Annotated in this window: 50 protein-coding genes and 1 tRNA gene (2 of these 51 cut by a window edge); 11 read left to right on the top strand and 40 right to left on the bottom strand. The window is 65.9% G+C overall.

The annotated features are described in order from the left end of the window. The 11 genes from HNO88_RS09230 to HNO88_RS09180 all read right to left on the bottom strand — a co-directional run. Positions 1-597 carry the 5' portion of a TIGR03557 family F420-dependent LLM class oxidoreductase gene (locus HNO88_RS09230; RefSeq protein ID WP_184244331.1) on the bottom strand. Its footprint begins 360 nt before the window's first position, so the window shows 597 of its 957 coding nt (coding positions 1-597); its start codon is at positions 595-597; its stop codon lies beyond the left edge, outside the window. 216 nt (positions 598-813) lie between these two features. Then, entirely contained in the window at positions 814-2,808 is a 1,995-nt protein-coding gene (locus HNO88_RS09225; RefSeq protein WP_184244329.1) for a potassium transporter Kup, read from the bottom strand. A gap of 89 nt (positions 2,809-2,897) precedes the next feature. Further along, a complete protein-coding gene (locus tag HNO88_RS09220) occupies positions 2,898-3,542 on the bottom strand; it encodes a tetratricopeptide repeat protein (protein WP_184244327.1) in 645 nt (214 codons plus the stop codon). After that, complete coding sequence (locus HNO88_RS09215; RefSeq protein ID WP_184244420.1) at positions 3,539-3,889, bottom strand: cytochrome c-type biogenesis protein; 351 nt, start codon at positions 3,887-3,889, stop codon at positions 3,539-3,541. Before HNO88_RS09215 ends, HNO88_RS09220 begins: the two co-directional genes overlap by 4 nt. A gap of 158 nt (positions 3,890-4,047) precedes the next feature. Further along, a complete protein-coding gene (locus HNO88_RS09210) occupies positions 4,048-4,593 on the bottom strand; it encodes a DsbE family thiol:disulfide interchange protein (protein WP_184244325.1) in 546 nt (181 codons plus the stop codon). Next, a complete protein-coding gene (locus tag HNO88_RS09205; RefSeq protein WP_184244323.1) occupies positions 4,590-6,536 on the bottom strand; it encodes a heme lyase CcmF/NrfE family subunit in 1,947 nt (648 codons plus the stop codon). The genes HNO88_RS09210 and HNO88_RS09205 overlap by 4 nt, the downstream gene beginning before the upstream one ends. Further along, the gene (gene ccmE / locus HNO88_RS09200; protein WP_184244321.1) at positions 6,533-6,988 is read right to left on the bottom strand and encodes a cytochrome c maturation protein CcmE; all 456 of its coding nucleotides are present in this window, start codon (positions 6,986-6,988) and stop codon (positions 6,533-6,535) included. The genes HNO88_RS09205 and ccmE overlap by 4 nt, the downstream gene beginning before the upstream one ends. Further along, on the bottom strand, positions 6,988-7,128 hold the full coding sequence (locus tag HNO88_RS09195) for a hypothetical protein (RefSeq protein ID WP_184244319.1): 141 nt from the start codon (positions 7,126-7,128) through the stop codon (positions 6,988-6,990). Before HNO88_RS09195 ends, ccmE begins: the two co-directional genes overlap by 1 nt. A gap of 1 nt (position 7,129) precedes the next feature. After that, entirely contained in the window at positions 7,130-7,870 is a 741-nt protein-coding gene (gene ccmC / locus HNO88_RS09190; RefSeq protein WP_184244316.1) for a heme ABC transporter permease CcmC, read from the bottom strand. Positions 7,871-7,970: 100 nt separating this feature from the next. Continuing rightward, entirely contained in the window at positions 7,971-9,035 is a 1,065-nt protein-coding gene (locus tag HNO88_RS09185) for a Glu/Leu/Phe/Val family dehydrogenase (RefSeq protein ID WP_184244314.1), read from the bottom strand. Between the two features lie 45 nt (positions 9,036-9,080). After that, positions 9,081-9,157, bottom strand: a tRNA-His gene (locus HNO88_RS09180). Positions 9,158-9,412: 255 nt separating this feature from the next. On the opposite strand from HNO88_RS09180, the gene HNO88_RS09175 reads away from it, so the two are divergent. Beyond that, complete coding sequence (locus HNO88_RS09175; RefSeq protein WP_184244312.1) at positions 9,413-10,042, top strand: prolyl hydroxylase family protein; 630 nt, start codon at positions 9,413-9,415, stop codon at positions 10,040-10,042. A 35-nt stretch (positions 10,043-10,077) separates the two neighbouring features. Here the strand turns inward: HNO88_RS09175 and HNO88_RS09170 are convergent, their stop codons facing one another. Further along, positions 10,078-10,662 (bottom strand): superoxide dismutase family protein, encoded by a 585-nt coding sequence (locus tag HNO88_RS09170; protein WP_184244310.1) that lies wholly within the window; start codon positions 10,660-10,662, stop codon positions 10,078-10,080. 246 nt (positions 10,663-10,908) lie between these two features. On the opposite strand from HNO88_RS09170, the gene HNO88_RS09165 reads away from it, so the two are divergent. After that, the gene (locus HNO88_RS09165; protein WP_184244308.1) at positions 10,909-11,235 is read left to right on the top strand and encodes a PilZ domain-containing protein; all 327 of its coding nucleotides are present in this window, start codon (positions 10,909-10,911) and stop codon (positions 11,233-11,235) included. A 91-nt stretch (positions 11,236-11,326) separates the two neighbouring features. Here HNO88_RS09165 and rpmE read toward each other — a convergent pair whose 3' ends face one another. The 11 genes from rpmE to HNO88_RS09110 all read right to left on the bottom strand — a co-directional run bounded on the left by rpmE (position 11,327) and on the right by HNO88_RS09110 (position 21,565). Continuing rightward, positions 11,327-11,554, bottom strand: coding sequence for a 50S ribosomal protein L31 (gene rpmE, locus HNO88_RS09160; RefSeq protein WP_184244306.1), 228 nt, complete (start codon positions 11,552-11,554; stop codon positions 11,327-11,329). Positions 11,555-11,642: 88 nt separating this feature from the next. Continuing rightward, positions 11,643-12,089, bottom strand: a complete 447-nt coding sequence (gene fabZ, locus HNO88_RS09155) for a 3-hydroxyacyl-ACP dehydratase FabZ (RefSeq protein ID WP_184244304.1) — start codon at positions 12,087-12,089, stop codon at positions 11,643-11,645. 17 nt (positions 12,090-12,106) lie between these two features. Continuing rightward, positions 12,107-12,802 (bottom strand): OmpH family outer membrane protein, encoded by a 696-nt coding sequence (locus HNO88_RS09150; RefSeq protein WP_184244302.1) that lies wholly within the window; start codon positions 12,800-12,802, stop codon positions 12,107-12,109. Next, the gene (bamA, locus tag HNO88_RS09145; protein WP_246381425.1) at positions 12,802-15,630 is read right to left on the bottom strand and encodes an outer membrane protein assembly factor BamA; all 2,829 of its coding nucleotides are present in this window, start codon (positions 15,628-15,630) and stop codon (positions 12,802-12,804) included. Before bamA ends, HNO88_RS09150 begins: the two co-directional genes overlap by 1 nt. A 190-nt stretch (positions 15,631-15,820) precedes the next feature. Then, positions 15,821-16,936, bottom strand: coding sequence for an RIP metalloprotease RseP (gene rseP, locus HNO88_RS09140; protein ID WP_184244300.1), 1,116 nt, complete (start codon positions 16,934-16,936; stop codon positions 15,821-15,823). Then, positions 16,933-18,090: a 1-deoxy-D-xylulose-5-phosphate reductoisomerase gene (locus HNO88_RS09135; protein ID WP_184244298.1), complete on the bottom strand. Its 1,158-nt coding sequence runs from the start codon at positions 18,088-18,090 to the stop codon at positions 16,933-16,935. Before HNO88_RS09135 ends, rseP begins: the two co-directional genes overlap by 4 nt. Then, positions 18,087-18,869, bottom strand: a complete 783-nt coding sequence (locus HNO88_RS09130) for a phosphatidate cytidylyltransferase (protein WP_184244296.1) — start codon at positions 18,867-18,869, stop codon at positions 18,087-18,089. The genes HNO88_RS09135 and HNO88_RS09130 overlap by 4 nt, the downstream gene beginning before the upstream one ends. Beyond that, positions 18,856-19,545 carry a polyprenyl diphosphate synthase gene (uppS, locus tag HNO88_RS09125; RefSeq protein WP_184244294.1) on the bottom strand — a complete coding sequence of 230 codons (690 nt, stop codon included), beginning with the start codon at positions 19,543-19,545 and terminating at the stop codon, positions 18,856-18,858. The genes HNO88_RS09130 and uppS overlap by 14 nt, the downstream gene beginning before the upstream one ends. 160 nt (positions 19,546-19,705) lie before the next feature. Continuing rightward, a complete protein-coding gene (gene frr, locus HNO88_RS09120) occupies positions 19,706-20,263 on the bottom strand; it encodes a ribosome recycling factor (protein WP_184244292.1) in 558 nt (185 codons plus the stop codon). 3 nt (positions 20,264-20,266) lie between these two features. Further along, positions 20,267-20,986, bottom strand: coding sequence for a UMP kinase (gene pyrH, locus HNO88_RS09115; RefSeq protein ID WP_184244290.1), 720 nt, complete (start codon positions 20,984-20,986; stop codon positions 20,267-20,269). A gap of 138 nt (positions 20,987-21,124) precedes the next feature. Further along, the gene (locus tag HNO88_RS09110) at positions 21,125-21,565 is read right to left on the bottom strand and encodes a DUF2721 domain-containing protein (RefSeq protein ID WP_184244288.1); all 441 of its coding nucleotides are present in this window, start codon (positions 21,563-21,565) and stop codon (positions 21,125-21,127) included. A 157-nt stretch (positions 21,566-21,722) separates the two neighbouring features. Between HNO88_RS09110 and rplO the strand changes: the two genes are divergently transcribed. The 4 genes from rplO to HNO88_RS09090 all read left to right on the top strand — a co-directional run bounded on the left by rplO (position 21,723) and on the right by HNO88_RS09090 (position 25,596). After that, entirely contained in the window at positions 21,723-22,253 is a 531-nt protein-coding gene (gene rplO / locus HNO88_RS09105; RefSeq protein WP_184244286.1) for a 50S ribosomal protein L15, read from the top strand. Positions 22,254-22,461: 208 nt separating this feature from the next. After that, entirely contained in the window at positions 22,462-23,829 is a 1,368-nt protein-coding gene (gene secY, locus HNO88_RS09100; RefSeq protein ID WP_184244284.1) for a preprotein translocase subunit SecY, read from the top strand. 90 nt (positions 23,830-23,919) lie between these two features. Beyond that, complete coding sequence (locus HNO88_RS09095; RefSeq protein ID WP_184244282.1) at positions 23,920-24,567, top strand: adenylate kinase; 648 nt, start codon at positions 23,920-23,922, stop codon at positions 24,565-24,567. A gap of 315 nt (positions 24,568-24,882) precedes the next feature. Continuing rightward, on the top strand, positions 24,883-25,596 hold the full coding sequence (locus HNO88_RS09090; RefSeq protein WP_184244280.1) for an EthD domain-containing protein: 714 nt from the start codon (positions 24,883-24,885) through the stop codon (positions 25,594-25,596). Positions 25,597-25,648: 52 nt separating this feature from the next. Here HNO88_RS09090 and HNO88_RS09085 read toward each other — a convergent pair whose 3' ends face one another. Both HNO88_RS09085 and HNO88_RS09080 read right to left on the bottom strand, forming a co-directional pair. After that, a complete protein-coding gene (locus tag HNO88_RS09085; protein ID WP_184244278.1) occupies positions 25,649-28,180 on the bottom strand; it encodes a penicillin-binding protein 1A in 2,532 nt (843 codons plus the stop codon). Between the two features lie 50 nt (positions 28,181-28,230). Further along, positions 28,231-29,097, bottom strand: coding sequence for an N-acetylmuramoyl-L-alanine amidase family protein (locus tag HNO88_RS09080; RefSeq protein WP_184244276.1), 867 nt, complete (start codon positions 29,095-29,097; stop codon positions 28,231-28,233). Between the two features lie 554 nt (positions 29,098-29,651). Between HNO88_RS09080 and HNO88_RS09075 the strand changes: the two genes are divergently transcribed. After that, the gene (locus HNO88_RS09075; protein ID WP_184244274.1) at positions 29,652-32,465 is read left to right on the top strand and encodes a ribonuclease E/G; all 2,814 of its coding nucleotides are present in this window, start codon (positions 29,652-29,654) and stop codon (positions 32,463-32,465) included. Positions 32,466-32,685: 220 nt separating this feature from the next. Here HNO88_RS09075 and HNO88_RS09070 read toward each other — a convergent pair whose 3' ends face one another. Next, positions 32,686-33,828: an acyltransferase family protein gene (locus HNO88_RS09070; RefSeq protein WP_184244272.1), complete on the bottom strand. Its 1,143-nt coding sequence runs from the start codon at positions 33,826-33,828 to the stop codon at positions 32,686-32,688. Positions 33,829-33,911: 83 nt separating this feature from the next. After that, on the bottom strand, positions 33,912-34,631 hold the full coding sequence (locus HNO88_RS09065; protein ID WP_184244270.1) for an SDR family NAD(P)-dependent oxidoreductase: 720 nt from the start codon (positions 34,629-34,631) through the stop codon (positions 33,912-33,914). A 230-nt stretch (positions 34,632-34,861) separates the two neighbouring features. On the opposite strand from HNO88_RS09065, the gene HNO88_RS09060 reads away from it, so the two are divergent. Genes HNO88_RS09060 through zapE form a run of 3 tightly spaced genes read left to right on the top strand, consistent with a single transcriptional unit; the run spans position 34,862 to position 37,243 of the window. After that, positions 34,862-35,644, top strand: coding sequence for a succinate dehydrogenase iron-sulfur subunit (locus HNO88_RS09060; RefSeq protein ID WP_184244269.1), 783 nt, complete (start codon positions 34,862-34,864; stop codon positions 35,642-35,644). 28 nt (positions 35,645-35,672) lie between these two features. Next, positions 35,673-36,131 carry a PaaI family thioesterase gene (locus HNO88_RS09055; protein WP_184244267.1) on the top strand — a complete coding sequence of 153 codons (459 nt, stop codon included), beginning with the start codon at positions 35,673-35,675 and terminating at the stop codon, positions 36,129-36,131. Next, positions 36,128-37,243 (top strand): cell division protein ZapE, encoded by a 1,116-nt coding sequence (zapE, locus tag HNO88_RS09050; protein ID WP_184244265.1) that lies wholly within the window; start codon positions 36,128-36,130, stop codon positions 37,241-37,243. The genes HNO88_RS09055 and zapE overlap by 4 nt, the downstream gene beginning before the upstream one ends. Positions 37,244-37,761: 518 nt before the next feature. Here zapE and HNO88_RS09045 read toward each other — a convergent pair. The 13 genes from HNO88_RS09045 to HNO88_RS08985 form a co-directional block, all read right to left on the bottom strand. Beyond that, positions 37,762-40,056: an EAL domain-containing protein gene (locus HNO88_RS09045; RefSeq protein WP_184244417.1), complete on the bottom strand. Its 2,295-nt coding sequence runs from the start codon at positions 40,054-40,056 to the stop codon at positions 37,762-37,764. Positions 40,057-40,302: 246 nt separating this feature from the next. Beyond that, complete coding sequence (locus tag HNO88_RS09040) at positions 40,303-42,198, bottom strand: XrtA/PEP-CTERM system amidotransferase (RefSeq protein ID WP_184244263.1); 1,896 nt, start codon at positions 42,196-42,198, stop codon at positions 40,303-40,305. A gap of 10 nt (positions 42,199-42,208) precedes the next feature. Further along, entirely contained in the window at positions 42,209-43,741 is a 1,533-nt protein-coding gene (xrtA, locus tag HNO88_RS09035) for an exosortase A (protein ID WP_184244261.1), read from the bottom strand. A gap of 10 nt (positions 43,742-43,751) precedes the next feature. Next, on the bottom strand, positions 43,752-44,972 hold the full coding sequence (locus HNO88_RS09030) for a TIGR03087 family PEP-CTERM/XrtA system glycosyltransferase (RefSeq protein ID WP_184244259.1): 1,221 nt from the start codon (positions 44,970-44,972) through the stop codon (positions 43,752-43,754). Then, the gene (locus HNO88_RS09025) at positions 44,973-46,049 is read right to left on the bottom strand and encodes a FemAB family XrtA/PEP-CTERM system-associated protein (RefSeq protein WP_184244257.1); all 1,077 of its coding nucleotides are present in this window, start codon (positions 46,047-46,049) and stop codon (positions 44,973-44,975) included. Then, the gene (locus HNO88_RS09020; RefSeq protein WP_184244255.1) at positions 46,046-46,918 is read right to left on the bottom strand and encodes an XrtA system polysaccharide deacetylase; all 873 of its coding nucleotides are present in this window, start codon (positions 46,916-46,918) and stop codon (positions 46,046-46,048) included. Before HNO88_RS09020 ends, HNO88_RS09025 begins: the two co-directional genes overlap by 4 nt. A gap of 23 nt (positions 46,919-46,941) precedes the next feature. Beyond that, positions 46,942-48,126, bottom strand: coding sequence for an XrtA/PEP-CTERM system-associated ATPase (locus HNO88_RS09015; protein ID WP_184244253.1), 1,185 nt, complete (start codon positions 48,124-48,126; stop codon positions 46,942-46,944). Between the two features lie 20 nt (positions 48,127-48,146). Continuing rightward, positions 48,147-49,874 (bottom strand): TonB-dependent receptor, encoded by a 1,728-nt coding sequence (locus HNO88_RS09010; protein ID WP_184244251.1) that lies wholly within the window; start codon positions 49,872-49,874, stop codon positions 48,147-48,149. After that, entirely contained in the window at positions 49,871-50,950 is a 1,080-nt protein-coding gene (locus HNO88_RS09005) for a P-loop NTPase family protein (protein WP_184244250.1), read from the bottom strand. Before HNO88_RS09005 ends, HNO88_RS09010 begins: the two co-directional genes overlap by 4 nt. 10 nt (positions 50,951-50,960) lie before the next feature. Beyond that, on the bottom strand, positions 50,961-52,478 hold the full coding sequence (locus tag HNO88_RS09000; protein ID WP_184244248.1) for an XrtA system polysaccharide chain length determinant: 1,518 nt from the start codon (positions 52,476-52,478) through the stop codon (positions 50,961-50,963). Positions 52,479-52,515: 37 nt separating this feature from the next. Then, positions 52,516-53,157 carry an XrtA/PEP-CTERM system exopolysaccharide export protein gene (locus HNO88_RS08995; RefSeq protein WP_184244246.1) on the bottom strand — a complete coding sequence of 214 codons (642 nt, stop codon included), beginning with the start codon at positions 53,155-53,157 and terminating at the stop codon, positions 52,516-52,518. 964 nt (positions 53,158-54,121) lie between these two features. Continuing rightward, on the bottom strand, positions 54,122-55,348 hold the full coding sequence (locus HNO88_RS08990) for a pyridoxal-dependent decarboxylase, exosortase A system-associated (RefSeq protein ID WP_184244244.1): 1,227 nt from the start codon (positions 55,346-55,348) through the stop codon (positions 54,122-54,124). After that, entirely contained in the window at positions 55,345-56,871 is a 1,527-nt protein-coding gene (locus tag HNO88_RS08985) for an acyl-CoA ligase (AMP-forming), exosortase A system-associated (RefSeq protein WP_184244242.1), read from the bottom strand. The genes HNO88_RS08990 and HNO88_RS08985 overlap by 4 nt, the downstream gene beginning before the upstream one ends. Before the next feature lie 32 nt (positions 56,872-56,903). Between HNO88_RS08985 and HNO88_RS08980 the strand changes: the two genes are divergently transcribed. Then, positions 56,904-57,209, top strand: the start of a protein-coding gene (locus HNO88_RS08980) for a GNAT family N-acetyltransferase (RefSeq protein WP_312857032.1). Its footprint extends 705 nt past the window's final position; the window shows 306 of its 1,011 coding nt (coding positions 1-306); the start codon lies at positions 56,904-56,906; its stop codon lies beyond the right edge, outside the window.

Raw genomic sequence — 57,209 nt, 5'->3', positions numbered from 1 at the left:
CTGTACCAGCTCCTTCTCGGGGCTGGTCGCCATGATTCCGTCCGCCTTCTCGGCCGCGAGTTCGATCGACTTGGGTCCGCTCACCCCCAGCGTCACCGTGATCGGCTGCTCGGGCGCATCGTACAGCTGGGCATGGTCCAGATCGAAGAACTGGCCTTCGTAGCTGTGCACTTTGCCGTCCCAGAGCAGGCGGAAGATGTCGATCGCCTCCCCCACCATCTCGTGGCGGATCGGGGTCGAGGGCCAGAGCGCGCCGGTGACGTGCTCGTTCAAGCGCTCGCCCGCACCGATCGCCAGGCTGAAGCGATTGTCGCTCATGATCGCGATCGTCGCCGCGGCCTGCGCGATGATCGCGGGATGGTATCGGATGATCGGGCAGGTCAGCCCCGTGGTGATGCCGATAGTGTCGGTCGCATGGGCGATAGCGCCGAGCACCGACCAGGCGAACGGCGCATGTCCCTGCGCCTCGAGCCAGGGATGGAAGTGGTCGGAAATCGAGACGAAGTCGAACCCGGCTTCTTCGGCCTTGATCGTGTTGGTCACGAGCGCCTTGGGCCCGTGCTCCTCGGTCATCAGCTTGTACCCGAACTTGGTCATCGCGGCGCTCCTCGCAAGATCTTGCTGGAGCAATGCACTGGCGGCCCGATGGTTCTGAGTTGATGCGGCGAGGCGCCCCGTCCGGAAGGGCAGCGTGCGAGCCGAGCCGGAGGGCGCTTCTGGCGCCGCGAACATCGTCACCCTGCGACAAGCTCCGGGTGACGCAGCCGGAGAGCGCATCCTGGCGGCATCCTCACGCGGGATGCCAAGCCAGTCCTAGATTTCCAGCTGGCTGCCCAGCTCGACGACGCGGTTCGTCGGCAAGCGGAAGAACTCCATCGCACTGGCCGCATTGCGCATCATCCAGGCGAACAGCTTCTCGCGCCAGATCGCCATGCCGGGCTTGGCGGAGGGCAGCAGCGTCTGGCGCGAAAGGAAGAAGCTGGTCTTCATCATCTCGAACCGACCGCCGCAGATCTCCGTGTGGGCCAGTGCCGCGGGCACGTCTGTCTCTTCCATGAAGCCATAGCGCAGCGTCAGGCGGTAGAAGCCCTCACCCAGGTTGGTGACCGAGAAGCGCTCGGTCGGCTCCACCCAGGGCACGTCCTGAACTTCGACCGTCAACACGACCACGCGCTCGTGCAGCACCTTGTTGTGCTTGATGTTGTGCAGCAGCGCGGACGGCACGCCGATGTTGGTCGAGGCCATGAAGATCGCCGTCCCCGGCACGCGAGCCGCGCTGCCATGGGCGCTCTTGGCGAAAACGTTCAGCGGCAACGCCGCCTCCGTCATGCGCTGGCGCATCAGCAGGCGGCCCTTGTTCCAGGTCGTCAGCAGCGTGAAGGCGATGAAGCCGATCAGCAGCGGGAACCACCCCCCATCCGCGATCTTGGCGGCGTTGGCGGCGAAGTAGGTGCCATCGACGATGAAGAAGACCAAGGCCACGGGCACCGTCAGCCACAACGGCCAGCGCCACAGGACGACGAACAGCACGGTCATCAGGCATGTGTCGATCAGCATCGCGCCCGTCACCGCGATGCCATAGGCCGAGGCGAGGTTGGACGAGTTCTGGAAGATCAGCACCAGCACGATCACGCCCCACATCAGCGCGTAGTTGACGAAGGGGATGTAGATCTGCCCCACCTCGTGCTCGCTGGTGTGGCGGGTCGACAGGCGTGGGATGAAGCCCAACTGCATCGCCTGGTGCGTGATCGAGAATGCGCCGCTGATCACCGCCTGGCTGGCGATGAAGGTGGCGCAGGTCGCCAGGATCACCAGAGGCAGGCGCAGCGTCTCCGGCGCCAGATTGAAGAACGGGTTGCGCATGGCTTCGGCGGCAGCGGCATCATCCAGGCCCAGGATCATCGCCGCCTGGCCGAAGTAGTTCAGCAGCAGGCAAGGCATGACGAAGCTGAACCAGCTGATCCGCATGGGTCCCCGGCCGAAGTGGCCCATGTCCGAGTAGAGCGCCTCCGAGCCGGTCACGGCCAGCACCACCGATCCGAGCGCCAGGAACGCCAGCAGCTTGTCCGTCAGGAAGAACTGCACCGCGTACCAGGGATTGAGCGCCAGCAGCACATGCGGCAGCTGAACGAGGTGATAGACGCCCAGCACGGCCAGCACGATGAAGTAGACGATCATCACCGGCGCGAACAGCGCGCCGACCTTGGCCGTGCCGCTCTTCTGGATGAGGAATAGCGCGATCAGCAGCACGAGGGCGATCGGCAGGACCAGCGGCGTCAGGCGGGCCTCGACCACAGTCAGGCCCTCGACCGCGGAGAGTACCGAGACCGCCGGGGTGATCATGCTGTCGCCGTAGAACAGTGCCGTCGCGAACACGCCCAGGAGCACCACGAGGCCCGACGCCTGCGTGTTCCTCAGCTTGCCCGAGATCAGCGCGACGAGAGCCAGGCTGCCGCCCTGCCCCTTGTTGTCGGCGCGCATCAGTATGCCGACGTACTGGACCGAAACGACCAGCGTCATCGACCAGAAGATCAGGCTGACGACGCCCAGGATATGCAGCTCGTCGATGGCGAGCGGGTGCGGGCCGACGAAGGTCTCGCGGAAGGCATAGATCGGACTGGTACCGATATCGCCGAAGACGACGCCAATCGCGCCGAGCGCCAGCTTGCCCAGGCCGCCGCCATGGCTGTGAGAACCTTGGGCGAGCGGTTCGCCGAGACCGGGAAGCGGATCTACGATAGCGGTTCCGTCTTGCGTGCCCTCGGGACGCGAGCCGGAGCCGGCGGAACCCCGCGATGCATCATCCATGCGTGCGCCCCGTCATCACGTTCGAGCACCATCTCGCATCTGCGGCATGCGCGGCCGTTAGCAGCATGACTTACGCCTAGCAACGCGTCTCAACGCGGCTCTCCGCCGGTTTGTTGCGCCGACATCAACATGTCCAGGCGGCGCAGCTTGACCTGCAGGTCGTCATGCCATGGCGCATCGGGTGGCGTCTCGTCGAGCAGACGTCGCCACAACTCACGCGCTTCCACGAAGCGTCCGGACTGCGCCAGCGCGAGACCGAGGAAATAGGGCGGTCCGGGATGTTCCGGCTCGGCCTTGGCGGCACGTTGAAACGCCGTCAGCGCTGCCGGGGTAAGCTGACCATCGGCATGGGCGACAAGCGCATTGCCCATCGCCAGCCAGGCCTCGGCGTTCTTGGGGTCCTCGTCCGTCGCGGCGCGCAGCATCTCGGCGGCCGCAGCGAACTGCCCGTTGCGTGCCAGCGCATCGGCAACGACGACCCAGCGGTCCGTCGGCGGGATGCCGCTGTTGGTGACTCGTGCGCGTGCCTTGACCAGAGCCGCCGGATCGCCCGTCACTTGCTCGCGCGCGGCCGTGGGAGCAGCGGGCACGGGCTTCGCCTGAAACGCATATCCGGCAACACCGAGCAGCAGCGCGGCCGCGATCGCCTCCCAGCCCCGCCGCGGGGCGCGCAACACGACGACGGCAAGCAGGAAGGCGGCAAGCGCCAGCACCAGAGCGATGATCCAGGTCACGGCCGCTCGCCCCGGCGGAAGCGATGCCGAAGCAGGAACGCGGCGAGCGCGACCAGGACCAGCGGCAGCGCGAACAGCGGCCAGGTCAGCCCGGTGACCCGCGGCGCGTAGCTGACGTAGTCGCCATAGCGCTCGATCAGCCAGGCGCGGATCGCCTCCGGCTCCTCACCGGCGGCGATGCGTTCGCGCACCAACGAGCGCATCGAGCCCGCAATCGGCGCATCGGAATCGGCGATCGACTGGCCCTGGCATTGCAGGCAGCGCAGCGTCTGCATGAGCGACTGGGCTTTGGCCTCCTTCGCCGCCTCGTCGAGCTGGCGGTACGCGTAAGGCGCGGTGGACTCCATTTCCTGCGCAACGACAGGAAAGGCGAAGAGCGCGAGCACCAGAAAGGCCAGCAGGCACGCCCCCAGCCCCGTTCGTGTCGAGCGCCGTCGAGACACTTGGGCGCGGTGCCAGAGAGTTTCGGCAACGCTCGACGATAAGGGGGTGGAGAGCGACCGATTCACCGTGCAGCCTCCAGCTTGCCGAGCAGCATGGCCACATGCTCGGGCCTGATCTCGCCGATGTGCTGGTAGCGGATGCGGCCCCGGCCATCGATCACGTAAGTCTCGGGCACGCCCGACGAGCCGAGCGCCAGTTGCACGCTGCCGGCATTGTCCGCGCCGATGCGGGTGAACGGATTGCCGTGCTCGGCCAGGAACGCCTGGACCGCCTCGGGCCGATCGCGCACCGAGATGCCTTCGACGATCGCGCCCGAGCGCTTCAGTTCGGCCAGCTGTGGCGCTTCGACCCGGCAGGGAATGCACCAGCTGGCGAAGATGTTGAGGAGCCGCGGCCTGCCGTCCTTGAGCTCGGCGCTGCGCAGGCCCGGCGTGCCGGGGAGCGATCCTGGCAGTACGAACTCGGGCAGAGGGCGCTCGATCAGCGTGCTTGCCACGTTGCGATCGGCCGGCCGGAACAGCCCGATCGCGACCAGCGCGATGAAGGCGAGGAAGAGCGCCAGCGGCAGCCAGATCGTCCAGCTGCGGGATCGCGGTGAGGCGCTCATCGGCCTTGCCTCTCGCGACGGTAGGCGATCTTCCCGCGCGCGACGATGCGGCGCAAGTCGCTGGCGACATGCCCGATCACCGCGAGCACGCCGCCAAGCGCGATCAGGATGCCGCCCAGCCAGATCAGCGTGACGAACGGCTTCCACCAGAGCCGCACTTGCCAGCGATCGCCGGAAGCTTGCTCGCCGAGAACGGCGTAGAGCTGCCCGTTCCAGCGCGTCAGCAGCGCCGATTCGCTGGTCTGCTGCGGCGGCGTCCAGAAGCTGCGCGCCTGTGGCCGGAGCACCTGCTCTGCGCCGCCACCGTAACGCACCTCCAGCTTGCCCTCGAGCGCCGTCCAATTGGGTCCGGCGACCGGTTCGACATCGGCGAGGCGCACGCGCCACGGTCCGACGCTGGTGCTCTCGCCGGCTCGCAGGGCGACCAGCCGCTCGACCGACCAGGCGCTCTCGCTCGCCATCCCGAGCAGCGCGACGGCCACGCCGAAGTGGGCCAGCACCATGCCCCAGATCGGCAGCGGCGTGCGGCGCAAGTTGCGGTCGCGCAGTGGGAGCACGCTTGCCACCGCCAGCCCGAGCCCGAGCACCAGGCCGAGGAACGGCAGCAGTGCGATCCCGCCGACCACCAGCGCGGCCACGGCGGCGAAGCCGGTCACCAGAGCCGGGATCAGCAGCCGCTTGCCGAACCGCTCCACACTATCGCGCCGCCATCGCAGCAGCGGACCGACCGCGAGCACGAGCAGCATGGGCACGAAGAACAGAGCCCCCATAGGGTTGAAGTAAGGAGGGCCGACGGAGACCTTGGCGCCCATCGCCTCCGCCACGAGCGGATAGAGCGTGCCGAACAGCACGATGCCGAGAATGGCGCAGAGCAGCACGTTGTTGATCACCAGCGCGCCTTCGCGGCTGACGACGGCAAAGCGCTCGCCTTCGGTCACGGTGCTCGCGCGCAGTCCGAACAACGTCAATGCGCCGCCGATGTTGATCGCCAGAAGCGCGAGGATGAAGCTGCCCCGCTCCGGGTCGACGGCAAAGGCGTGCACGCTCGTGAGGATGCCCGAGCGGACCAGGAAGGTGCCGACCATCGACATCGAGAACGCGACCACGCCCAGCATCACCGTCCAGGCGCGCAGGGCGTTGCGGGCCGCCAGCACGCCGGCCGAGTGCAGCAAGGCCGTCGCGGCCAACCACGGCATGAGCGAGGCGTTCTCGACCGGATCCCAGAACCACCAGCCACCCCAGCCCAGCTCGTAGTAGGCCCAGTAGGAGCCCGCGGTGATGCCGAGCGTCAGGAATATCCACGCCCCCAGCACCCACGGCCGCATCGCGCGCGCAAAGGCCGGACCGACCTCTCGCGTCACCAAGGCTCCGATCGCGAAGCTGAAGGCGATCGAGAGGCCGACATAGCCAAGGTAGAGCGTCGGCGGATGGAACGCGAGGCCGAGGTCTTGCAGCAGCGGGTTGAGGCCGTTGCCCTCCAGCGGCGCCGGATCGAGCCGCTCGAACGGATTGGAAGCGATCAGCAGGAAGGCGTAGAAGCCCAGGCTGACGAAAGCCTGCCCCGCCAAGGTCGCGAGCATGGTCCGCTCCGGCAGGCGCCGCTCCACCAGCGCGACGATGCCGCCGGCAAGGCCCATCACGGTCACCCACAAGAGCATCGAGCCCTCGTGGTTGCCCCAGGCACCCGCGATCTTGAACACCAGCGGCTTCATCGAATGCGAGTTCAGCGCGACGAGCTTCACCGACAGGTCGGTCACCGCGAAGAGACAGATCAACGCCACGAAGGCGATCAGCGCCAGCAGCCCCTGCACCACTGCGACCGGACGCACGATCCCGCCCAGGGCGCTGCCTCGGGCGGTCAGCGCCAATGCGCCGGCCATCAGTTGCAGCAAGGCCAGCGCAGCCGCCAGCCAGAGCGCAGCAAGGCCCAGTTCGGCGGTCATTGCGTTTCGGCCACGACCTTCTTGGCCTGATCCTTGGTCATCTGCTGCATTTCACGAGGTACGTAGTTCTCGTCATGCTTGGCGAGCAGATTGTCGGCATTGAAGACGCCATCGGGTCGCATCCGACCCTCTGCAACCACGCCCGATCCCTCGACGAACAGCGAGGGCACGATCCCGGCGAACTCGACCGCAACCCGCGCCTTGCCGTCACCCACCACGAAGTGGATCGTCACGCCGTCCGGCGCGGTCTTGAGCGAGCCCTTCTCCACCATGCCGCCCAGACGCACGGTGCGCGTCGCAACGGGCGGCACCGCAACGATGTCGCTTGGAACATAGAAATAGCTCGCCTGGCTCTTGAGCGCCCAGGCCGCCAGGATGCCCGCCGAGAGAACGACGACCAGCGCGACCACAAGCAGCACGAGCCGCTGGTGCTTGGCCTTGATCGCGGCCATCAGCGCTTGCGGCTTTCGTCCCGGCGCTTCTCGGCACGGCGCATGGAGAGCCACGACCAGGCGATCATGCCCAGCGTCCCGAGCACGCCGACGGCATATGCGGCCAGAACGAAGTCCCATTGATCCAGCGCCTCGCGCATGTCACGCCAGTGCCTCGAAAGGGTCGGATACCATGGCCTTGCGCCGCAGCCGCGCCTCGGCCTGCGCATCGGCGAGGATCGCCCGCATGCGCGCGAGGACGACGCCGGCGAAGATCAGCGTGAAGCCGATCGCCGCGGCGAGCAGCGGCCACAGGAACGCGGCATCGATCGCCGACTTGCCCATTGTGATGCTCGGCGGCTGGTGCAGCGAATTCCACCACACCACCGAGCGGTTGATGATCGGCACGTTGATGGCGCCGACGATCCCGAAGATCGCCGCCACGCGCCCATTGCCACCGTCGCGCCGCGCGACGTCGGACAAGGCGATGTAGCCGAAGTAGAGGAACAGCAGCACCAGCATCGACGTCAGACGACCGTCCCACACCCACCAGGTGCCCCAGGTCGGACGTCCCCAGATCGAGCCGGTGACCAGGCAGATCGCAGTGAACACCGCGCCGGGCACGGCCGCCGCGCGCGCGGCGATCGCGGCAAGCGGATGACGCCAGACCAGCTCGGTTACGCTTGCGCCGGCGATGGTCATCCACCCCGCCATGCCCAACCAGGCGGCAGGCACGTGCAGGAATAGAATCCGCACCGTCTCGCCCATCAGGCGATCGGCCGGCGCACCCAGCAGTCCGTAAGCAAGGGCACCCGTCGTCACGGCCAGCCCGAGCCCGAGACAAAGCGGCGTCAGCCAGCGCGCGAATCGCAGAAAACGGGCTGGATTGGCAAGGCCGTGCATGACAGACGCGCTTCTACTCGCACCCGGCGGGGCCGCAAGGATAACTTGCGGATGCCGAGCCGCGGCTTGAGGGCAAGCCATACCAGCCCTGCCAGCGGGATTACCGCCCGATCAACCGCTGCGCCATCGCGTCGGCCACCACGTCAGGCGTCCGCCCGCTGCTGGCCGCCTCGTTCCAGATCGCGTGCAGACGACCCGGGATGGCCTCGACCGCCTCGTGCACCTGGGCGACGTCGCACGCATGCCCATCGCGCCGGGCAAGGTACTCGAGGGTTACCGCGATGATGCCGCCCCCGTTGATCACGTAGTCGGGCGTATAGAGGATGCCGCGCGCCGCCAGCTTGGCGCCGTGCTCCGCCCGCGCAAGCTGGTTGTTGGCTCCGCCCGCCACGATCGGCGCCTGGAGCCGCGCGATGCCGTCGTCATCCAGGATCGCGCCGAGCGCATTGGGGCTGAACACGTCGCAGGCAACATCCATGATCGCGTCCGCGGACACGGTCTCGGCGCCAAGTTCGCCGGCCAGAGCCGCGGCGCGCGTGGCATCGACATCGGCGAGCGTCAGCTTGGCCCCGGCTTGCGCCAGCAGGCGCGCGGCGCCGCCGCCGACACTGCCGGTGCCCTGGACGGCGACATGCACGCCTTCGACCGAATCGCGCCCGAGCTTCTGGAGCACCGCCGCCTTGATGCCGAGGTAGACGCCCTTGGCGGTGAACGGCCCCGGGTCCCCACCCGCCGCAGTGCTGTCGGCGGCCGGCAGACCGGTGACGAACGGCGTCCGACGTGAGATCGCCACCATGTCGGGCTCACCCATGCCGACGTCCTCGGCGGTGATGTAGCGTCCGCCGAGCGACTGGATCGCGTCCCCGAAGGCGGAGAGCAGTTCGGGCGACTTGCGCCGGTCGGGTCCTGCCAGGATCACCGCCTTGCCGCCACCCATCGGCAAGCCGGCCATGGCGTTCTTGTAACTCATGCCGCGCGAGAGGCGCAGCGCATCGCGAAGCGCCTCTTCCGGCTGCGCGTAGTGCCAGAAGCGCGTCCCGCCGGCGCCAGGCCCCAGATGCGTGGAATGCAGCGCGATGATCGCCATCAGGCCGCTGGCGCGATCGTGGAAGACGTGCACGCCTTCGTGCGCATCGAAATCGGCTTGCGTCCAAAATGCCGTCACGGCTCATCCCCATCTGCGGACCATGCGCTCAGATCTCGGGGAAAATGGGGCGACCGATGGGGTTCGAACCCACGACCTCCGGTACCACAAACCGGCGCTCTAACCAACTGAGCTACGATCGCCACAACCCCGGCGCGCATGCCGGAGCCGGCGCCTTAGGGTAACGCGAACGACCGCTGCAAGCAGCGATCGATGCGGGAGCGCGCCTTCGCACAAGGCACTCGATCTTGCAAAGCAAAAGTTGAACATGGCTCAGTGCCGCGCAACATTGTTTCGCACCGGCCTGCGGGCCATCCTCGAGCCTCGCGAATCGCCTTCATCATTTCAGGTCCGCGCACGACATTGCACGGCCGGCCCGCTCGCCTATGTCTTATGCCATGTTGGCTCCAGGCGAATCATCTGCCGAACTGCTGCTTCGCCACGGTATGCAGCGCGTCCCCTCGCAGCGCCTGGAGCTGTTCATCAAGCGCGGGTTTCTCTCCACCGAAGAGTGCGCGGTGCTGATCGACCTGATCGAGGCGGAGCGCCGTCCCTCGACGATCGCCAATCACAATGGCGACCACCTGTTCCGCACCAGCGAGACCTGCGACCTGCACCACGATCATCCCGCCGTTGCCGCGCTCGACCGGAAATTCGCCGAGATCTCGGGCATCGACCCGGCGTATGGCGAGCGCCTGCAAGGCCAGCGGTACGAGGAAGGCCAGGAGTTCAAGGCGCACACCGACTACTTCGAGCCGGAGCATGCCGACTATCAGACCTACTGCGCGGTGTCCGGACAGCGGACCTGGACGTTCATGGTGTACCTCAACACCGTCGATGCCGGCGGGGCGACGCGGTTCAAGGTGATCGACAAGATCGTCCAGCCCGAGCGTGGCAAGCTGCTTGCCTGGAACAACCGGCGGCCCGACGGCAGCCTCAACGCGGCGACGCTCCACCACGCCATGAAGGTGCGCAAGGGTCGCAAGTACGTGATCACCCGCTGGTATCGCGAGCGCCCTTGGGGATAACGGCGCGAGCCGGCTCGGCGCCGGCTCGCCATCGCTTAGCGCTTCGGCGCGGCAACCACGGCGCAGGCGATCCGATCGCCCGCATCGCCCGAGGGCTGCGTCTTGTAGTCGTCGGGCTTGGCGTGGATAACCAGGGCCGAGCCATCCGCGTCGGCCAGCGAGGTCGCGCCGCTGGCCAAGGTCACGCCCGTGTTCAGCAGTTCGGTCTTGAGCATGCCATTCGCGCCGACGTGCGCGTTGGGCATGTCGCCGCCGTGGTGGCTGCCGGTGACCAGCAGGCCATGCTGGGGGTTGCCCGCAGTGAAGTGCGCGCCGGCGGTGGTGAACTTCTGCTTGGCATCGCACATCCCTTTCTCGTGGAAGTGGAAGCCGTGCTGGCCAGCGGGCAGGCCCTTTAGGTCCGTCGAAACCAGGACGCCGCCCGGCGTGTCCTGGAGCATGACCATGCCGAGCGTCTTGCCGTCCGCGCCGATCATCGGGACATGGATCATCGGGGCACCGGTCGACGTGGCAACCTTGTGCGCGGCGCCGTGCTGCGCCGCGCCCTGCTCGTCCGCGAAAGCCGGGACGGCACTCATCACGACGAAGGCAGCGCCGAGGGCGAGAGCGGTACGGTTCATCGGAGATCTCCTTGTCACGCGAAACTGCGCGGGTGCGTTCGCGCGTAGAACGAAGGCGGAGTAGGCCAAGTTCCATGGCAAAGCATGATGTGGGCCCGGCGCCCCACCGCGTGCTCTCTTTCATGGCTACTGGCTTCCAAAGCAGCGCGGATGGGTGACCTGCGCGTTTGTACGGGTGCCGCTTGTTAGCGCTCGTTAGCCCTGTGGTGGGACCATCGCATCATGATCACCGCAGGACACCTCGCCATGGCCGCTCCACTCCGCAACCTGCATGTTCCGCCTGCGCCCAAAGAGCGGCGCGGCGACACTCGACAGGCCCTCCGCGGCTTAGCAACGCTTTCGCAGGCCGGTGTCGAACGATGCGAAGCAGCCCTGAGCGACGTCTCGCCCTACGGCTGCTGCGTGGCCATCACGGGCGAGTGGCTGCGGCCCGGCCACTTCGTCACGATCACGCTGCCCGGCATGCGCCCGCTCAGCGCCATCGTGCGCTGGGCGCATTCGGGGGCCGCCGGGCTCGAACTGCTCCAGCGCCTGGCATGCGACGAACCGGAGTGGGTAGCGCTGATCGACTGATCTGCCACCATCTCAGTCCCGAAAACAGGAAAGGGCGGCCCCTTTGCGGAGCCGCCCTTCTTGTTTGCCTTGAAGCCGATCCTGTGAGGGATCAGGACTTCTTGAGCGAGAGCCCGCCGAAGCGCTTGTTGAACTGAGCGACGCGGCCACCATCCTGAAGCTGAGCCTTGCCGCCGGTCCAGGCCGGGTGCGAGGTCGGGTCGATGTCGAGCACCAGCGTGTCACCCTCAGAGCCCCAGGTCGAGCGAGTCTGGAAGGTGGTGCCGTCGGTCATCTGCACCGTGATCGTGTGGTAGTCGGGATGCGTATCGGCCTTCATCGTCGTGAACTCTCTTCGCTGGGCCGGTTCCGACCGGCCTGCCTTCGGAAAGCGGGGCGCTTAGCTGCGATCCGCTGAAAAAGCAAGATCAACCGTCGGCGATCATCGCGGTGAAGTTCACCTCGCAGGTCACCTTGTCCTCGATCGACGCCTTGCCCCAGAACTTGCATACCCGTGAGCGCTTCTGCACGAAGCCCGCGCGCAAGGTCAGCAAGTGCCCGGGCTCCACGGGAGCGCGGAACTTGGCTTCCTCGATGGCCATGAAATAGACCAGCTTGCCAGTGCCGGCGAGACCGAGGTTCTCCACGGCCAGAATGCCCGCAGCCTGCGCCAGCGCCTCGATCTGGAGGACGCCCGGCATGATCGGCCGGCCGGGGAAATGGCCCTGGAAAAACTCCTCGTTGAAGCTCACCGCCTTGACCGCATGGATCTCCTCCTCGCTGACCGACACCACTCGATCGACGAGCAGCATCGGGTAGCGGTGAGGCAGGGCCGCCAGGATCTTGGCGTGGTCGTAGGCGGTGGCTTCGGTCACGGGGCGTCTCTTTTCGATCAGCGGCCGGTCTGCTTGCGACCGGTGGTAGCAGCGGGCGCCGCGGCCGCCGGAGCGGCAGTCGCCGCCTGACCCTGCTGCGCCTGCTGCTGACGCGCCTCACGCGGGAGCCAGCCGGCGGGCGGCACGATCTGCGCCGAGGGCAGCAACGTGTTCAGCTCGTTCAGCACGTCCTGGTTCAGGTTGTAGGCGTTGTTGTTCACCGCCACGATCGCCTGCGGATTGAGCAGCAGCGAAACCTTCTTCTTCGCCATCGCGCTCTTGACGGCTTGGTCCAGCTTGTCCTCGACCTGCTCGGTCACATAGGCGCGCGAGAGGGCAACGGGCTGGAGGATGCGCTGCAGTTCGGCCTGGCCGGACTCCTGCAGCTGCTGGATAGTGGCGGCCTGCTGCTCGAGCGAAGCCTGGTTGGCCTTGCCGCCCTGGCGGTCGGCGTTGAACTTGTCGGCCAGCGGCTTGAGCTGAGCATTCAGCGCGTTGCCGCGCGAGGTCGCCTGGTCGATCTGCGCCTTGTAGGTCGTCTGGCGCTGCGTCTCGGCGGTCTTGAACGCGTTCGAGTTGGCGATCACCGCGTCGAGATTGGCGACGGCGATGCCTTGGACGACGGTGCCGCTATCCTGCGCGAGCGCCGGCTGCGCCACGCCGGCGCCGAACATCAGGCTCGCCGCAGCGGCGGTCTTGAGGATGTGGTTCATCAGAATTGCGTTCCCACGTTGAAGTTGAAGGGTTTTGTGTCGTCGCCGTCCTGTTTGACCAAGACCTTGGAGAAGTTGATGCGGAACGGCCCGAACGGCGAGTTCCAGTTCACGCCGATGCCGACCGAGACGCGCGGCTTCCAGGTATCGCCGACGTAGGATTCCTGGAACGGGAAGATTGTCTGCCCAATCGCATCGGCGCCGATGGTGCAACCCGCTGAGGGAGCGGGAGCAGCCGTCCCATTACCGCTGACGACAGTCTGGGTGGTGCCACAGGTCTGAATGAACTGACGATTTCCGCTGCTGTCCAGTTGCGGGATCGTCTGCGTATCACGGAAGTCGGTTTGCGCCTGATTACGAAGCGGATTGCGCGTACCGAATACCGATCCCGCGTTGACGAAGAGAGAGGGGCGCAGGCCGAGTTCACGTGCGCCGGAACCCAGCGGTATCTCGAGTTCCGCCTTGGCCAGATAATAGTATCTGCCGCCGAGAGCGTCATCGGTCCAGTCGCGCCGCCTGGTCGAGAGCACGTCGGTCCCAGGCTGACCGGTGGCAGGATCGATAGCCGGTGCCACGATCGCGGCACGGGAGAGAACATTGCCGTCCGCATCGACATAAGGCTTGCGCAGTACCCGCGGGCCAACGCCGCGGATGTCGAAGCCGCCGATCTGCGGCTCGCCCAGGTAGAAGCGGTCATTGATGCGGATGTCGTCACCGTTGAGCGACTTGATCGCACCGCCCTCTGCCGAGAGCGAGAAGATGAAGCCTTTGCCCAGGTTGGTGAACTTCGACGCGTTCGCGCGCAGACGCGCATACTTCACGTCGCCACCCAGACCCGCGACATCCCCATTGATCGCGGCGGTGATGCCGCGGGTTGGCCGAACGCGGTTGTCCAGCGTATCGTAAATCAACGACAAGCCAACAATGGAACTCAGCCGCTTGCCGATGGCATCGCAGAGATAGCGGCCAGCCAACAGCGGGTCGCAAGTACGATTGGGCGGATTCAGGCGATCCGAGTAGAACGTGCCCTCGTCCAGCGACACGTCGTCGTAGTTCAGCGTGTAGCTGGCGACAGCCGTCAGGTACTCGGTCAGCGGCACACCGGCGCGGACCTGGAAGCCTGTCGTCGTCTGCTTGTACGTCGTGTCGCGATCGTTGTTGTTGTAGTTAAAGCTGTTCAAGTCGCGGCGATAGACGTTGACGCCCAGCGAGACGTTCTTGTCGAACACGTACGGCTCGGTGAAGCTCGCCTCGACGCTCTTGGAGAAACGCGAGTAGCTGCCGGACAGGCCGACCGTCTGCCCACGCCCACGGAAGTTGCGCTGGCGGATCGAGGCCTGGAAGATGAAGCTTTCGAGTGACGAGAAACCGGCGGAAAGCTGGAGTTCACCCGTCGGCTTTTCCTCGACGTTGGCTTCCAGGATGATCCGGTCTTCCGAAGCGCCGGGCTTCTGCTCGACCTCGAACTTCTCCTGGAAGTAGCCGAGCGACTTGATGCGGTTGGTCGAGCGCTTGACCTGCAGCGAGTTGAACGCGTCGCCCTCGGCCAGCCGGAACTCGCGGCGGACGACCTTGTCCTGCGTCAGCGTGTTGCCGTTGACGTCGATCCGCTCGACATAGACGCGCGGCGCCTCCGCGATGACGAAAGTCAGACCCATGGTGAGGTCTTCCTTGTTGCGATCGTAGTTCGGCCGCACGTCGGCGAAGGCATAGCCGAACGCACCGGCGGTGTCGTTCAGCTGCTCGATCGTGTCCTCGACCAGCTTGGCGTTGTACCAGTCGCCCTGCTTCATCGGCAGGCGGGCGGCGAGCTTCTCGGAGTCGAAGTCACGCAGCTGGCTGTCGACCTTGACCTCGCCGAACTTGTAGCGCTGGCCTTCCTCCACCACGTAAGTGATGATGAAGTCCTTCTTGTCCGGCGTCAGCTCGGCCACGGCGGAGACGACGCGGAAGTCGGCATAGCCCTGCGTCAGGTAGAACTGGCGCAGCTTCTGCTGGTCGAACGCCATGCGGTCTGGATCGTAGCTCGTGGTCGAGCTGAAGATCTTGGTGAGGCCGGTGGTCTTGGTGACCATCTCGCCGCGCAGCTCGCCATCGGAGAACTTGTCGTTGCCGATGATGTTGATCTGGCGGACCTTGGACTTGTCGCCCTCGGTGATCTCGAAGACGATGTCGACGCGGTTCTGGTCGAGCATGACCATCTTCGGCTCGACCGTCGCGGCGTAGCGACCCTGGCGCTTGTAGAGCTCGATGATGCGAGCCACGTCGGCGCGGACCTTGGAGCGGGTGAAGATCTGGCGCGCGGCGACCTTGATCTCCGGCAGGATCTTCTCATCCTTGATGCGCTTGTTGCCTTCAAGGATGATGCGGTTGACGACCGGGTTTTCCTTGACCTGGATCGTGACGATGCCGGCATCCTGCGTCACCTGGACGTCCGAGAACAGCTCGGTCTCGTAGAGATCCTTCAGCGCCTGGTCGGCCGCCGCGGACGTGTAGGTCTGGCCGGCGCGCAGCTTGACGTAGGAGAGCACCGTTTGCGGCTCCAGGCGCTCGGCCCCGGTCACGCGGATGGTCTGGATCGTCGGCCCTTGCGCCTCGGGAGCGGGTGCCGCTGCGGCAGCCGGGGTGCGGGCAGCAGGCGTGCGAGCCGGGGTCTTGGCCGGAGCACGCGTCGGAGCGGTCGCCGACGCGCTTGGAGAAGCGGCGGGTGCGGCCTGGGCGAATGCCACTCCGGGCAGTGCCGTCAGTCCCGTGGTCCCCAGGAGCGCCACGGCCACCCGCGAGGCGCGGCGCGCCCTGTTGCGACCGGCGACGCCGCTGCGAACCATTTCCCATCCCATCATCAACGCCAATCCCGTAAGCGCCTGCGCGCAAAGTGGTCGATCTCAACCCCCGGCCGGCTATCGGTCGAGCCGATAGACACGAACCAAACACAATCGCCGCCCTCTGCCCGATGGACGAAATCCGATCAAGCAGCCATTCCGGGCGCGATCGCCCACCTCAGTGATAATGCCGCCGCTATCCCCCGAAAATCGGCAGCGATACAATGTCGTTGATCGTCACGATCAGCATCAGCGTGAGCACGAGCGCGACGCCGGTACGCACCGCCCATTCCTGACTCCGCAAATCGAGAGGCTTCCGGCGTACCGCTTCAGCCGCATAGAAAGCCAGGTGACCGCCATCGAGGCCCGGAATTGGCAGGATGTTGATGAATGCCAAGTTAATCGAGATCAGCGCCGCGAACTGCACGAACTGAAGCCACCCCAGGCTCAACTGCTCGCCCGAATACTTGGCGATCTTGATCGGCCCGCCCAATTCCTTCACCGAACGCTCACCGGTGATGATCTGCACGATGCCGGTCACCATCATGCGCATCACGCCGAAGCTCTGCTCGACACCCAGCGTCACGGCTTCACCGGGCCCGACGGGCACGACCTTGCCCACGCCCCCGGCGATGCCGATCCGCCCGACCCTCGCCTCGTTGCCGAAGCGATCCTTCTCCAAGGCGCTGGCAACCTTGACCGACAGGATCACCGTCTGCTCGCCGCGCTTCACGGCGATCGGTACGGTGCGCCCCGGATAAGGAACGACGTACTGCGGGATTTCGTTGAAGTTCTCGATCCGCTCGCCACTCACTGCGACGATCCGATCACCGACCTGCATGCCCGCGGCCTGGGCCGGAGAGTTCTGCGCGAACGCCTGAACCTCGGGGACCGCGACCAGACGGCCATAGGTGAAGTTGAACGCCGCGAAGATCAGCACGGCGACAATCAGGTTCGTCAACGGCCCCGCCAGCACCACCAATGCGCGTTGCCACAGCGGCTTGGCGTGGAAGGTCTGCGCGCGCTCGGCCGGCGTGAGACCATCCTGGCCCGGCGCCGGAGCGCTGGCCGGGTTCATGTCGCCGGCGAACTGGACATAGCCGCCCAGCGGCAACGCAGAGAGCTTCCAGCGGGTGCCGCGCTTGTCGGTGAAGCCCGCGAGTTCCTTGCCGAACCCGACCGAAAATGCGTCCGCCTTGATGCCGAACAGCCGGCCGACGAGGTAGTGGCCCAATTCGTGGAGCACGACGAGCGGGCCGAGCACGAGCAGGAAGCCAATCGCCATCGTCAGCATCGAAGGGGAACCCATCATGCCAGCGCCTCCGTCAACTCACGCGCACGAATGCGCGCCTCGCGATCGACCGCGAAGACATCGGACAGGCACGCCGGCGCCGGCGCGGCATAGGAGCTGAGAACATTCTCCACCTCTGCCGCGATCCGTGTGAATGCAATCTGACCAGAGAGGAACGCGGCCACCGCTATCTCATTGGCGGCGTTGAGAACTGCAGGCGCAGCCCCGCCCACTTCCGCTGCCTGGCGGGCGAGCCTGGTGGCAGGGAAACGCACCTCGTCAGGCGCGCGGAAGGTCAGCTCGCCGATGGCGGCAAGGTCTAGCGGCGGCATCGGCGTCTCCATACGCCGCGGCCAGGCGAGCGCCGAGGCGATCGGCACGCGCATGTCGGAGGGGCCCAGCTGCGCGAGCGTGGAGCCATCGCGATACTCGACCATCGAGTGCACCACCGACTGCGGGTGGACGATGATCCGCAAGGCATCGAGGCCAACGGGGAACAAGTGGAAGGCCTCGATCAGTTCGAGACCCTTGTTGAACATCGTGGCCGAATCGACGCTGATCTTGGCGCCCATGTCCCAATTGGGATGCTTCACCGCCTCGGCCGGAGTGGCGACTGCAAGGCGCTCGGCCGACCAGTCACGGAACGGCCCGCCGCTTGCGGTCAGGGTGATCGAGCGGACGTCGGACGGATCGTTGCCGGCCAGGCACTGGAAGATGGCGTTGTGCTCGGAGTCGACCGGCAGCAGCACCGTGCCGCAGCGGCGCACGGCGGCGGTCATGACCTCGCCCGCCGAAACCAGCGCCTCCTTGTTGGCGAGCGCGACCACCCTGCCCTGCTCGATCGCGGCCATGGTCGGCGCGAGACCGGCGCAGCCAACGATGGCCGCGAGCACGACATCAGCCGGGCGCGATGCGGCCTCGACCAGCGCTTCCGCCCCTGCAGTCGCCTCGATCCCCGATCCGGCGAGCGCGTCCCGCAACTCGGCAAGGCAGCTCTCGTCGGCGACCACGGCGACCTGCGCCCGGAACTCGCGCGCAAGCCTGGCCAGTTCGCCGGCCTGGCAATTGGCGGTCAGCGCGACGACGTTCCAGTCATCGCCATTGCGCCGGATCAGGTCGAGGGTGGAGGCGCCGATCGAGCCGGTCGCGCCTAAAATGGAAATCGATCGTGTCATGAAAGCGTGGATAGCCGGGCAATGATGAAGATCGTCCCGAATACCACCAGCACGGACAACAAGCCATCGACCCTGTCAAACAGGCCTCCATGCCCCGGCAGCAGCTTGCCCGAATCCTTCACCCCGGCGCTGCGCTTCATCCAGCTTTCGAAGAAGTCTCCGGCCTGCGCCACCACTGCCACGGCAAGGCCCATGCCGATCAGCTCCACCGGACTCGCGGCGATCGAGACGGCCGTGATCTGCGCATCGGGCGCGGCGGCGAGGATGCGACCGGCGTTCGCCAGCACGATCCAGATGACCAGCGTGGCGCCGATGACCCCGCCCAGCAGCCCAGCCCAGGTCTTGGACGGGCTGATCCGCGGTGCGATCTTTGGTCCACCGAGCGCGCGTCCCATGAAGTAAGCGCCGACATCCGTCCCGATCACCGCGCCGACGATCAGCAGCACCAGCGCGATCCCGGCCGGCTCCTGCCGCACCTGAATCAGGATGGCGCTGGCGATGCCGCAGTAGATCGCCCCAGCCGAGCGCCACCAGTTGCGTGAAATGCCCGGAGCCTTGAACTGCAGCACCAGGGTGCTCCATTCGAACCAGACGCCGATGCCGATGATCAGCACGAACACGGTCCAGGCCATGCCGCCCAACCACAGCGCGGTGCCAGAGACTACCAGCATCACCAGCGCGGTCAGCGCGCGCTTGGGCAGGTCGGCATTGCGCAGCCAGAACGGCACTGGCACCGATGGGCCATCGGCGCCAGGGTCGGGCCGGTCAGCGCCCGCCATAGCGCCGCTCGCGCATGGCAAAGGTGTCCATCGCCTCCTTCAGGTGGTCGGCGGTGAAGTCGGGCCAGAGCACCGGCGTGAAGATCATCTCGGCGTAGGCGACCTGCCACAGCAGGAAGTTCGACAGGCGTTCCTCGCCCGAAGTGCGGATCAGCAGATCGAGCGGCGGCAGGTCGGCGGTGTCGAGCTCGGCCGCGATGGTGTCGGGCGTGACCGGGCCTTTGGCCGCGGCGGCGGCGGCGGCGCGGGCGATCTCGTCATGCGAACCGTAGTTCAGCGCCACCGCCAGCGTCGTGCCGGTGTTTTCGGCGGTGCGGGCGATCGCGCGATCGATCATCTCGACGACGTCGGGCTTGAACGCCTTGTAGTTGCCGATGATCTTGAGCTTGACGCCGGCCTGCGCGATTTCCTCCAGGTCGGAGAGGATGAAGCGCTTCATCAGCGTCATGAGGTCGGAAACCTCGTCCTCCGGTCGGCGCCAGTTCTCGGTCGAAAAAGCGTAGATCGTCAGCGCCTCCAGCCCGAACTCGCGCGCGCCCTTTACGACGCGACGCACCGCCTCGACCCCGCGCTGGTGACCGAGCGCCCTGGGCATATGGCGCTTCTTGGCCCAGCGGCCGTTGCCATCCATGATGATGGCGATGTGGCGGGCCTTGGCGGGTTCGGCCTTGCTCATGCGGCAAGCCCGAGAGGGACCGCAAACACCGTCGTCGTCCCCGCGCAGGCGGGGAACCCGCTTGTTCTCTCCATGCTTCGCCCGCCGCAAGGAAGCGGGACGCGCGCCTGCGCGGGGGCGACGGGAAGTGACGCAGAGATCAAGCGAACGACGCCCGGCATCACTTGCCCAGGATGTCCTTCTCCTTGCGGACGAACTCGTCCTCGACAGCCTTGATCTGCTCGTCGGTCAGCTTCTGCAGCTCGGTCTCCAACCGCTTGCGGTCGTCCTCCGAGATCTCCTTCTTGTTCTCGTCGGCCTTGAGGTTGTCCATGCCATCGCGCCGCACGTTGCGGATCGCGACGCGCGCCTTTTCGGCATAGGAGCCAGCCAGCTTGGCCAGCTCCTTGCGGCGCTCCTCGGTCAGGTCGGGGATCGGCAGGCGCAAGGTGTTGCCGTCGTTGATCGGGTTGAGCCCCAGCCCTGCTGAGCGGATCGCCTTTTCCACCGGGCCGACGTTGCTCTTGTCCCAAACCTGCACCGAGATCATCCGCGGCTCGGGCACCGAGACCGAGGCGACCTGGTTCAGCGGCATCTGGCTGCCGTAGACGGTGACGGTGATCGGATCGAGCAGGTTGGCGCTCGCCCGCCCGGTGCGCAGCCCCGCGAGATCGCTGGCGAGCGCGTCGACGGCGCCCTTCATGCGGCGTTCGAGGTCCACCTTGTCGTACTTGGCCATGGTTCAGGCTCCCTTCTGGACGATCGTTGCGGTGCCCTCTCCGGCGAGCACGCGGGCCAAGTTGCCCTGCTCGCGGATCGAGAACACCACGATCGGAATCGCGTTGTCGCGGCACAAGGCCACGGCGGAGGCATCCATCACCTTCAGATTGTGGGCGAGGACGGTGTCGTAGTCGACCTGATCGTAACGCTGGGCGCTCGGATTGGTTTTCGGATCGGAGTCATAGACGCCGTCGACGCTGGTGCCCTTGAGCAGCGCGTCGCACCGCATCTCGGCCGCGCGCAAGGCGGCGCCGGAGTCGGTGGTGAAGTACGGCGCGCCAACGCCCGCGGCGAAGATCACCACGCGGCCCTTCTCGAGGTGCCGTTCGGCGCGGCGGCGGATCACCGGCTCGCAGACCTGGTCCATCTGCACCGCCGACTGCACGCGCGTCTCGACGCCCAGCTGTTCCAGCGCGTTCTGCATCGCAAGCGCGTTCATCACCGTCGCCAGCATGCCCATGTAGTCGGCTTGCGCGCGGTCCATGCCCTTGGCGGCGCCGGCCATGCCGCGGAAGATGTTGCCGCCGCCGATGACGAGGCAGATTTCGAGTCCCGTCTCCTTGGCCGCCTTCACTTCCTTCGCCATCTCGGCGACGAACTCGGGATCGATCCCGAACTGCTGGCTGCCCATGAGCACTTCGCCCGAGAGTTTCAGGAGGACGCGCTTGTAGGGGGATGCCATGGGGCCGATGTTCTCGCGAGGCTGGAGGTCGGTTGCGGCTTTAGGGAGACACGCAACGGTTGCCAAGGGGAGAGGTGCCTGGCGGCACTGATCCAGGCGAGCCCCTCTCCCCCTTGGGATCACGGCCCCATCGGTGGATCAGAGGGTGCGGTGCAGCTCCAGGTAGTCGCGCGGGATCCGGAGCGCCTGTGCCGCCACTTGAGTCTCGCGAAGGAAGAGCAGCAGACCCCACATCAGCAGCGCCAGGGCGACGATGAAGGTGCATGCGGCCACCAGTTGCAAGTCGGCCTTGGCGACTTCCTCCAGGAACAGCAGCGCAACCGTGGTGCCAATGAAGAGGCATGAAAGCACCAGCAGCCGGATCGCACTAGTGCTCAGCACCATTCTGCGGTCCACCAGGCGAATCTCGCTGACGACCATGTCATGCGCCGCTCCGCTCGTTGTGGTATGCAGGTCCTGCAAGATGCGCGAGCGATCGACGACCCGTCCCAGCCGAGTCGAGATCAGGTTGAGCATGTTGCCGATGGCAACCAGGACGAACACGGGTGCGAGCGCGAGCTGGATGGTTTGCGCGATCATTTCTTCGCAGTCTCGATCGAAGGAGAGAACCTCGGGGCAACCTTTTGCGGCATCATGTGCGCCGCCTCGGGTCAAATATCCAGATGACATCGTGCACTCGATCGCCTAAGGGCCCGCGCTTCCATCAGCGCGACAAAAGCGAAAGCGAGTGCATACCATGAACCTTAACGACATCAGAGACAACGCCGGAGCCCGTCACCGCCGCATGCGCGTGGGCCGGGGCATCGGCTCGGGCAAGGGCAAGACCTCGGGCCGCGGCCAGAAGGGTGCCAAGGCGCGCTCGGGCGTCTCGATCAACGGTTTCGAGGGCGGCCAGATGCCGCTCCACATGCGCATCCCGAAGCGCGGCTTCAACAACAAGAAGTTCGCCAAGGACTACGCAGAGGTCAACCTGGGCTTGGTCCAGAAGGCGATCGACGGCGGCAAGCTCGACATCTCGGGCACCGTCGACCACGCCGCGCTGAAGGCCGCTGGCCTGGCCCGTGGCGGCACCGACGGCGTGCGCCTGCTCGGCAAGGGTGAGCTGACCGCCAAGGTCGCGTTCTCGGTCGCCGGCGTCAGCGCCGGCGCGCGCGAGGCCATCGAGAAGGCCGGCGGCTCGGTCGCCCTGCCCGAGCCCGTGGCGCCCACCGGCAAGTATGCCGACAAGCCGCGCGGCAAGAACGCCGCCCGGGCAGCCAAGGCCTAAGCATCGAGTACACCGACGGCGCGGCGCTTTCCTTGTGGAGAGCGCCGCGCCGTCAAGTTGATGCGGGATTGCCGCGCGTCTCGAGACAACTATATGCGCTGTCTCGACCCCGCGAGGTTCGACAAGCGCGCCGGCCTGCGATAGAGCTGCCGGCAATTGCCTGACGAAACCTTGGGCGACCCGCACAGTTTAAGGCTTTCCCAGTCCGATGGCATCACGCGCCGACAACATCGCCAGCACTCTCAGCCTGGCCAACTTCTCCAAGGCGACCGAGCTCAAGAAGCGTATCTGGTTCACGGTCGGCGCGCTGATCGTCTTCCGCTTCCTCAGCTTCGTGCCGCTTCCCGGTGTCAATCCGCTGGTCCTGCAGTCGCTCTACGAGCAGACGCGCGGCGGCATTCTCGACATGTTCAACGCCTTCTCGGGCGGCGGCCTTGAGCGCATGAGCCTCATCGCGCTCGGCGTCATGCCCTACATCACGGCGTCCATCGTGGTGCAGCTCGCCGCCTCGCTCCACCCGGCGTTGATGGCGCTGAAGAAGGAAGGCGAGGCCGGACGCAAGAAGCTCAACCAGTACACCCGTTATGGCGCCGTCCTGCTGTGCGGCATCCAGGGCTATTTCGTCGCTCAGGGCCTCGAAGCCTATGGCGCATCCAGCGGCCTGCAGGCCGTCGTCGATCCCGGCATGATGTTCCGCATCGGCGCGGTGGTCAGCCTGATCGGCGGCACCATGTTCCTGCTGTGGCTGGGCGAGCAGATCACGAGCCGCGGCATCGGCAACGGCGTCTCGCTAATCATCATGGCCGGCATCGTCGCGCAGATGCCGACCTTCGTTTCCAACGTGATGAACCAGTATTCGGCCGGCGATACCGGCTCGATCACCATTGTGCTGCTGGTCGTGCTGATCGTGGCGATGATCCTGTTCATCTGCTTCATGGAACGCGCGCAGCGCCGCCTGCTGATCCAGTATCCCAAGCGCGCGACGCAGCGCGGCATGATGCAGGCGGACCGCAGCCACCTGCCGCTCAAGATCAACACCGCGGGCGTAATCCCGCCGATCTTCGCCAGCTCGCTGCTGCTGCTGCCGCTGACGATCACCCAGTTCGCCGGCAACTCGCTCTCGCCCGATTCGAAGATGGGCCAGGCGGTTGTCGCGCTCAACCAGTACCTGGGCCACGGCAAGCCGCTCTACATGCTGCTCTACGCCGCCGGCATCATCTTCTTCTGCTTCTTCTACACGGCGGTCGTCTTCAATCCGGAGGAGACTTCGGAGAATCTGAAGAAGAACGGCGGCTTCATCCCCGGCATCCGCCCGGGCAAGAACACCGCGACGTACCTGGACTACGTGCTGACGCGCATCACCGTGATCGGTGCGATCTACCTTACGATCGTCTGCGTTCTGCCCGAGTACTTCCTCTCGCAGACCGGCCTGCCCTTGCTGTTCATGGGCGGCACCAGCCTGCTGATCGTCGTCAACGTCACCGTCGACACGATCACGCAGATCCAGTCGCACTTGCTGGCCCACCAGTATGGCGACCTCATCAAGAAGGCCAAGCTGAAGGGCCGGTTGCGCTAAGCGGCATCGCGCTTCCGCAAAGGGCGATTGCGCCGGGCGTCATCAGCCTGCAAGAATGGCGCAAAGTTTGGGATCAGGGGGATACTAGGCGTGAACATCATCCTGCTGGGGCCGCCGGGTGCGGGCAAGGGAACGCAGGCACAGCGCCTCGTTGATCGGCGCGGCATGCGCCAACTTTCCACCGGCGACATGCTGCGCGCCGCCGTCAAGGCCGGCACGCCGATCGGTCTGCAAGCGAAAGAAGTGATGGATCGCGGCGAGTTCGTCTCCGACGCCATCGTCTCGGGCCTGATCGGCGAGGAGCTCGACATGATGGGGCCGCAAACCGGCGCGATCTTCGACGGCTATCCCCGCACCGCCGCACAGGCCGAGTCGCTTGACGTCATCCTCGCCGAACGTGGCCGCAAGCTCGACCACGTGATCGAACTCGACGTGAACGAGGATGCGTTGGTGGAGCGCATTACCGGCCGCTTCACCTGCGCCACGTGCGGCAAGGGCTATCACGACACGTTCGAGAGGCCTCATGTCGAAGGCACCTGCGACAAATGCGGCGGCCATGAGTTCAAGCGTCGCCCTGACGATAACGCCGAAACGGTGCGCACCCGCATGGCCGAGTATCGCGCGAAGACGGCGCCGATCCTGCCAATCTACGAGGCTCGCGGCATCGTCGCCAAAGTCGACGGCATGGCCGACATGGACGAGGTGACGGCGGCCATAGAAGGCATTCTCGGCGCCTAGGATCGCCGGACGACGCCGCCCGCAGTTGCGGGCGCGCTGTATGGGGACTGTCTGAATCCAGTGTGCGCACGCTCTCGGTGTCGAACGCGCTTGACGTAGAGAACCACGCTGGCCGGAGCGGGCGGCTTGCCGCAACTCCGACATACCAGCGGAGGATCGCAAGGGCATCAGGCCGATAAGGCAAGCGCGCGGTGCTGACGGCGCGCCCTAAGCAGTCGCGAAACGCTTGTGACCTCGATTCACGATGATACTATCCGATCCGTATTGAAATACGTCAGCGGGCGCGTCGTGCCGGGCCGACATGCGGGAGGGTACATGGCCGTCAAGCTGATCCTGCTTCTATCAAGGCACCCCGCGTTCGCCCCATCTGACTTTTCCGCGAATTGGGTGGCTGACGCCTTCGACCGCAACGAGGCTGTCGGCGGACCGGTCAGGCATCTGCACAATCGCGCTGTGGAAGGCGATGCTCCTATCGAAAACGCGCCACCCGCTGCGTTCGATGCGGTGGACGAATTGTGGTTTGAGGATGAAGCAGCGTTGGACGCCTGGCTGTCGGCGGGCGGGGCCGGTCAGGCCTGGCTGGATAAGGCACGTCGGCTACTTCAAGAACCGCCATCGGCAATCGCGGGTCGTGCGAGACTTGTCTGGGAGCGGGACGACACGGGCAGGAACCTAGGCCCGGACCCCATCAAGATCGTTACTTTGCCCACCCGCGCTTCTGGCATGTCCGCTCAGGAATTTGTCGACCACTGGATCGATGTTCACTCCGTCCTGGCGCTAAAGGGACCAGGCACACGCTCCCGGCTCAAGCGGCTGGAGAACTGCCCCGCTGCCCTGCCTCTACCGGATTACCTATCTCGGTCCCGGTACGACGGCGCCGGTGCGATCGAGTTCGAGAGCCGTGCCGACCTGGCCGCGGAATTCGCCTCGGATCATTACCGCCAGGTCATGGCCCCCGACGAGCCACGCTTCACCGATATCCAGCGGTCCTGTGCGGTCATGGTCGAGCCGATATCGATCATCGACTGAACTCCCCGCCGGACCGTTCGGCTCGGCATAAGCTGCAGCCGGTCGAAGCCGCTCAGTACAATCCACCCTGCTCCTGGACGAAGTCGCCCGGCTCACTCTCGACCTTCGGGCGCGAGGCGGCGATACGGTCCGCCTGCGCACCGCGGATCTCGGCGATCAGGGCGTCACGCTTGCGGGTAAATTCATCCTGCGCGGTGTAGCGCTTGGGTTCGGTGTCGGGCTTGAACGCCTCCCAGATGATCGAGGACTTGGGATCGTCGCTGGGTTCCGCGCCCATGACCTGCTTGCCGCTCACCCGGTCGATCCGGACCATGCGGATGCCGGCGGGCGCGATGAAGGGCTGGCGGCTCCAGCGATCCTTGGTGGCGAGCACGACCTGCTTGAAGATCGGCGCGGCGATGCGGCCGCCTTGCGCATAACCGCCGAGCGAGCGCGGGTTGTCGTAGCCGAGATAGACGCCCGCCACGTAGTCCTGAGAGCCGCCCACGAACCACACGTCGGTGGGGCCGGAGGTGGTGCCGGTCTTGCCGAACAGCGGCAGCTTGAGGTCGCGCAGCGTCACCGCCGTGCCGCGGGTGACCACGCCCTCCAGCATGTGGACGGTCTGGTAGGCGGTCGCCGGATCGAGCACCTGCTTGCCGCGACGCGCCAGGCGCGGCATCGGCTTGCCGTCCCATTCGGGCATGTTGCAGCTCATGCAGCGGCGGTCGTCGCCGCGCCAGATGACCTTGCCATTGCGGTCCTGCACGTAGTCGATCAGCGAGGCATTGAACTGCACGCCGTTGTTGGCGAGCGCCGCGTAGGCGTTGACCATGCGGCCTACCGTCGTTTCGCCCGCGCCGAGCGCGAAGGAGAGATAGGCCTTGTAGTCGCCGATGCCGACGTTGTGGAACGTCTTGATGACCCGCGGCATGCCGGTGTCGTTGGCGATGCGGACCGTCATCAGGTTGCGCGATTGCTCCAGGCCCCAGCGCATCGTGTGCGACCCGCCGCCGCCGCCGCCGAAGTTGCGGAAGCATTTGTTGCCCAGCGCCGCGCCCTGGTAGACGCAGAAGGTACCGTCGAGCACCTGCGTCGCCGGGGTCATGCCGTACATGAGGCCGGTCGCATAGACGAACGGCTTGATGGTGGAACCCGGCTGACGCATCGCCTGCGTCGCGCGGTTGAACGAGCCCAAACCGCTGTCGAACCCACCCTGCATCGCCAGGATGCGGCCGGTGGCGGGCTGCTCGATCACCATTCCGCCCGACACTTCGGGGATCGAACGCACGGCATAAGTGCCCGAGTTGATCGGCGCTGCCGCGATCACATCTCCGGCGCGGACCTTGTCGGGAATTCCGGTCAGTTCGGCCGTGCTGCCGTCCGTGAAGCCGATCTGCCCCGAACTGCCGCTGCGTGAGATGACGACGCCGATGCGCCAGTCCTTGTAGTCGATCGTCAGGTTGGAGACGATCAGCTGCGTCTGCCAGGTGTCGAGATCGTCGATATGCGCCAGCGGTCCCACCCAGCCCCGATTGCCATGATAGCGCAGCAGCCCTGCACGCAGCGCGTCGCGCACCGCGTTCTGCATGGTCGTGTCGAGCGAAGTGCGTACCCAAAGACCGCCGGCATAGACGCTGAGCGGTCCATCCTCGGCATTCTCGCCGAAGCGATCGATCAACCGACGGCGGGTTTCCTCGACGAAGTAGCCGATCGAGGGATCGTAGCGCTCGGCGCGACGCGGTTTTAGGCCGAGCGGCAAGCCCTTGGCCTCGGCGGCGGCCGCTGGCGTCGCCCAGCCATTGGCGACCATCTGGTCGAGCACGTAATTGCGCCGGGCAATTGCCATGTCCTCGAACTTCTTGCGGCCGTAGCGCTCCGGCGCCTTGGGCAGGATGGCCAGGAACGCGGCTTCGTGCAGGTCGAGCTGGTCGACGTCCTTGTCGAAGTAGGCGCGCGCGGCGGCCTGGACGCCGAAGCTCTGCCGACCCAGCGGGATCTCGTTGAGGTAAAGCTCCAGGATCTGCTGCTTCGACAGCGCCGATTCGATACGCCGCGCGACAATCATTTCCTTGAGCTTGCGGGTGACCGAATACTCGTCGCCGATGAGGATGTTCTTGGCGACCTGCTGGGTAATCGTCGACCCGCCCTTGGCGCGTCCGCCCGATCCGAGCTTGGACGCGTAGTCGACAACCGCGCCCAGCAGGCCAGTGTAGTCCACGCCGCCGTGCGTCCAGAAGGTCTTGTCCTCGGCGGCGAGATAGGCGTCGATGAGCTGCTTGGGGAAGTCGACGAAGCGCAGCTGCACGCGCCGTTCGCGGGCATAGCTGTAGGCGATCTGCCCATCGATTCCGCGCACCATGGTGGGCAACGGTGGCTGATAATCGGCCAGCTTGTCGGTGGAGGGCAGGTCCTTGGTGAGGATCGCCCAGAAGGCGCCAAGCCCCACCAGCCCTGCCAGCACCACGTAAGAGAACCGCCGCAGCCACGGCCGACGGCGCCACGCCGCTCCCATCGAGCGGAACACGCCGCCGCCCTCGCGACGAATACGATAAGTCACTTCCCCAGTGTCTGGGTCCGCTTCGGGTCCGGCCGGCTCGCTCATTGCGCGCGTCCTCTAGCACGGGGGTTTCGCGCAAGGCCAGCCGTCACCGATCAGGTGCCCGCCTGACGTGCGAAATAGACGCGGATAGCTTGCGCTGCGGCATCGGCGATCGTCTCGCGGCCTTCCGGCGAGTTGAGGTACTGCGCGTCCTCGGCATTGCTGATGTAGCCGGTTTCGAACAGGATCGAGGGAATGTCGGGCGCCTTGAGGACGGCCAGGGAGGCCGATTCGACCGTCTCGTAGTGCAAGGGCACTTGCCCGCGGATCTCGCGCAGGAACAGGTTTCCCGCAATGGCCGAGCCCGCCTGGGCCTCTCGCTGCGAGAGGTCGAGCAGGATGGCGCCAACCGTGTCGCTGGTTTCGGAGAGGCTGACGCCGTTGACGGTATCGGCGCGGTTCTCTCGCGCAGCGAAGCGGGCGGCCGTCTGGCTCGACCCTTTTTCCGAGAGGATGTAGACGCTCGCCCCCCTCGCCGCATCGCTTTCGGCGCTGTCGGCGTGGATGGAGACGAACAGGTCTGCCCCCAACTGGCGAGCGATGCCGGGACGCTCGCTTAGCGTGACGAAGCGGTCCTCATCCCGCGTCATGGCCACGCGGATGCCTCCGCCGGCGAGCAATCGCTCGCGCAGGGCGAGCGCGATGGCGAGCGCGACATCCTTTTCCTTGATCGGCCCTGCCCCCGCGCCCGGGTCGAAGCCGCCGTGTCCGGGATCGATCACCACCAGAGGCCGACTGGCATCCTGTGGGCCGGAGATGGCAGGTAGGTCGCGGGCGCGATCGACCGGAGGCAACTCCAGCCGAACCACGTAGCCTTGCGCTGCACTGCGCTCCGCCGCGAACAGCTGCAAGCCGGCCGCGCAGGCGAGGCACGCCAGCGGCACGAGAAGCAGCAAAGCAAGCTGAAGGCCGCGCGACATTGTTCCATACGCCTAATTGGCGCGCCGAGGTCCGGCAATGGCCTTGCTAAGGGTCCGCAGTAAGATCCTGGTAACCATAAGCACCTAGGTTGCTGGTGGTTCTGGCAGGACCTTGCTCGGCAAGGACACAAATGCTAGGCCAACTCGACCCGGGGCCTCTGGCGGCTTCGAACCTCGCTTTTCCGAGATACAGGCCCCAGATGGCTTCGGACAGCGCCGGCTCTCGTCAGGAACCCGGTCGTCACGCGTCGGAGATCATCTTCGGCACCCGCACAGGTTGACGCGAACCATGAGAATGCAATTGCCGTCCTGCCAGCCGATGCCCGAAAGGGCGTGGGCGGTCCGGACGCATTTTGCAGCGCCGCCGATCGCGCCGCGCACTCACGGCTTTGCAGACACGAAATCCGCTGACGAGGCGCATCGCCTCGGGATGCTTCACCGAGCCGCGCCGGCCAGCACGGGCACTCGCCCGAAGCCGGGCCGCGGCACCACTGAACAAAATCGCGCCCCCGCTGCCCTCAGGGCACTGCCGCGGCGCGTCTGGAGAATACACAATGGCAACGCGCATGCTGATCGATGCGCGCCACCCGGAAGAAACCCGGGTGGCGGTCCTCAAGGGCAACAGGATTGAAGAGTTCGACTTCGAGTCGGCCGACAGGAAGCAGATCAAGGGCAACATCTACCTCGCGAAAGTCACGCGGGTAGAACCGTCGCTGCAGGCGGCGTTCGTCGACTTCGGCGGCAATCGCCATGGCTTCCTGGCCTTCAGCGAAATTCACCCCGATTACTACCAGATCCCCAAGGAAGACCGTGAGGCCCTCCTCGCCGAGGAAGCCGCGCATGCCGAGGAAGAAGCCGCGCTGCGCGCCAGCGAGGGTGACGACGAGGACGATCACGGCTCCGAGGACCACGATCATGACCATGACGACTTCGGCGACGAAGGCGGGCTGACCGAAGTCGACACGTCCGAGAAGGACGAAGTCGCCACGCTCGAGTCCGGCCAATTCGAGGACGGCGAAGAAGGCGACGAAGACTCGTCCGAGGAAGAGAGCACCGGCGAAGATCGCTCGCAACGTCGCGGCGGCCGTGGTCGCCGCCAGGGCAAGGGTGGTGGTGGCCGCTCCAAGGAGGCCGACGAGCTGCGCGCCAAGCGCATGGCGCTGCGCCGCCGCTACAAGATCCAGGACGTCATCCAGCGCCGCCAGGTGCTGCTGGTCCAGGTCGTCAAGGAAGAGCGCGGCAACAAGGGCGCGGCGCTGACGACCTACCTCAGCCTCGCCGGCCGCTACTGCGTGCTGATGCCGAATTCGAGCCATGGCGGCGGCATCAGCCGCAAGATCAGCTCGGCCAGCGACCGCAAGCGTCTGAAATCCATCATCTCCGAGATGGACCTGCCGCGCTCGATGGGCTGCATCGTGCGCACCGCCGGACTCCAGCGCACCAAGACCGAGATCAAGCGTGACTTCGATTATCTCGCCCGTCTGTGGGACGAGCTGCGCGAAACCACGCTGCGCTCAGCCGCGCCGACGCTGATCCACTCGGACAGCGACCTGATCAAGCGCGCGATCCGCGACATCTACAACCGCGACATCGAGGAAGTCGTAGTGGAAGGCGAGGAAGGCTACCGCGCCGCCAAGGACTTCATGAAGCTGCTGATGCCCAGCCACGCAGCCAAGGTGAAGCCCTACTCCGACCCTGTGCCCCTCTTCCAGCGCTTCGGCGCCGAGGACCAGCTGACCGCGATGTACGATCCGGTCGTGCAGCTGCGTTCGGGCGGCTACATCGTCATCAACCCGACCGAGGCGCTGGTTTCGATCGATATCAACTCGGGCCGCTCCACCAAGGAGTACGGCATCGAGGCGACGGCGGTGAACACCAACCTCGAAGCCGCGCACGAGATCGCCCGCCAGCTGCGCCTGCGCGACATGGCCGGTCTCGTCGTGATCGACTTCATCGACATGGAATACGGATCGAATGTCCGTAAGGTCGAAAAGGCGATGAAGGACGCGCTCAAGAACGATCGCGCCCGCATCCAGGTCGGCCGCATTTCCAGCTTCGGCCTGATGGAAATGAGCCGCCAGCGCCTGCGCACCGGCGTTCTGGAAGCCACCACGCGCGGCTGCCCGCACTGCGACGGTACCGGCTTGGTCCGCACCGCCAGCTCGGCCGGCCTGTCGGCCCTGCGTCTGATCGAGGACGAGGCCGCCAAGGGCCGCGGCGTGGTGATCTCGCTGTTCGCCAGCACCGAGGCGGCGATCTACCTGCTCAACGCCAAGCGTGCGGATCTGGCCGACATCGAGGCGCGCTACGGCGTTTCGGTCGAGGTGATCCCCGAAGGCGAGAACGAAGGCGCCAAGATGCGCGTTCTCTCGTCCGGCCCTCGCAACGAGTTCGTGCCGCGCTTCGATCCGATCGCCGACGAAGTCGAGGACGAGTACATCCCCGAGGAGGATGAGGAAGAGGAAGAGCTCGCCGCCGATGAGCAGGAGCGTGAGCCGCGCGCCGAGGGTGATGGCGAAGGTCGCAACCGCAAGCGGCGCAAGCGTCGCCGGGGCCGCAACCGCGACCGACGCGAGGAAGGCGAGACGGCGTCCGAAGGCGAAATCGTCCAGACCGAGGGCGACGAGCTCGACGGCGAGGAGCAGGTCGAAGGCGAAGCCATCGATGACGATGCCGATGCCGACGCTGCCGTCGAGGGTGTAGAGGCAGATGCTACCGAGGACTCCGAGGCACCGCGCAAGCGCCGTCGCCGTGGCGGTCGTCGCCGGCGTGGCGGTCGCGACCGTGTTGGCGAGGAAGGCGAAGCTTCCGAGGCGCAGGACGGTGAGGCCGATGCGGTCGATACGATTGCCGAGGAACTCGCTCCGGTGGCCGAGGAACTGCCTCAGGTAGCCGAAGCCGGACCAGGCGCGCCTTTGGATGAGCCGGTTGCCGAGGAGGAGCCGGCGCCCAAGCCGAAGCGGACGCGTCGCAAGAAGGCAGATGTGGAAGCGGCCGAAGCTCCGGTGGAAGCGCCTGTGGAGAGTGTCGAGCCTGCGGCCGAAGCACCTGCCAAGCCCAAGCGCACGCGTCGCAAGAAGGCGGATGTGGAAGCGACCGAAGCGCCCGCTCCGGTGGAAGCGCCAGCAGAGGTTGCCGAGGCTCCGACGGAAGCGCCTGCCAAGCCCAAGCGCACGCGCCGCTCGAAGGCTGCCGAGGCTGCGCCTGCTCCCGTCGCCACTGAGGAAACGGCTGCGCAAGAGCCGGTCGCGGCAGAGGCCGAGGTTCCGGTCGCCGCAAACGAGGACACTGCGGGTGAAAACGGCGATGACGCTGCTCCCGGAAGCAAGCCGCGTCGCGGCTGGTGGCAGCGTACGTTCGGCGCCTGATCGTTCGAACCGAACTGAACGAAAAGCACCCTCCGGCCTCAAGCCGGGGGGTGTTTTCGTTTTAGGCATAGCCTTGGCGCGGGTCCCTGCTCAGGAGCAGGTGGCAGGATGCGCTGAAGACGTAATCCAGCTCAGTGCGCCATCGAGGGAGTCACCCCTCTCCACCAATCGCTCCGTGATCGGCCCCCACGCCCCTTGCAGGGCGATTTTGGGCGTGCTCTCAGGTCGCCAGCGGCGCCCGTCGAGGTACCGTCAGCCCCTCGAAGAGCAGCGACATGGCGCGCATGCGCCCGATCCCCAGCCAAATTGCGTAAGACGCTCCGAACGACAGCGCCATGATCGCCATCGCCTTGGCGAGCGGCGGGACCGGCAATGGCTGCGCCAGCCACACGAACAAGGCGATCAGTGGGAGATGGAACAAGTAGATTACAAAGGACGCGTCCGTCAGCCGGCGTACCAGTACGATCGGACGGTCGAGCAGCGTGCGCGCGACCGCGATGAGCACCAGGGTCGTGGCCAGCGCGGCGATGGTGCCGATAAAACGCTCGGTCATCGGCGTGACCTCCTTGTGCACGGCCAACCACAGTGCCGTCCCTGCGATAGCGACCAGCACTACAGGTAGCGAAACGCGCATCGTCCGCTCGCGAAAGGACCGCGCCCGCCCCAGCACGCAGCCCAGCGTGAACCAGGGCAGATAGATGATCGTCTCGTCGAGCCGGAGGATCTGCTGTGGCACCATGGTGGCAAGGCCGATCCTGTAGAACGCTTCCAGCGCAAAGGCCTCCCACAGGCCCACCAGAAGACCAAGCCCGCCAAGCGTCAGCACGAAGTGCCGAGCCGCCCATGAGTCGATGGCGTGAGGCAGGAAGCCGGACCGCAGACGGGGAACGCGCCGTGCGAGCAGCGCCGTCGCGCTCGAAAGATAAAGCAGCACCACGATGAACCACAAGTGCCGCACCCAATAGCCGCCGGACGTCAGCGAGTTCTCGCGCCAGGATCGCAAGGCCTCCTGCGCAGGTAGGTTCGACAGCTCGCAGACCAGGTTCATCGCCGGTACCAACGTGACGATGCACGTCAGGAACGGCAGGCCCAGACGGACGAACCGACCCCTCAGCCACGCCATGGGTTCGCGGCGAGCCAGCAAGAGCATGGCGAAATATCCGGCGACAACGAAGAACGCCGGCATCCGGAACAAGTGCAGGCCCTCCGCCAACTCGGAAAAGCCGCGCACACCCTCGCCAGAGTGGACGATGAAGTCCTGCCCGGGCTGGTAGGACAGGGCGACGTGATAGGGGATGCCCAGCAGCATCAGGAATGCGCGCAAGGCATCCCAGAAGTGTTCACGCTGGCTCTGCGTCGTCATCCTGCTCCTCTGTGCATCTCGTGCGGGCACACGGACGTGCGGTGCGCAGAATTAACTCAGGATAGACGACAAGGCTGCCTCGCTCAGAACGGGATGCGTTGCCCGTCCCAGGCGAGGAATGCTCCGGTATCGGCGGGCGTGAGCCCATTGATGACGCCAAGCAAATTCGTGGCAGCCTCGTGCGACGCTGTCAGCTGGCCTTCGGGCAGGTTGCGCTGGAACGCGCGCGAGAGCGGGGTATCGACTGTCCCGGGGTGCAGGGCCACGACGATTGTCTGCGGGTGCGTGCGTCGAAGCTCGATCGCGAAGTTGCGGATCAGCATGTTAAGCGCCGCCTTGGACGCGCGATAGCTGTGCCAGCCACCCAGTCGATTGTCCGCGATCGAACCCACCCGCGCCGACAGGATCGCGAACACCGCCCGTCGATCGCGGGGCAGCAAGGGCAACACATGCTTGGCGACAAGCGCCGGGCCGATCGCATTCACCGCCATCATCTCGCTCATTCGAGCGGCATCGATGCCGCGATAGGATTTCTCAGGCCCGCTTCCGTCCTTGAACGCCAGCGCCCCGGTCGCGACGACGATCAGATCCGGCGGCGCCTCCGCCATCCCCGCTGCAGCCTCGACAATCGAGCTCTCGTCCAGCAAGTCGAACGCGAAGGGCCGCACTTTGGCGCCGGCTTCGGGCAACCGGCGACCGCCCGCGTGGATGCACGCCACCTCGTCCCGCTCCGCCAGCGCCGCGACCAGTGCCGCGCCGATGCCGCCGGTCGCGCCGAACACACAGACATTGCGTTTGCTCATGGCGCCGGAGCTAAGGCGGATCGAGGAACCTCGCCAGTTCCCTTGCGTGCGTCGGGTGCTCAAATGCGCGCAGCCAAGCCGCGTCAATGGCGAAGGGACGTGCGCCCGCCGCGTGCAAGAGTCCTTGCGGGAATGGCACCATGAGGCCCCTTGCTCCGGCCCGCACAATCGCTAGAGGGTTAAGACAATCGCGGGCTTTTGCCGCAGTGCAGGATCACAGGAAAACGTCGATGGCGCAGTTCTCCCTCCCGGCCAACAGCAAGATCAAGAAGCGTGGCAACGTCCACAAGGCCGAGGGCGCGACGAAGGTCAAGACGTTCACCGTGTACCGCTACGATCCGGACAGTGGTGAGAACCCGCGTTACGACACGTTCGAGATCGACCTGGAAAAGTGCGGCCCAATGGTGCTCGATGCGCTGATCAAGATGAAGAGCGAGGCCGATCCCACGCTCACCTTCCGCCGCTCGTGCCGCGAGGGTATCTGCGGGTCGTGCTCGATGAACATCAACGGCCGCAATGGCCTCGCCTGCACTACCGCGATCGAGGATCTCAAGGGCGACATCCGCATTACCCCGCTGCCGCACATGGAAGTGATCAAGGACCTCGTTCCCGATTTCACGCACTTCTATGCGCAGTACGCCTCGATCCGTCCCTGGCTGCAGACCGTCTCGACCACACCATCGGGCAAGGAGCGCCTGCAGAGCCCCGAGCAGCGCGAGAAGCTGGACGGCCTGTACGAGTGCATCCTGTGCGCCTGCTGCTCGACCTCGTGCCCCAGCTATTGGTGGAACTCCGACAAGTTCCTCGGCCCGGCAATCCTGCTTCAGGCCTACCGCTGGCTGGCGGACAGCCGCGACGAGATGACCGGTGAGCGCCTCGACGAGCTGGAGGATCCGTTCCGCCTCTATCGCTGCCACACCATCATGAACTGCGCCAACGTGTGCCCCAAGGGCCTGAGCCCCGCGCGCGCGATTGCCGAGATCAAGAAGATGCAGGCCGAACGCCAGGTCTGATCCCGCGGGTAGCGGCAGGACTGGTGCGGTGAAGCCAACCTCGGCGTTCATTCACGAACTGGACGACGCGCATCCCGGTTGGCACACCTGGGACTTGGCCGACCAGACACGCTTCAACCCAGCGGTCATCGGGCGGATGATCATCCGCCGCGAAGGTGAACGCGGTGCGCGGCTGCGCATGCTCGACACGCAAGTGCGCCACAGCAACCTGCACGGTGCCGTCCATGGTGGCGTGACGCTGGCCGTGGTCGACATCGCGATGTTCGCGACGATCTATACCGTGCTGGGTGCCGACGTGGCCGGCTCGGTGACGCTCGACCTCAACTGCCAGTTCATCGGCGCTGGGCTGATCGGCGGACCGCTCGATGTTTGCAGCGAAGTCATGAAGGAAACCGGTCGGCTGGTCTTCCTGCGCGGCACGGTCGAGCAGCCGCAAGGGCTGGTCGCGAGCTACATGGGCACCCTGCGCAAGCCGAGCCGGACATGACCGGCATTCTGGACCGCTACGAAGCGCTGGCCGCCACCGGCGAGCTGCGCCCCGATCCCGACCAGGCCGCTGCGGCCGAGCGGCTCGACAAGCTGCAGCGCGAGCTGGAGAAGGCCAAGGCTTCGGTCGGGCTGATCGGCCGGCTGATGAAGCGCAAGGCGGACAGCCCGCGCGGCGTCTACATGTGGGGCGGCGTCGGCCGGGGCAAATCGATGCTGATGGACCTGTTCCACCAGACGCTCGCAATTCCCGAGAAGCGGCGCGTACACTTTCACGCCTTCATGCTCGAAGTGCACGCGTTGCTGAACGTCGAGCGCAAGAAGGAGGCCGGCGACCCCATCCCGCCGGTCGCTGCGGCGATCGGACGAAACTTGCGCTGTCTCGCCTTCGACGAGATGGTGGTCAACAACTCGGCCGATGCCATGATCATGAGCCGGCTCTTCACCGCCTTGATCCGCGACGAGGGTGTGACGATCGTCACGACCTCCAACCGCGCACCCTCGCAGCTCTACAAGGATGGGCTAAACCGCGAGCACTTCCTGCCGTTCATCGCGTTGATCGAAGGGGAACTCGACGTCCTGACGCTCGATGGTCCGACCGACTATCGGCTGCAGCGCCTGGGCGGCATGGACACCTGGCACACGCCGCTTGGCGAGGAGGCTACGGCACAGACGCGAGAGGCGTTCTATCGCCTGACCGACTACCCGCCGGAAGACGCCGAACACGTGCCCTCGGCCGATCTCGAACTGGGCGGCGGACGCACGCTCCATGTCCCCAAGAGCCTGAAGGGCGTCGGCGTGTTCAGCTTCAAGCGCCTATGCGGAGAGCCGCGCGGCGCCGCCGATTACCTGGCGATCGCGCATGCGTATCACACGGTCATCATCGTCGGCATTCCCAGGATGGGCCCGGACAAGCGCAATGAGGCCGCACGCTTCGTCACGCTGATCGACGCGTTGTACGAGAACAAGGTAAAGCTGATCGCAGCCGCGGATGCCGCGCCGGAGGACCTTTACCAGGCAGGCACGGGCCGCTTCGAGTTCGAGCGCACCGTCAGCCGCCTGAACGAGATGCAAAGCGCGGATTACCTGGCCCTAGGCCACGGGCAGGATTGAGCGAAACGGGCTGGTCCGCCGTTTAGGGCACGACATCACCGGGCACCCATCGCAGAAGGTCTCTCAATCGGGGCGCCCCGCATCGATCCTGGCGCTGACACATCGACCCGACGCCTAGATCTGGGAAGCATCTGCCACAAACAAGCTTCGATGAAGCAGCCGAGGCTGCCCTCGAGACGTGCCGCAAAGCGACAAGCAGATGTAGTTTCGCGACGCCCCACAAGCAAAAAGCTTGTCAAACGCCGAAAATAATGAAGGCGCCTCGAGCCTGGACCCGCGACGCCTACCTGACGCATTTAATCCGTCAGAACTTTCTGCGACCTTATCGTTGTCAAGATCGAGATTACTTGATCTGAAATCCTCGATTTGCAGCAGGTTACCCAGCCACAATCAAAGAATTTCACTCAAACGTCGACCAACCCCAGTACCACATGTTTCAATTCCCCATGTAAAACCAACCGCGGTTTTCCGCGGTGGCAACAGGGTTACCAAAACCTTAGCGATCCATCAACACTTTTTTAACCAGCGGTACGGACGCTCTTCTCTGGCAGGTGCTTGGTGAAGTCTCGGAATGGGACAGGTCTTCCTACGTAGTATCCCTGAACTTGATCGCACTGCAGACTTCTTAGCAACATCAGCGCTTCAGCTGTTTCCACCCCTTCCGCTACGACCTGCCGACCGAGCGAGTGCGCCATTTCGATGATCGATTGCACCAGCAGGTGATCGCCCGGATTGCTGTCGATCTCGCGAATGAACGATTTGTCGATCTTCACTTCGGCGGCAGGAAGATACCGCAGATAGTCGATCGTCGCGTTGCCGGTGCCGAAATCGTCGATCGAGATCCGCAGGCCGGCAGCCACGAGCTCTTCCATCATCTGGACGGTCTTGGCCGATCGATCCAATCGATCTGTTTCGGTGATCTCCAGGATCAAGTGCGCAGGCGCAAGGTCATGGGCCGCCAAGGCTTCCAGGATCATGCGCGGCAACCGGGGATTGCGCAGCAGCTGTGCCGAGATGTTGACGGAAACCGAGAAGTCATGACCATCACGCACGTAGCTGGCGGCGGCGCGGACCGCCTTGTCCAGCACGAAGCGGGTGATCCGCTCGATGCGATGGTACTCCTCGGCGATGCCGATGAATTTCTCAGGACTGATCGGACCGCGTTCAGGATGCGACCAGCGCGCCAGTGCCTCGGCGCCGATCACCTTGTTGGTCAGCAAGTCCAGCTTGGGCTGGAATGCGACCCAGACCTCACCATTGTCGATCGCGCGATCGAGCGAGGCCAGCAGCGAGATTTCCCACTGTACTTCGCCTTTGGCGCCATCGTGATGACAGACGAGCTCGTCCGACCGAACGGCCTCTTCTGCCGACTGCATGGCGTTCGCCAGGCGGTTCGCGATCGTGTTCTGCAGCTCCGAATCCACCCCGCAATTGAACCCCACGTCGACTTCGGTACCCGCGATGATGATGCCGTTCTGGACGATGCGGTGCAGGCCCTCGAGGTTCTCGAAAAGTTCGACGATGTCCGTCAGGTTCGAGATCCAGACGAACATGCCGCCTTCATGATAGACCGCCACGTCCGGCTCGCTGATGCGGATACGCCTCTGGATTTCGGTAGCGAGATCCGCTTCGACCGCACCCTCGAAGCTGCGAATGATTCCAGAGTAGTTCCGGATCTTCAGAGCGACGAGCAGACCCGACGAACGCTCGCCCATCCCCCGCAACGCTTGAAGACTTGGAAGACCTGATGCTGCATTCGTCTCACTAACGTCGTTTATCTTGTCGAGCGTCCGGGCGCGAAATGTCGCGTAAACAGCCATGACAGTGGCAGGCAGGACCATCAACTCAATGCCATACCGGTCCAGCATGATTGGCGACACAAAGAGGATCACGGCATAGCCGGCAAGGCGCAGCGGCTTGAACGAACGTCCTCGTCCGATCCCCGTCGCCATCATGAGGGCAACCACGAGATAGGTCGGAATCCAGCCTAGAGCGATTGGTTTCTGCCCAATCAGCGTTTCCGCTGCAATTACATGGAAGAAGACGCTGGGAGCGAACTCGCCGAGAGGCAGCGGGTGCACCTCGCTAGAAGACGCCGTCAGACCAATTACAATCTTGCGACCGGCAACCTGCTTGGCTCCCACGCGACCGTTTAGGACGTCGATATAGCTGATCGTCGGTATCGTCGTGTGATCAAGGGCAAAGTCGCCCCGGAAAACTCCTTCGGTTTCCTCCGTCCTGTCGGCGAGAGCCGCCGCCAGAGAATGCACAGTGCCAAGGGTGCTTTTAGACGTATACGGGAAGCTAAAGCTCATGTTGAGTGGGTGAGAAGCTACTGCCAGAGACACCAGTCCCGCATGCTCGCGAAATTCCCGAGCAGGCACCCTGCTTAGCGTTGCTTTCCGCCATCCTGTCTGCATGGCCGCACCCAGGTAAACTCGCCCCGGATACCGCTCAAGCGCCTCGATGAACTTGGCCGCGCCCGCCGTGCGCGGAGAAAACGGGTACGTTCGGTTGAAATAGACTTCGCTGGCGCCCGCCCTCATCAGGTTATCGACGACTCGCGCGTCCAGTCCTGGGTTCACATCGTTGTCATGCAGCGCCTCGAGCGAGCGATCATCGATCTTGACGATGACGATTCTGCCACTCGCCTTTTCGTGCCGCAGCTTGGTACGGGCGGCAATGAACAGATCCTCCAGCGGCAAGGTCAGGTTTGTCACGCCGCAGAAGGCGCCCAGCAGCAACGCCGAAATCACGATGCGAGAGCGGCGGTTGTTCCAGATGTGGCGGAGACGATCCAGAGGCAAGATCATGCCGCGCACTCGCGCGCCCGCCATCCGCGGCACGCGCCGTCACGTACACAAGCGCCCGGACCGACGGACCGAGGTGCTTGCGAGAGCGAGACTTGAGAGAGGCGACCGTTGCTGTTCATGACGTCCTAGCTGACGCTTACCAGGTCGTCCTAAGGGCAATGTCCTAAGATTGGGTTTAGTTAACGTACCAACCGACGGCACGAGCCTCGCTCGCTGCGAGCAAGACGACGGTTAACAGACCCTTGATCAGGCGGTACCGAGTTGCTCCAGGGATCTGTTAAGCATCAGAAGTTGCCACAGTATCCGGGCGTTGTTGGCCCTGCCGGAGACATGATCCTGCGCCAGCGCGGCCAGCCTTCGGTTGTCGAACCATCCTGTCCGCGCGAGTGCGGCGCTTCCGCCAATTTCGTGCGCAACACCCGCCAACGGACCACGAAACCAGGCTTCGATCGGCATCACGAAGCCCTGCTTCGGGCGGTAGAGGATGTCGTCGGGCAAATAGCGGCGCATCGTCTGCTTCAGCAGCCACTTGCCTTGCTTGCCGCGCATGCGGACGGCCTCGGGCAGAGTGGCCGCGAACTCGATCAAGCGGTGATCGAGCAGCGGCTCACGGGCCTCAAGGCCCACGGCCATGCTGGTCCGATCGACCTTGGTGAGGATGTCACCCGGCAACCAGACCTTGAGATCGACATACTGGGCGCGGTCCAGCCCCGAGCGAGCCGGTGCCGCGCGCATCAGATCGGTGACCAGCGCCTCGGCGCGATAGTCGCCCCGCAACCGCTTGAAATCCGGCGAGTAGAGCGCCTCGCGCAGTTCGGGCGGAGCGACGCAGATCGCGCGGGCGTAGCCAGTGGCGCTGTCGCCAGCGAGCGAGAGGAGCGTGGTCTTCGCTCGCAACGGCCGCGGTGCCCAATCGGCTTTCGGGTAGATCGCCCCGAGCGAGCCGAACACCGGTCCACGCAGAGCGGCAGGCAACACCGCGCGCAGGCGATCTTCGCCATGCTGGAAGACGTGTCGGCGGTAGCCGGCGAACGCCTCGTCCGCACCGTCGCCGGATAGCGCAACGGTCACCGTCTCACGCGCCAGCTGGCACACCCGCCAGGTCGGGAGCGCGGAGGCATCGGCAAAGGGCTCGTCGAACATCGCCGCGAGCGTATCGGCGGACTGGAAATCGTCCGGCGAGACGGAGCGCACGCGATGGTCGGTCCCGAACTGTTCTGCGATGCGGGTGGCATAGCCGCTTTCGTCAAGCGCGGCGACGTCGAAGCCGATCGAGCAGGTCTTCACCGGCGATGCGCTCGCCTCGGCCATCAGCGCGACCACGCTGGAGCTGTCGACACCGCCCGAGAGGAATGCGCCGAGCGGCACGTCGGCCACCATGCGCGATGTCACCGCCTCGCGCATGAGATGCAGCAGTTCGGCTTCGAGATCCTCGACTTTGCCCTTGCGGCGCTCGGCAAACGAAATGTCCCACCACTGGAGAGGGCGCGGCATCGGCTTGCCGCATTCGAGCAGCAGCGAGTGACCGGCCGGCAGCTTGACGACGCCCTTCAGGATCGAGCGGGTGTCGGGAACGTAGCCCCACGCGAGGAAATCCTCGATGGCGAGCGGATCGACTTCGCGGCGCAGCAGCGGATGGGCGACCAGCGCCTTGAGCTCGGACCCGAATGCCACGCTGCCGTCGCTCAGCTGAGCCAGGAACAGCGGCTTTACGCCCAAACGGTCGCGTGCCAGGAACAGCGTGCGCGCGGCCAGGTCGTAGATTGCGAAGGCGAACATGCCGTGCAGGCGGCTGACGCACTCGGGGCCCCACTTCTGCCAGGCGGCGAGGATCACCTCGCTGTCGCCATCGGTGCGGAACTCGGCACCGGAGGCGCGCAATTCCGCACGCAGCTCGCGGTAGTTGTAGATCTCGCCATTGAAGACCAGCATTGCGCGGCCGTCGGGCGATGCCATCGGCTGCGGCGAGCCGGCGACGTCGATGATCGACAGTCGACGGTGGCCAAGGCCGGCCCCCGGAGCAGTCCAGACACCCTGCCCGTCAGGTCCGCGATGCGCGATGGCATCGCACATGCGCTCTATGCGCGCGGGATCGACCGGCTTGGCGGTTTCGAGATGGAAGATACCGGCGATGCCGCACATGTCGCCGCTCCTACTTCACGCCGCCGATGCGGTCCATCCACGGGCCGAGCGGTCCGGCCGCCTGCACGAAAGCCTGGATCGCAGGCTCCGCGGGCTTGCCGGCATGGTCTTCCGCCGAGACGATCAGCACCATCGTGGGCTGCGCCCGCAAGGCCAGGCGGTCGCTCATGGCGGCCAGCTTCAGTCGGGCGTTGCTGCCGGTGAGGATCGTGCCGTTGCGATACCAGGTCTGCGCGACGCGAGGTACGCGGCCTGCCCCGAGCAACCGCTCGCCATGGCTGCCGGCAAGCGGCGTGGCGTTCGCCTGCCACGCCCACTCACTCTGCGGCACCAGTGCGCCCTGGCCAAAGCCGCCCGCCTCGTGGCCTTCGGTTTGGCTGGCATAGAGGGCATAGAACACGTCGACCCGGCGACCGTGCGCATCGGCATAGCTGCCCAGCAGGCGGTGGTCGGCCCCACCTGCGCGCGGCTGCCACCAGATCCGTGGGCGATAGTCGACTCGCGTCCAGCCGGGCACGGTCGGCAAGTCGATCGCCGGCGGCAGGGTCGCGCGAATGCTGTTGGCGGCATGCGCCCAGCCTTGCGCGCCCAGCACGATCGCCAACGCCGCGAGCAGGGCCTGCGCGGGTGCCAGCCGCATGGTCGAAAGGCGTGCGAGCAAGGGCGGGCGGTCGATCGCCTCGGCATCGATCATGGGGTCGTCGACCGCCCGGTCGAAGAACCGCCAGGCAAGCGCCACGATCAGCGCGATGACGAAGGCGAAGAAGAACCAGCCATAGACGATGTGGTCGAAGCCGGCGGCCGCCTCGACGCCGAAGATCTGCGCGGCATAGATCGTGCCCCAGGCACGCACGCCATTGGCGAGGATCGGCACCACCACGCAGGCGAGCATGAGCCAGGTGCGGCGCGATGGGCGCACGAAGCAGGCATTCGCCATTAGCGCGCCGAACGCCATCATCGCGACCAGGAACTTGACGCCCGAGCATGCCTCGGCAACCTCGAACAGGCCTGCCGGGGTGTCGATGAACACGCCGTCGACCTGGGCCGGGATGCCGCTGAGATGAACCAGCGCGATCGTGATGTGCGCCGTGACGGTCTGCAGGACGGTCACCAGTTCCTCGCCGCAAGGAACCAGGAAGACCATGTAGAACAAGGGAAACAACAGCCCGGCCGTGACCTTGGGGCCGGCCAGCAGCGGCACCATCGCAGCGCTCAGCGCGACCACGCCGGCTTGCCGCGCGAGATCGAGCCCGCTGAATGCCCCGAGAAGCCACAGGAACGACGCGCCCGCGACCAGCACGAGCCCCGGCCACCAGGGCTCGGGCGTCAGCTTCGCCAGCTCGCTCCGCCGCTGCCAGACCAGCCAGGCCAGGATCGCCGGCACCAGCAGGATGTGGTTGTAGGTCGAGATGTCCCACCACTGGCGTGCCATCGCCGCCCAGTCGCTGGCGAACAGTGCCAGGATCAGCGCGGCGGCGAGGCCGAGCCGCACAAGCGTCACGCGCCAGGGTTGGCTCAGCGTGGGCCGGCGCGTGTCCGGCATCGGCAATGCCTCAGGCAACATCGCGCGCGGCCATTGGGGCGTATCCGGCCAATTGCGTCAAGTCGGCCAGGGCAGCAGACCAGCTCGCATGCCCGACCACATATTCGCGCGCGGCGCGGCCCATGGATCGAGCATGCGGCAGGTCTTGCAGGAGCGCGATGCAGGCGGCCGCCAACGCATCATCGTCGGACGCGATCGACAGCTGCGCGCCATCCCGTGCACCGATGCCGGTCGCGGCTTCGGGGGTGAGGACGACGGGCAGCGCCATGGCCATCGCCTCCAGGACCTTGTTCTGCACGCCGCGGCCGATCTCCAGCGGCACGAGCGCAAGATCACTGGCAGCAAGCCAGGGCTGCACTTCGGGCACCCGCCCCCAGACGTGGACGCCCTGGCTGGCCAGGGCGCTCAGCCGCTCGGCCGGGTTGCGTCCCACGATGTGGAAGCTCGCTTGCGGAAAGGCTTCACGAATGCGCGGGAGGATACGCGTGACGGCGCGCACGCAGGCGTCCACGTTGGGCGCGTAGTCCATCTGCCCGGTGAAGATCAGGCGTGGATAGGGCAGCTCGGCCAACTGCGGTTCGGGCCGCACCTCGCCAGGGTCGAAGGCCTGGTTGTCGATCCCGTTCGGAAGCGTGCAGACTCTCGCCGCGCCGCCCGATCGCAATCGGAACAGCGCCGCTTCCTCGTCGCTGATCAGCAGGCTGACGTCGGCGCGGCCGGCGAAGCGCGCTTCTTCTGCGCGCAACAGCCGCGCCTCGCGGTTCTCGGCCCAGCCCTTGAGCCCCCCGTCGCGCTTGGCATAGGCCTCGAACTTGGCCGAGTCGACGTCGACGAAGTCGGCGATGACCCGGCCCTGGAAGTCTTGCGGGACGTACTGGCCCATCTGTCCCGAAAAGCCGTAGATCGTCGAAATCGGTCGCGTTTTCAAAGTCGTGCGGATGTAGTCGGCGAGCGCACGGGAATGGAACGCGGTCAGGCTGATCGGCTTGCCGGTGACCATCGCCTCAGCCGCGGCGAGCGCCAGCGGCTTGCTGCGATGGACCAGGCAGTGGCTCGCCGCGACGGCTGCCAGCGCGCCCTCTTCCGCATAGTCCAGCGCATCGTCGGCAAAGGTTGCGACGTGGACGGGCGCGAGGTCCGCCAGGTGCTTCAACACATTGTGCGAGCGGATCTTGTCGCCGCGATCCGGTGGGAACGGGATGCGGTGGGCGATGAACAGGATTTCCGACACTCAGCCCAGACCTCGGGCGATCCACGGCCCCACGCGGTTCGCCAAGGCGAGGGGCAACTTCTGCCACAATGCGATCTGAAGCTTGTGCTTGGCGCTGGTCGGGTCGGCGTCACGCTTGGCGCTGCCGGGCGCGGTCCACACGGCGTAGCTCAGCGGCTCGGGCGTGAAGCCCCAATTGCGCTTGAAGTGGTAGGCGCCGCTTTCGGTCTTGGAACGGCCGAAGTCGAAGCGGGCGCACCCGCGCCGCCGTGCATGGAGCATCAGCTCGTAATACATGCGATCATTGGCGCGCAGCCGGCGGGCGTCCCAGGTGCCACCGCCCCAATACGGCATGACCGCACCGCGCCAGTAGAGCGACAACACGCTGGCGACGGGCCGGCCCTCGTGGCGCACGGTGAGGATGTCCGCCCGATCGCCGAAGCGATCGAGCACGGCATCGAACAGCGCGCGCGGGAAAACCGGGGTGCCCAGGTTGCGGACGCTCTCGGCGTAAACGGCGTAGTGGGCGGCGCGATCCTCGGGAGAAGTCCCGATATCGATGTGGAACTCGTTGGCGAGGCTCTTGCGCACTTCGGCACGCTGCTTGCGCGGGATCGCGGTCAGCTGTGCCTCGTCATCGTTGGCAAGCGGGGCGATGAAGCCGCAGTGCGATTGCGTACGCAAGGCCCAGCCCTCGCGCGCGTCATCGACAGGGCCACCGCGCAGTTCGATGGTGGGGCAGGAGTGGCTCGTGGCCAGGCGCTCGGCCGCGGCGAGGAGTTCGGCACCGTCCTCGCCATCGGCCAGCAGCAGTCCGCCATCGACGGCGAAGCCGGTAGACGCCATCAGCCTACCGAAGATCGGCGAGTGGATCTCGCTCAGCGGAAGATAGCCGCCGAGGGCGCCGCCCCGCTCAGCCACCAGTGCCAGGGCACGGTTGCCGGTGCCGTGCTCCACCGCGTCGAGCCAGGCCGGCAAGTGGAACGGCGTGCCCTGCGGGTGTGCAGCGATGAAGCGCTCGATCGCGGATCGCTCGTCCGGGTCGCGCATGTCGGCGAGCCGAACGAGCGTCCGGATGGGCGCGAAGGGCGCGTTCATGCGGCGAGCGCCACCGCGCTGTGGGCTTCACGCGCGGCGATCGCGTCCATGCGGCCCCAGGCGAAGTCGCGAACCAGCCGTTTCAGCTTGGCGGCCATGACGTCGAGATTGGTATAGTGGCGAAAGCGCGAGCGCAGCGGTGCACCATCGACGCGCGGCTGCTCGGGATCGACCTCCCAGGGGTGGAAGTAGAACACCGCCGGCCGCCCCTCGGCGTTGACCTGGCGGATCGCCCAGCGCGTAAAGGCGTAAGGCAGCACCCGGAAGAAGCCGCCACCGCCAGCCGCAAGCCGACGCCCGGCAAACATCGCCGTAGTCACTGGGATCTCCACGAGATCACGGCGGGCGAGCGGATGGAAGGCGAAGCGCGGCGCCTCGCGCCAGCCGTAGTGATCGTGCGCGATCGGTGCGACGCTGGAGGAATAGAGGTAGCCTTGCGCCGCCAGTTCCTCGTGCGCCCAGGGCGTACGCGCATCGATCGAGAAGCTCGGCGCACGATAGCCCGTCAGAGCCACGCCGGCTGCATCCTCGATCGCGCGGCGGCTGATCGCCAGGTCCTGCGCGAAAGTGGCGCGGTCCATGCGAAACACGCGCTGGTGGTCCCAGCCGTGACTGGCGATCTCGTGGCCCTGCTCGACGATGCGGCGGATCAGCGCCGGGTGACGCTCGGCCACCCAGCCCAGCGTGAAGAAGGTGCCCTTCACGCCCGCGTCGTCGAACAGCGCCAGAACCGACTCGCAATTGCGCTCGACGCGGCTCTTGAGCCCATCCCAGCTCTCGCGCTCGATCACCGTTTCGAACGCACCGACCTGGAACCAGTCCTCCACATCGACCGATAGGCCGTTGATGACCGGTGACGCCGATTGCATGGCTTGAACTCCTGAAGGCGCGATCAGGCGGCCGCGCGGTTTTCGTCGCCGCTCTCGATCCACTCGATGATCATGGTCAGCGCGTGCCGGATGGTACGATCCTGCTCGGACAGGCGGGCGTCGAGCGCGGCGATCTGGTCGTCGATCGCGGCGACGAGCTCGGCGTGAACGACCTGGCGGTTCTCCTCGCGCTCCTCGACGGTGTTGGCGAGTTCGACCACGGCCTGCTGCAGCTCCTGGATCTGCGCGTCACGCTCGGCCACCGCAACCTCCAGAGCAGCCGCGGCCGCGACGGCGTCCGCTCGCTCCTGCTCGGTGGGACCACTCGCCGCGGCGGGTGCCGGCACGGGCTGCTGCGCCTGCACCTTGGACTGCGGCGACACCAGCGCGATAGTGCCGTCCTCGTTCAGCTCACCCAAGACTTGCGCCAGCATGGCGCTGTCGATGCGCTCGCGCTGTTCGACCGCGCCGAGCAGCAGCAGGCGGTTCACCACCTGGTTCACCCGGCGTGGAATGCCACCGGTCGCCTTGTGGATCTCGGCGAAGACATGCTCGTCGAAGCTGGGGTTCCCCTGCCACCCGGCCCGGTTCATGCGGTGCTCGATATAGAGCTGGATCTCGTCCGGCTGCATCGCTTCGAGGTGATGGGTCGCGATCACGCGCTGGCGCAGTTGCTCCAGCTCCGGGCTGTCGAGCAGCAGACCGCGGAACTCGGGCTGGCCCAGCAGCAGCGTCTGCAGCAGCGGGTGCGCGCCCAGCTGGAAGTTGGACAGCATGCGCAGCTCTTCCAGCGCGCCGATCTCCAGGTTCTGCGATTCGTCGACGATCAGCAGGCAGCGGCGGCCGGCGCGCGCTTCCTCGTGCAGGAACTGCTCGATCATGGCGAGCGCGGTGGCCTTGTCATGACCTTCCACTTCGATTCCGAAGGCATGCGCGACGACGTGGACGATCTCCTCGCCGTCGAGCGCGCTGGTCACCACTTGCGCGGCGGTCAGCATGGCCGGGTCGATCGTCGCCATCAGGTGCGCGACCAGCGTCGACTTGCCCGCGCCGACTTCGCCGGTGATGACCACGAAGCCCTCGCCCTGCGCGAGGCCATAGCCGAGGTACGACAGAGCCTTGCGGTGCGTCAGACTTTCGAAATAGAACGCGGGATCGGGGGTGAGCTGGAACGGCCTGGCGGCAAGTCCGTAGAAATCGTCGAACATCGGAAATCTCCTACGGCGGATCAGAAGCTGTAACGCATGCCAACAAGGGCAGAGGCGGTCCAGATGTCGTCGAGCGGTTCGGGTTGCAGCGTGCCGTCGATGCCGACGGCGGCGGTGGCGCGCAAGCGGGCGGTAAGCAGGCGATAGTAGCTGGCCGAGGCGCCGACGTTCGTGATGTTATCGAGCGCCAGGTCGTTGCTTTTCAGCCATTGCGCATAGCCGTTGGTGGCCCAGCCGGACTGCGGATCGATGCGACCGCTCAAGAAAGCGGCGAGCCAGTAGTTCTGGTCGACCACGCCGTTTGCGGAGGCGAGGATGGTTCCGCGCGCCGCGATGAACTTGCGGCGATCGTAGCCAGCACCGATGCCGGCATCGAGCCCGCCCATCTTGAGGGTGTAGCTTGCCGCCACGCCGCGGGCGCGGAACGTCGCCGAACGGATCGAGCCGAGCGCGCCGGACAGACAGCCGTTGCCGCTGAGCGTCGAGGCGCAGCCGCGCAGTTCGCCCGAGATCGGGTCGCGCACGGCCTCGAAATCCTCGGGCAGTCCGTCGAGCAGGCGCGTGACCTGGCCGCCGAATCCGGCGACGTTGTCGTAGACCATGACGTTCAGCGCGCTGCGATCGTTGGGCGCATAGGTCAGCGTGCCGTTGAAGCTGGTCGAGCCATAGCGCCGGCCGACATGCGCGGTCAGCGAGGTGCGGCGGCTGGGTCGCCACATGACGCCCACGTCCCAGATCAGGCCGTCGACATCGTAGGCGATCTGGCGCGGCGCGCTGTCGTCGGTGACGTAACGGCCATTGCGCACCAGCGGCGCACCATTCGGCCCTCGCACCGCGTCGCGGCTGGAAATCTCGACGTTCTCATAGCCGAGCGCGCCGGTGACTTGCAGGTTGCGGTTGACCGGCACGGTGACGATGCCACGCGCCTGCATGTCGCGCACGCGCTGGTCGAGGTTGGAAACGTCTTCCTGATAAAAGCTGCCGGCAGCGCCAAGGCCGACCGGCAAGGCGGTGCCCGGTGCGAGCATGGCCGACACGTCGGCGATCTGCACCACGCTTTCGTCGAACACGTCGAACGAGCCGATGCCGAAGTCCTCGCCGTCGAAGTCGACGTCGTTGTCCTGATCCACCTTGGTGTAGCCGGCGCGGTAATTGGCCGAAAGCGCGACATCGCCCGCGCGCGTCGCGAACGACGGACCCGCGTAGACCGAGTAGATCTTGGTGGAGCCATTGTCGTCGAACCCGCGGCTGCCGAAGCCCACCCCGCCGCGATCGCCGCTAGCCCGGGTTGCGAGTGCGCCGCCCTCGACCGTAAGGCCGCGCGCCACGGTGGTGTATCCGTTGACGAGGCCGCTGATGGTATCGCCATCGCCGGCCCGCTTGCCCCAGCCAAAGTGGTGCTCGTAGCGTACCGAAGCAGCCAGCGCGTTGTTGCGCCCCGAGATCGAGGCGTCCACGCCGGCCGCGACCTGGGTATAGGTCAGCACCTCGTCGCCGGGCGAAAGCTCGGCGTTCACGATCTGGTTGACCTCGACGTAGGGGATCACGGCGACCTGCTTGCCGCCGCCGCCCCGCCCGTTGCGGCCGGAGCGCGCGGGCCTGCCGGTGTCTGGAGCATCGCTTGGCGCGTCTGCTCCAGGACCGTCGCCGACGTTGCCATAGCCGATCGACTGGGCCTGGATCGCCGTCGGCAACACCAGCGCCGTCAGCGCAGCCGATGTCAGGAAGGTGCGAGCCATCGGGGTCATTCCCTGTATCCGTAATAGGAGCCGAAGCTGCGCCCACTCGGGCTGAACTGCACCGCATTGAGCAGCAGCTGGATGTTGGGACACGAGGACAGCAGCGACACCGCATCCTCCAGCGCGCCCTGCCCGGTACAGTCCGCGCGCACGATCACTACGGCCTGGCCGACGTACTTGGCCAGTTCGGCGGCAGGCGACGCCGCGAGCGCAGGCGGCGAATCGAAGATGACCATGCGGCCCGGCGCGCCCTGCGTCAGCCGCTCCAGCACCTTCTCGGTGCGCGCGCTGGACAAGTACTCGCTGTCGTTCGTGGTCGTGTTGCCGGCCGGCAGAACCCACAGGCCCGGGATGTCGGTGCCGAGCACGAACTGCGCGACATCGGCCTTGTCGTCCATCAATGCATCCATCAGCCCCGGCCCGCCCGGCAGCCCAAGGGCGGAAAGGATTGAGGGCTTGGCGAAGTCGGCGTCGACCAGCAGGACATCGCTGTCCTTCTCCGCCGCGATCGACAGCGCCAGGTTGGTGGCGCAATAGGTCTTGCCCTCGCCCGGATGCGGCGAGCTGATCAGCACGCGCTGGGCCTTGCTGCCTGCCGTCTGGCGGCGCAGCTCCGAAGCTTGGACCATCAGCTGGCGCTTGACGATGCGGAACTCCTCGAGCAGCCCGGTGACCGAACCTTCGGGCACGATCAGGCCGTTCTCGCGCAAGTGCTCGCGGTCGATGGCGTGGCGTTCCGTGGAGAAGATGGCGGGAGCGACCTGGGTTTCTGCAACCGCGGTCTTGGAAGCGATCTCTCCCGTCCCGTTCGTATCGAGCGAAGTCGGGACACCGGGTTCTGGCGCAAACGTGTCTCGACTTCGCTCGACACGAACGGGAGTGGGTACGGGGGGAAGGGTCTCAGGAGCCGCCCCCACCTTCTTCGCCCGCAGGGCCGGCTCACGCTTGGGCGGCAATGCCTCGGGCCTGGGCGCCGCCATGTAGCGCGTGAAGTCGAAACGCTCGGCCGCCCGTTCGATCAGGGAATCGCTCGAAGGCTCGGCCTTGTCGCGCAGCGGGAGGGGGATCTTGCTCTGGTCGGTCATGTCCGTGTCCTCAGGCCACCATGCCGCGCTGGATGAATTCAACCGCGAGCAGCAGCACGAACAGGCCGCCCAGGGCAGCGGTGCCGCCGTACCAGAGCTTCAGCCGCTTCGCGCGCAGGCGTCGGGCCGAGTCGGTCAGGGTCTGCGAGATCGCGCCGAGCACTGGCAGTCCGGTGGTGCGCTCCAGCCCTGCGGTGGTGGCAAAGGTGGAGCGCAGCTTGCCCATGCCGAACGCCGCACCGGCACCGCCGACCAGTCCCACGATCAACACGCCGAACAGCAGCACCGGACGGTTCGGCGCGGTGGGCGCGCGTGGAGTCGTCGGCGGATCGACCACTTCGAACTTCACCGCCTCGCGCTCGGTCTTGATCTCGCCCCGCAGGCGCAGTTCCTCGCGGTCCTGCAGGAGCTTGTCGTACTGATCCTTGAGCACGGCATAGTCGCGGCTGATCTTCTGCGCTTCGGCTGCGGCTTCCGGGTTGTCGAGCGCCTGAGCGGTCAGCTGGGCGATCTCGGACTGGAGCCCTGCGCGGCGCGAGGTCAACGCCTGCACCGTCGCCTGGCGGTCGGCGCGCATCGATTCGAGCGAGCTATAGGCCGGGTTGGGCACGCCGCCGCCGCTCGCCGCTTCCTGCGCGGCCGGGGACTTCAACGCCGCCACCTGGTTGCGCGCGGCGATCACATCGGGATGGCTTTCGGTCAGACCGCGTGCGCGCATGCCAGCAAGGTCCGCCTCGGCACGCGCCAGCGACGCGGAGGCGCCACCGCCCGCTCCTGCAAGCGTACGCGGCGTTCCGGCAAGCTGCCCGTTCATCGCCGCCGCAGCACTCTGTGCGGCCACCAGATCGGCTTCGACGCCGCGCAACTCGCTACGTGCCGAATCGAGCCGGGCCGAGCTGTTCGCCCCGCCTTGCGCCATTTCCGGATGCGCCTGCTCGAAGATGCGACGGCGGTTCTCGGCGTTCTCCAGCTCCTTCTCGCGCTGGGCGAGCTGGCCGTTCACGAACTCGAGCGTCTCGGTCATCTCGCCGCGGTTGCCGGAGAGGTTCTCCTCGCGGAAAATGTCGATCAGCTTCTGCGCCACCGCCTGCGCCACCTTGGCGTTCTCGGCGTCGGAGAGCGAACTGTCGGCGGAGATGGCCGTGATGTTGAACAGGTTGTCCTGCTCGCTCACGACCTTGATGTTGTCGGCGAGGCTGAGCACCGCCGCTTCCATCGCCTTGGGCGATTCGATGCGGTCGCCCAGCGACGTCGAACGGATGACCTTCTCGAGGTTCACCGCGCTGGTCAGCGTCTGACGGATACGCTCGATATCGCGCTTGCGGTCGGCCACGCCGATGCCGACCTGCTCCGCCAGGGCGTCATCCAGCTGGATGAAGATGCGCGCCTGCGATTCGTAGCTGTTGGGGATCAGCGCCACGACCAGCCAGCCAAGCAGGCAGATCGCCCAGGCGACGGCCAGGGCCAGCCACTTGCGGTGCCAGACCGAGTGAACCGCCGCCAGCGCCTCTTCGTAGATCGAATTCATCGGCTTGCCCGCCCTCGTCCGTTCCGGCCGACCATGCTCAGAACATGCTCTCGGGAATGATGATCACGTCGCCCGGAGCGAGCATGACGTTGGCCTTGCTGTCGCCCTTCTTCAGCAAGTCGCCCAGCTTGATGGCGAATTCGGTCTGCTTGCCGGTGGACTTGTCGAAGCGGATCAGCCGCGCCTTGTTGCCCGCGGCGTACTCGGACAGGCCGCCCACGGCGATCATGGCGTCGAGCAGCGTCATGTTGGCCCGATAGGGGATCGAGGCCGGCTTCTCGGTCGCACCGACGACGCGAATCTGCTGGCTGAAGGTGCCGGCGAACTTGTCGACGATGACCGAGACCAGCGGCTCCTGGATGTACTGCGACAGCTGGAGGCGAATGTCCTCGGCCAGCATCGACGGGGTCTTGCCCACTGCCGGCATGTCGGTGATCAACGGCGTGGTGATGCGCCCGTCGGGACGGACCTGGACCTTGGCGCCGAGCTCGGGATTGCGCCACACGAAGATCGTCAGCTCGTCGAGCGGACCGATCACGTATTCCTCGCCAGGGCCTTCCTGCATCGACACGAACGATGCCGGCGGCAGCTGCGGCCCGCTCGCGGTCGAGCAGCCGGACAGCACCAGGCTCACCATCGCGCTGCCGGCCAGGAGACGGGCTAGGCGTACGTTCGGCATGGACACATCCCTGTTACGCCGACCATTCACGCGGCCGGCTGAAATCAGCCTCCGCTATCCCGCCAAAGGGTGAATATTAGGTTAGGGAAACTGCGTCGGTGGGGTGGGTCCCGCTTTGGGACGGGTAGAAGTGGGAGCCTTAATTCGCGTGCAATCTCGCGGCGGGGTGCGCTGCACCTTTGTGAACGAAGGGCGTGTCCCAAGATTGCGGACTACGTCGGTAGATATCTAAGTTGGGGTGGAGAGCAGTCACACGCTAACCGTGGACCTAAAGCTCAGTTGCTTTTCGCTCACTCGACCTTTGCTGCCGTCGAAGATAGAAATCCCTGAGAAGGGCAAAAACCATTCCCATGATTAAGCCTGTCCATACATAATGAGTAACGTTTAATTTCGCGACAGCCATAGCATTGCCTTTGAGCCGCCGTAGCTGTGTGGCACGATTTAAAATGATGGTTCCGTTTATGTCGCGAACGGACATCAATATGTTTCTTCCTTCAAAACGAAATATCTCAACACTTACTTTTGTAGGAAGCTGCTCCCCATGCGGATAGCATCCTATTGAACGCTTGAAGCTGTCGCATTGAACTCGGATGCTGCTGCGGCAAGTACGCAGTCGAAGGTACCTGTGTCGGATGTCCGCAAAATCAAGTACGCCTTCCAACCTAGTCGTCTTTGATCGTGCTGCCACTTCATGTACCTGAGTGAAGGATCTTGGTTCAGGTCCAAGCAACGCCAAATACACTGCGCATGCCCCGACAATGACAATGGAATTCACTAGCCTGTTTGACCGAGCCCAAGAGAGCCAATGCATCAATTTTCTGGCTGCTGTCATACGAGATCCGGGCGTCGGCACCGGGATATCCGGTGTCTTCTTAAAAGCGATAGGGATCTAAGCTAACGCGCCGTCACTAAGAGGGGGTTAGTGTCGGCGAAAACGGCCGATCCGGTTTTCGCGAGAATCAGCTCAAACCAGCAACTCAACAGCCGCACCCTGCCCCAGGAACGCCGAGGGGCTCGCGCTGGCTCCGTAGGCTCCTGCGCAGAACACGGCGACGAGATCGCCGACATCCGCTTGCGGAAAGCCGGCCTTGTCGGCCAGGCGGTCGAGCGGGGTGCACAGGCAGCCGACCACGCTCGCCTCTTCTTCGACCTCCGCCCCATAGCGGGTCGCGATCGCGACGGGATAATTGCGCCGCACCACGGTGCCGAAGTTGCCGGATGCCGCAAGCTGATGGTGAAGGCCCCCATCGGTGACGAGGAAGACCTCGCCATGGCTCACCTTGCGATCCACGATTCGCGTGACATAGACCCCCGCCTCGCCGACCAGGTAGCGGCCTAGCTCCATGCAGAATTCCGTCTCGCGCAGTTCGTCCGGCAGTGCCGCGAACTGCTCGGCGAGCCGCTCGCCGACAAGGGTGACATCCACCGGCATGTCGCCGGGGAAATAAGGAATGCCCATGCCGCCGCCCAGATTGCAATGCGGCACGGCGATCCCGCTCTCCTGCGCAAGCTGCGCGGCCAGTGCGATCGCCTGGGCCTGTGTATCGGCAATCGCGGAGGCGTCGAGCGCCTGGCTGCCGGCGAAGATGTGAAACCCGCGCCACTCTGCGCCCGCGGCCACGATCTCGCGAGCAAGCGCCGGCACGCGCTCGGCGTCGATGCCGAATTGCTTCGCGCCGCCGCCCATCTTCATGCCCGAACCCTTGAGGTCGAACGAAGGATTGACGCGAATCGCGAGCCGCGGCGTCATGCCCAGCGTCTCGGCGATCGCAATCGCGCGCCAAGCTTCGGCCTCGCTCTCGAGGTTCAGCGTGACGCCCGCCGCAATGGCAGCTTCCAGTTCGCGGTCGCGCTTGCCCGGCCCGGCGAAACTGACGCGCGCCGAAGCGATCCCCGCTGCCTGCACCAGCGCCAGCTCACCGCCGGACGCGATGTCGAAGCCGTCGACCAGCCCGGAAAACAGCTCCAGCACCGGCCCGAACGGGTTGGCCTTGACGGCATAATGCAGAGCCAGCTGCTCGGGCATGGCGGCGCGCAGCTGTGCCACGCGGGCGCGGATCAGGTCGGCGGAGTAGAGGAACAGCGGCGTCTCGCCCGCCTCCTCCACCCACTCGGTAACCGGCCGGCCGGCCACCGCCAGCACGCCGTCGATGGCTTCGTACCCAGCCGGGATCGGCCCAAGCGCCTTCATGCGGCCAACTCCTGTCGGACTTCCTGCTGCAGACCGTTTCGGTCGATCTTTCCGTTGGGCCCGATCGGCATCGCCTCGCGCCAATGGATCAGGCGCGGCTGCATGAAGTTGGGCAGGTCCTGCGCCAGGCGCTTGGGCAAGGCCTGCGCCGCATCGTCGACGCCGGGCGCAGGACGCACGACGAGGTGTACCGCCTGCCCTAGCCGCTCATCGGGAACGCCGAGCGCCACGGCCTCCACCACCAGTCCGGTGGCGAGCGCGGCTTCCTCGATCTCCTGCGGGCTGATGCGGTTGCCCGCCGATTTGATCATCGCGTCGCGACGGCCGACGAAATAGAGCAGCCCATCCGCGTCGCGCCGCACCCGGTCGCCCGACCACACCGCCATGCCGCCATAGCGCGACGCGGCAGGTGCCGGCTTGAAGCGCTCGGCCGTGCGCTCTGCATCCTGCCAGTAGCCTTGTGCCACCAGCGGACCGCAATGCACCAACTCGCCCTCCACGTTGTCGGCAGCGACCTGGCCGTCCTCATCGATCACCAGGATTTCCGCATGCGGGATCGCCTTGCCCATCGAAGTCGGATGCTCGTCGACCAGGCCGGGATCCAGGTAGGTGGAGCGAAACGCCTCGGTCAGCCCGTACATCGGAAACAGGCGCGCCTGCGGGAAAAGCGCTCGCAACCGGCGCACCAGATCGACGGTCAGGGCGCCGCCGCTGTTCGTCAGGCGACGCAGTCTGGCCGCTGTCTGCGCCGGCCACTCCAGCTCGGTCAGCTGCACCCACAGCGGCGGCACGGCGGCGAGTGTGGTGACGCCATGCTTCTCGACAGCCTTCACCACGTCGCGCGGCACCAGATAGTCGAGCGGGATCACGCAACCGCCCGCGAACCATGTGCTCAGCAGCTGGTTCTGGCCATAGTCGAACGACAGCGGCAGCACCGCCAGCGCGCGGTCGTCCGGCCCGAGTTCCAGGTACTGCGCCACGCTCTCGGCCCCGAGCCACATGTTGGCGTGGCTGAGCATCACGCCCTTGGGCCGGCCGGTGGAACCGCTGGTGTAGAGGATGGCGGCAAGGGCGTGCGGATCGCCCGCGGACGGCGGCAGCGCCGCGCCACAGGCGCTTGCTTCATCAAGCGCGGCCCCTTCCTCGAACACGGTGCAGCCTTCCGGCAGATCCTCGGGCTCGAGGGTCTTGAGCCGCGCCGGCGTGCCGATCAGCAGCACCGCGCCGCTGTCCTCCAGTATGTGTGCCACTTGCGCGCGCTTGAGTAGCGGGTTCACCGGCACGTGCACCAGCCCGGCCCGCGCCGCGGCGAGCGGCATGAGGCACGTGAGCTCGCCCTTGGCAGCCCAGGTCGCGACCCGTGCGCCTGGCTGCGGCACGCGTGCCTGCAGCCAGCCCGCCAGCGCAGCGACACGCGTTCTTAAGGTCTCGTGGTTAATCGTGCCCTCGCGCAGCACCAGGGCTGGCGCATCGGCCGCTCCCCGCTCGGCGAGATGGTCGAGCGTCTGGGTCTGCGCAGGCATGAGGGCAACTCCGAAGGATCGACCGGGAAGTGGTGAACGTCGACTATCACGACGATCTTAAGGAAGTGCAATCCGACGCCGCACTGGCGCGGTTGCTCTCGCCCGAGATGCAAAGCGCGCCGTTCGACCGGCTGGACTGGTGGCGGCTGCTGGCCGAGCACTGCGGCCTGCAGCCACGCCTTGCCGTGGCGCGCAATGGGGTCGGCAGTGCGGTGCTGCCGCTGACGGGGACCGGAGAGCACCTGACGCAGCTCTCCAACTGGTACACGTTCCGCTATCGCCCGATCGTCTCGCCGGGCGCCGAAGACCTGCTGACAGCTCTGGCGCGCGACCTGCCG

It is taken from the genome of Novosphingobium chloroacetimidivorans (assembly GCF_014204535.1).
GTDB classification, from domain to species: Bacteria; Pseudomonadota; Alphaproteobacteria; order Sphingomonadales; family Sphingomonadaceae; genus Novosphingobium; species Novosphingobium chloroacetimidivorans.
The sequence above is the reverse complement of the archived record's forward strand: the minus strand, read 5'-3'. Positions and strand labels throughout refer to the sequence as shown.

Bases quoted from the DNA above. Each gene is read 5' to 3' on its own strand.
- pyrH (WP_184244290.1), bottom strand. From the start codon at position 20,986: ATGGCATCCCCCTACAAGCGCGTCCTCCTGAAACTCTCGGGCGAAGTG.
- HNO88_RS09175 (WP_184244312.1), top strand. From the start codon at position 9,413: ATGTTGGCTCCAGGCGAATCATCTGCCGAACTGCTGCTTCGCCACGGT.
- frr (WP_184244292.1), bottom strand. From the start codon at position 20,263: ATGGCCAAGTACGACAAGGTGGACCTCGAACGCCGCATGAAGGGCGCC.
- rseP (WP_184244300.1), bottom strand. From the start codon at position 16,936: ATGATGGGTTCCCCTTCGATGCTGACGATGGCGATTGGCTTCCTGCTC.
- HNO88_RS09020 (WP_184244255.1), bottom strand. From the start codon at position 46,918: ATGCAATCGGCGTCACCGGTCATCAACGGCCTATCGGTCGATGTGGAG.
- HNO88_RS09110 (WP_184244288.1), bottom strand. From the start codon at position 21,565: ATGATCGCGCAAACCATCCAGCTCGCGCTCGCACCCGTGTTCGTCCTG.
- rpmE (WP_184244306.1), bottom strand. From the start codon at position 11,554: ATGAAGGCCGATACGCATCCCGACTACCACACGATCACGGTGCAGATG.
- HNO88_RS08995 (WP_184244246.1), bottom strand. From the start codon at position 53,157: ATGCCGAACGTACGCCTAGCCCGTCTCCTGGCCGGCAGCGCGATGGTG.
- HNO88_RS09015 (WP_184244253.1), bottom strand. From the start codon at position 48,126: ATGTTCGACGATTTCTACGGACTTGCCGCCAGGCCGTTCCAGCTCACC.
- HNO88_RS09215 (WP_184244420.1), bottom strand. From the start codon at position 3,889: ATGGAGTCCACCGCGCCTTACGCGTACCGCCAGCTCGACGAGGCGGCG.
- zapE (WP_184244265.1), top strand. From the start codon at position 36,128: ATGACCGGCATTCTGGACCGCTACGAAGCGCTGGCCGCCACCGGCGAG.
- HNO88_RS09060 (WP_184244269.1), top strand. From the start codon at position 34,862: ATGGCGCAGTTCTCCCTCCCGGCCAACAGCAAGATCAAGAAGCGTGGC.
- HNO88_RS09205 (WP_184244323.1), bottom strand. From the start codon at position 6,536: ATGACCGCCGAACTGGGCCTTGCTGCGCTCTGGCTGGCGGCTGCGCTG.
- HNO88_RS09210 (WP_184244325.1), bottom strand. From the start codon at position 4,593: ATGAGCGCCTCACCGCGATCCCGCAGCTGGACGATCTGGCTGCCGCTG.
- ccmC (WP_184244316.1), bottom strand. From the start codon at position 7,870: ATGCACGGCCTTGCCAATCCAGCCCGTTTTCTGCGATTCGCGCGCTGG.
- HNO88_RS08985 (WP_184244242.1), bottom strand. From the start codon at position 56,871: ATGCCTGCGCAGACCCAGACGCTCGACCATCTCGCCGAGCGGGGAGCG.
- HNO88_RS09065 (WP_184244270.1), bottom strand. From the start codon at position 34,631: ATGAGCAAACGCAATGTCTGTGTGTTCGGCGCGACCGGCGGCATCGGC.
- xrtA (WP_184244261.1), bottom strand. From the start codon at position 43,741: ATGCCGGACACGCGCCGGCCCACGCTGAGCCAACCCTGGCGCGTGACG.
- secY (WP_184244284.1), top strand. From the start codon at position 22,462: ATGGCATCACGCGCCGACAACATCGCCAGCACTCTCAGCCTGGCCAAC.
- HNO88_RS09130 (WP_184244296.1), bottom strand. From the start codon at position 18,869: ATGGCGGGCGCTGACCGGCCCGACCCTGGCGCCGATGGCCCATCGGTG.
- uppS (WP_184244294.1), bottom strand. From the start codon at position 19,545: ATGAGCAAGGCCGAACCCGCCAAGGCCCGCCACATCGCCATCATCATG.
- HNO88_RS09085 (WP_184244278.1), bottom strand. From the start codon at position 28,180: ATGAGCGAGCCGGCCGGACCCGAAGCGGACCCAGACACTGGGGAAGTG.
- HNO88_RS09225 (WP_184244329.1), bottom strand. From the start codon at position 2,808: ATGGATGATGCATCGCGGGGTTCCGCCGGCTCCGGCTCGCGTCCCGAG.
- HNO88_RS09080 (WP_184244276.1), bottom strand. From the start codon at position 29,097: ATGTCGCGCGGCCTTCAGCTTGCTTTGCTGCTTCTCGTGCCGCTGGCG.
- HNO88_RS09010 (WP_184244251.1), bottom strand. From the start codon at position 49,874: ATGACCCCGATGGCTCGCACCTTCCTGACATCGGCTGCGCTGACGGCG.
- HNO88_RS09000 (WP_184244248.1), bottom strand. From the start codon at position 52,478: ATGAATTCGATCTACGAAGAGGCGCTGGCGGCGGTTCACTCGGTCTGG.
- HNO88_RS09165 (WP_184244308.1), top strand. From the start codon at position 10,909: ATGGCCGCTCCACTCCGCAACCTGCATGTTCCGCCTGCGCCCAAAGAG.
- HNO88_RS09150 (WP_184244302.1), bottom strand. From the start codon at position 12,802: ATGAACCACATCCTCAAGACCGCCGCTGCGGCGAGCCTGATGTTCGGC.
- HNO88_RS09075 (WP_184244274.1), top strand. From the start codon at position 29,652: ATGGCAACGCGCATGCTGATCGATGCGCGCCACCCGGAAGAAACCCGG.
- HNO88_RS09040 (WP_184244263.1), bottom strand. From the start codon at position 42,198: ATGTGCGGCATCGCCGGTATCTTCCATCTCGAAACCGCCAAGCCGGTC.
- HNO88_RS09025 (WP_184244257.1), bottom strand. From the start codon at position 46,049: ATGAACGCGCCCTTCGCGCCCATCCGGACGCTCGTTCGGCTCGCCGAC.
- HNO88_RS09090 (WP_184244280.1), top strand. From the start codon at position 24,883: ATGGCCGTCAAGCTGATCCTGCTTCTATCAAGGCACCCCGCGTTCGCC.
- HNO88_RS09195 (WP_184244319.1), bottom strand. From the start codon at position 7,128: ATGCGCGAGGCGCTGGATCAATGGGACTTCGTTCTGGCCGCATATGCC.
- HNO88_RS09070 (WP_184244272.1), bottom strand. From the start codon at position 33,828: ATGACGACGCAGAGCCAGCGTGAACACTTCTGGGATGCCTTGCGCGCA.
- HNO88_RS08990 (WP_184244244.1), bottom strand. From the start codon at position 55,348: ATGAAGGCGCTTGGGCCGATCCCGGCTGGGTACGAAGCCATCGACGGC.
- HNO88_RS09135 (WP_184244298.1), bottom strand. From the start codon at position 18,090: ATGACACGATCGATTTCCATTTTAGGCGCGACCGGCTCGATCGGCGCC.
- rplO (WP_184244286.1), top strand. From the start codon at position 21,723: ATGAACCTTAACGACATCAGAGACAACGCCGGAGCCCGTCACCGCCGC.
- HNO88_RS09170 (WP_184244310.1), bottom strand. From the start codon at position 10,662: ATGAACCGTACCGCTCTCGCCCTCGGCGCTGCCTTCGTCGTGATGAGT.
- HNO88_RS09005 (WP_184244250.1), bottom strand. From the start codon at position 50,950: ATGACCGACCAGAGCAAGATCCCCCTCCCGCTGCGCGACAAGGCCGAG.
- ccmE (WP_184244321.1), bottom strand. From the start codon at position 6,988: ATGGCCGCGATCAAGGCCAAGCACCAGCGGCTCGTGCTGCTTGTGGTC.
- HNO88_RS09045 (WP_184244417.1), bottom strand. From the start codon at position 40,056: ATGATCTTGCCTCTGGATCGTCTCCGCCACATCTGGAACAACCGCCGC.
- bamA (WP_246381425.1), bottom strand. From the start codon at position 15,630: ATGGTTCGCAGCGGCGTCGCCGGTCGCAACAGGGCGCGCCGCGCCTCG.